36 protein-coding genes and 1 tRNA gene are annotated in these 42642 nt (G+C 66.3%); 17 read left to right on the top strand and 20 right to left on the bottom strand.

Features of this window, described 5'->3' with window-relative positions; all coding sequences use genetic code 11:
* Positions 1–98: 98 nt before the first annotated feature.
* From ABE434_RS18065 to ABE434_RS18050, 4 genes are all read right to left on the bottom strand, one after another.
* Positions 99–1697 carry a hypothetical protein gene (locus tag ABE434_RS18065; RefSeq protein WP_346479784.1) on the bottom strand — a complete coding sequence of 533 codons (1599 nt, stop codon included), beginning with the start codon at positions 1695–1697 and terminating at the stop codon, positions 99–101.
* Positions 1698–1900: 203 nt separating this feature from the next.
* On the bottom strand, positions 1901–3622 hold the full coding sequence (locus tag ABE434_RS18060) for a thiamine pyrophosphate-dependent enzyme (protein ID WP_346479783.1): 1722 nt from the start codon (positions 3620–3622) through the stop codon (positions 1901–1903).
* 72 nt (positions 3623–3694) lie between these two features.
* Positions 3695–4555, bottom strand: coding sequence for an SH3 domain-containing protein (locus ABE434_RS18055; protein ID WP_346479782.1), 861 nt, complete (start codon positions 4553–4555; stop codon positions 3695–3697).
* A 35-nt stretch (positions 4556–4590) separates the two neighbouring features.
* On the bottom strand, positions 4591–5103 hold the full coding sequence (locus tag ABE434_RS18050; RefSeq protein ID WP_346479781.1) for a DUF3574 domain-containing protein: 513 nt from the start codon (positions 5101–5103) through the stop codon (positions 4591–4593).
* 235 nt (positions 5104–5338) lie between these two features.
* Between ABE434_RS18050 and ABE434_RS18045 the strand changes: the two genes are divergently transcribed.
* From ABE434_RS18045 to otsA, 4 genes are all read left to right on the top strand, one after another.
* On the top strand, positions 5339–7789 hold the full coding sequence (locus ABE434_RS18045; protein WP_346479780.1) for a TonB-dependent receptor: 2451 nt from the start codon (positions 5339–5341) through the stop codon (positions 7787–7789).
* A gap of 88 nt (positions 7790–7877) precedes the next feature.
* On the top strand, positions 7878–8636 hold the full coding sequence (gene otsB / locus ABE434_RS18040; RefSeq protein WP_346479779.1) for a trehalose-phosphatase: 759 nt from the start codon (positions 7878–7880) through the stop codon (positions 8634–8636).
* 86 nt (positions 8637–8722) lie between these two features.
* The gene (locus ABE434_RS18035) at positions 8723–10504 is read left to right on the top strand and encodes a glycoside hydrolase family 15 protein (protein WP_346479778.1); all 1782 of its coding nucleotides are present in this window, start codon (positions 8723–8725) and stop codon (positions 10502–10504) included.
* Complete coding sequence (otsA, locus tag ABE434_RS18030) at positions 10501–11865, top strand: alpha,alpha-trehalose-phosphate synthase (UDP-forming) (RefSeq protein WP_176988389.1); 1365 nt, start codon at positions 10501–10503, stop codon at positions 11863–11865. The genes ABE434_RS18035 and otsA overlap by 4 nt, the downstream gene beginning before the upstream one ends.
* Before the next feature lie 81 nt (positions 11866–11946).
* On the opposite strand, the gene ABE434_RS18025 is transcribed toward otsA, so the two are convergent.
* From ABE434_RS18025 to rluD, 3 genes are read right to left on the bottom strand one after another with little or no spacing between them, the layout of a single operon-like run.
* A complete protein-coding gene (locus ABE434_RS18025) occupies positions 11947–12375 on the bottom strand; it encodes a thiol-disulfide oxidoreductase DCC family protein (RefSeq protein WP_346479785.1) in 429 nt (142 codons plus the stop codon).
* Positions 12372–13151, bottom strand: a complete 780-nt coding sequence (gene pgeF, locus ABE434_RS18020; RefSeq protein WP_346479777.1) for a peptidoglycan editing factor PgeF — start codon at positions 13149–13151, stop codon at positions 12372–12374. The genes ABE434_RS18025 and pgeF overlap by 4 nt, the downstream gene beginning before the upstream one ends.
* Positions 13151–14146: a 23S rRNA pseudouridine(1911/1915/1917) synthase RluD gene (gene rluD, locus ABE434_RS18015; RefSeq protein ID WP_019183947.1), complete on the bottom strand. Its 996-nt coding sequence runs from the start codon at positions 14144–14146 to the stop codon at positions 13151–13153. The genes pgeF and rluD overlap by 1 nt, the downstream gene beginning before the upstream one ends.
* A 116-nt stretch (positions 14147–14262) precedes the next feature.
* Here rluD and ABE434_RS18010 point away from each other — a divergent pair, with 116 nt between their 5' ends.
* Positions 14263–15147, top strand: a complete 885-nt coding sequence (locus tag ABE434_RS18010) for an outer membrane protein assembly factor BamD (RefSeq protein ID WP_346479776.1) — start codon at positions 14263–14265, stop codon at positions 15145–15147.
* Between the two features lie 116 nt (positions 15148–15263).
* Here ABE434_RS18010 and ABE434_RS18005 read toward each other — a convergent pair whose 3' ends face one another.
* The 3 genes from ABE434_RS18005 to sucC all read right to left on the bottom strand — a co-directional run bounded on the left by ABE434_RS18005 (position 15264) and on the right by sucC (position 19208).
* Complete coding sequence (locus ABE434_RS18005) at positions 15264–16898, bottom strand: NAD+ synthase (protein WP_346479775.1); 1635 nt, start codon at positions 16896–16898, stop codon at positions 15264–15266.
* A 243-nt stretch (positions 16899–17141) separates the two neighbouring features.
* Positions 17142–18017, bottom strand: coding sequence for a succinate--CoA ligase subunit alpha (sucD, locus tag ABE434_RS18000; RefSeq protein WP_176988385.1), 876 nt, complete (start codon positions 18015–18017; stop codon positions 17142–17144).
* 21 nt (positions 18018–18038) lie between these two features.
* Complete coding sequence (gene sucC / locus ABE434_RS17995; RefSeq protein ID WP_176988384.1) at positions 18039–19208, bottom strand: ADP-forming succinate--CoA ligase subunit beta; 1170 nt, start codon at positions 19206–19208, stop codon at positions 18039–18041.
* 333 nt (positions 19209–19541) lie between these two features.
* Between sucC and ABE434_RS17990 the strand changes: the two genes are divergently transcribed.
* Together ABE434_RS17990 and ABE434_RS17985 are read left to right on the top strand one after the other, a co-directional pair.
* Complete coding sequence (locus ABE434_RS17990) at positions 19542–21155, top strand: ATP-binding protein (protein WP_346479774.1); 1614 nt, start codon at positions 19542–19544, stop codon at positions 21153–21155.
* A gap of 70 nt (positions 21156–21225) precedes the next feature.
* Complete coding sequence (locus ABE434_RS17985) at positions 21226–22611, top strand: sigma-54 dependent transcriptional regulator (RefSeq protein WP_346479773.1); 1386 nt, start codon at positions 21226–21228, stop codon at positions 22609–22611.
* A gap of 68 nt (positions 22612–22679) precedes the next feature.
* Here ABE434_RS17985 and pilB read toward each other — a convergent pair whose 3' ends face one another.
* The 3 genes from pilB to ABE434_RS17970 all read right to left on the bottom strand — a co-directional run bounded on the left by pilB (position 22680) and on the right by ABE434_RS17970 (position 27220).
* Entirely contained in the window at positions 22680–24407 is a 1728-nt protein-coding gene (gene pilB, locus ABE434_RS17980) for a type IV-A pilus assembly ATPase PilB (RefSeq protein ID WP_346479772.1), read from the bottom strand.
* Between the two features lie 207 nt (positions 24408–24614).
* Positions 24615–26705 (bottom strand): sulfatase-like hydrolase/transferase, encoded by a 2091-nt coding sequence (locus ABE434_RS17975; protein WP_346479771.1) that lies wholly within the window; start codon positions 26703–26705, stop codon positions 24615–24617.
* 98 nt (positions 26706–26803) lie between these two features.
* Positions 26804–27220, bottom strand: a complete 417-nt coding sequence (locus ABE434_RS17970; protein WP_346479770.1) for a pilin — start codon at positions 27218–27220, stop codon at positions 26804–26806.
* Positions 27221–27580: 360 nt separating this feature from the next.
* Between ABE434_RS17970 and ABE434_RS17965 the strand changes: the two genes are divergently transcribed.
* The 3 genes from ABE434_RS17965 to coaE are packed head-to-tail and all read left to right on the top strand — an operon-like array spanning position 27581 to position 30333.
* Entirely contained in the window at positions 27581–28840 is a 1260-nt protein-coding gene (locus tag ABE434_RS17965) for a type II secretion system F family protein (protein WP_346479769.1), read from the top strand.
* A 7-nt stretch (positions 28841–28847) separates the two neighbouring features.
* On the top strand, positions 28848–29711 hold the full coding sequence (locus tag ABE434_RS17960; protein WP_176988378.1) for an A24 family peptidase: 864 nt from the start codon (positions 28848–28850) through the stop codon (positions 29709–29711).
* 10 nt (positions 29712–29721) lie between these two features.
* Entirely contained in the window at positions 29722–30333 is a 612-nt protein-coding gene (gene coaE / locus ABE434_RS17955; protein ID WP_346479768.1) for a dephospho-CoA kinase, read from the top strand.
* Positions 30334–30369: 36 nt separating this feature from the next.
* On the opposite strand, the gene ABE434_RS17950 is transcribed toward coaE, so the two are convergent.
* The 6 genes from ABE434_RS17950 to ABE434_RS17925 all read right to left on the bottom strand — a co-directional run bounded on the left by ABE434_RS17950 (position 30370) and on the right by ABE434_RS17925 (position 36504).
* Positions 30370–31734 (bottom strand): HAMP domain-containing sensor histidine kinase, encoded by a 1365-nt coding sequence (locus tag ABE434_RS17950; RefSeq protein ID WP_176988376.1) that lies wholly within the window; start codon positions 31732–31734, stop codon positions 30370–30372.
* The gene (locus ABE434_RS17945; RefSeq protein WP_019183933.1) at positions 31697–32374 is read right to left on the bottom strand and encodes a response regulator transcription factor; all 678 of its coding nucleotides are present in this window, start codon (positions 32372–32374) and stop codon (positions 31697–31699) included. The genes ABE434_RS17950 and ABE434_RS17945 overlap by 38 nt, the downstream gene beginning before the upstream one ends.
* A gap of 8 nt (positions 32375–32382) precedes the next feature.
* Positions 32383–32856: a hypothetical protein gene (locus tag ABE434_RS17940; protein ID WP_346479767.1), complete on the bottom strand. Its 474-nt coding sequence runs from the start codon at positions 32854–32856 to the stop codon at positions 32383–32385.
* Between the two features lie 227 nt (positions 32857–33083).
* On the bottom strand, positions 33084–33977 hold the full coding sequence (rimK, locus tag ABE434_RS17935; RefSeq protein WP_179460223.1) for a 30S ribosomal protein S6--L-glutamate ligase: 894 nt from the start codon (positions 33975–33977) through the stop codon (positions 33084–33086).
* Positions 33978–34476: 499 nt separating this feature from the next.
* Positions 34477–34550, bottom strand: a tRNA-Gly gene (locus ABE434_RS17930).
* A 124-nt stretch (positions 34551–34674) separates the two neighbouring features.
* Positions 34675–36504, bottom strand: a complete 1830-nt coding sequence (locus ABE434_RS17925; RefSeq protein WP_346479766.1) for an autotransporter domain-containing protein — start codon at positions 36502–36504, stop codon at positions 34675–34677.
* A 204-nt stretch (positions 36505–36708) separates the two neighbouring features.
* Between ABE434_RS17925 and thiS the strand changes: the two genes are divergently transcribed.
* The 4 genes from thiS to ABE434_RS17905 are packed head-to-tail and all read left to right on the top strand — an operon-like array spanning position 36709 to position 40348.
* Positions 36709–36909, top strand: coding sequence for a sulfur carrier protein ThiS (gene thiS, locus ABE434_RS17920; protein ID WP_176988371.1), 201 nt, complete (start codon positions 36709–36711; stop codon positions 36907–36909).
* A gap of 38 nt (positions 36910–36947) precedes the next feature.
* Complete coding sequence (locus ABE434_RS17915; protein WP_070471215.1) at positions 36948–37742, top strand: thiazole synthase; 795 nt, start codon at positions 36948–36950, stop codon at positions 37740–37742.
* Positions 37742–38476 (top strand): tRNA (guanosine(46)-N7)-methyltransferase TrmB, encoded by a 735-nt coding sequence (gene trmB, locus ABE434_RS17910; RefSeq protein WP_176988370.1) that lies wholly within the window; start codon positions 37742–37744, stop codon positions 38474–38476. Before ABE434_RS17915 ends, trmB begins: the two co-directional genes overlap by 1 nt.
* A gap of 24 nt (positions 38477–38500) precedes the next feature.
* Positions 38501–40348 carry an SLC13 family permease gene (locus ABE434_RS17905; RefSeq protein WP_121039313.1) on the top strand — a complete coding sequence of 616 codons (1848 nt, stop codon included), beginning with the start codon at positions 38501–38503 and terminating at the stop codon, positions 40346–40348.
* Positions 40349–40455: 107 nt separating this feature from the next.
* Here the strand turns inward: ABE434_RS17905 and ABE434_RS17900 are convergent, their stop codons facing one another.
* Positions 40456–40803: a Rieske (2Fe-2S) protein gene (locus ABE434_RS17900; RefSeq protein WP_346479765.1), complete on the bottom strand. Its 348-nt coding sequence runs from the start codon at positions 40801–40803 to the stop codon at positions 40456–40458.
* 179 nt (positions 40804–40982) lie between these two features.
* On the opposite strand from ABE434_RS17900, the gene ABE434_RS17895 reads away from it, so the two are divergent.
* From ABE434_RS17895 to mscL, 3 genes are all read left to right on the top strand, one after another.
* Complete coding sequence (locus ABE434_RS17895) at positions 40983–41258, top strand: hypothetical protein (RefSeq protein ID WP_176988368.1); 276 nt, start codon at positions 40983–40985, stop codon at positions 41256–41258.
* Positions 41259–41366: 108 nt separating this feature from the next.
* Positions 41367–42074: a fumarylacetoacetate hydrolase family protein gene (locus ABE434_RS17890; protein WP_346479764.1), complete on the top strand. Its 708-nt coding sequence runs from the start codon at positions 41367–41369 to the stop codon at positions 42072–42074.
* A gap of 57 nt (positions 42075–42131) precedes the next feature.
* A complete protein-coding gene (mscL, locus tag ABE434_RS17885; RefSeq protein WP_121039325.1) occupies positions 42132–42545 on the top strand; it encodes a large-conductance mechanosensitive channel protein MscL in 414 nt (137 codons plus the stop codon).
* Positions 42546–42642: the final 97 nt, after the last annotated feature.

Genomic DNA, 42642 nt, shown 5'->3' with positions numbered 1-42642 from the left:
GGTAGTGCCGGCCGCTGGCCGGCTCCGCAGTGGCTCCGCAGTAGAGCAGCCGGCCAGCGGCCGGCACTACACCCGTTCGACGTGCCACCGCCAGAGCGTTACGTGCGCTCAGCAGGCTGCTTCTGCAGCGACAACAGCGCCAGCAACCCCGCCAGCGCCACATACGCGCCCGCAAACTGCCAGCTGATGATCTTCGGCAGGCCTTCCAGCTGCCACGGCAGGTAAATCCCGCCGCGCGGGTCCACCGAATGGATCAGGCCGAACAGCGTCAGCGCGGCGGCCACCAGCAGGAACCCGGACGCGCGCAGCAGCTTCCCGTCGATCATCGCCACCACCGCCGCGATCCACAGCATCGAGGTGATGATGAAGCCATTGCCCAGGGTGAAGATCACCGCCAGCTCGGGCAGGCCGTGCCCGTCCAGCGTGGTGGTCAAGGCCACCAGCTGCTCCGGCGCGATCCAGCCCGGCGCCTTGATCGCCAGCAGGTAAGCGACCGAGGGCAGGAAGCCCAGCACCATCGCCCCGGCATGCTCGCGCGGCGTGGCCTGGAAGGCCTGGGTGGTGATGTCGATCGCCACGTACACGATGATCGGCGCCAGCACCGCCAGCGGCAGCCACTGCACCAGCCCGGAGATCACCCCCAGCATGCCGCCGATGCCGACGAACAGGCCGGTCAGCAGCGTGTAGCCGCTGCGCGCCCCCATATGCTTGTAGGCCGGCTGGCCGATGTACGGCGTGGTCTGCGCCACACCGCCGCAGAAGCCGGCCACCAGCGTGGCGATCGCTTCCACCAACAGGATGTCGCGGGTGCGGTAGTCGTCACCGGCAGCGCGTGCACTCTCGGAGACGTTGATGCCACCCACCACCATCAGCAGGCCGAACGGCAGCAGCAGCGGCAGGTAGGTGATCGCGGTCGGCAGGCCCTCGATGAAGCCCAGCGTCGGCCACGGCAGCACCACCTGCGGCGGCACCCACTCGGGCACCTTGAAGCCCGGTGCGCCCAGCCCGGCAAGCCCGAGGCCGTAGTACAGAATCGTGCCGAACACGAACGCGACCAGCACGCCGGGCGCACGGATCGGCAGCTTCCGCTTGGCGATCAGCACGTACAGCAGCAGGCCCAGCGTGACGAAGCCGACGATCGGCGAGCGCAGCGTTTCCAGCAACGGCAGGAACCCCATCAGCACGATCGCGATGCCGGCGATGGAGCCAAGCAGCGAGGCCCGCGGCAGCGCGCGGGTGACCGCTTCGCCGAAGAACGAGAGGATCACTTTGAGCACGCCCATGATCACCAGCGAGGCCATGCCCAGCTGCCAGGTCGCGATGGCGGCATCGTGCGGGGCCAGCCCCTGCCCCTTGAAGGCGAGGAAGGCCGGGCCGAGCACCAGCAGCGCCATGCCGATGCTGGTCGGGGCATCCAGGCCCAGCGGCATCGCGGTGACATCGTCGCGGCCGGTGCGGGCGGCCAAGCGTCGTGCCATCCAGGTGTAGAGCACGTTGCCGACCAGCACGCCGAAGGCGGTACCCGGGAACATCCGGCCGAACACCACATCCGCGGGGAACTGGAAAATGCCGACCAGTGCCATCGCGATGAAGCCGAGGATCGACAGATTGTCGACCACCAGGCCGAAGAAGCCGTTGAGATCGCCGGCAACGAACCAGCGGGGGCGTCCGGAGGGGACGGGGGCAGTGGCGGACATGCGGGAGACGGCCGTGGGGAGGGGGTAGCCGATGGTAGGGCCTCACCGCCGCCAGTAACAGGCGCATGAATGGAACGCCGGGAAACGTCCGCGGGTGGGACGCGTCACCGCGCGGTAGTGCCGGCCGCTGGCCGGCACCTTCAGGATGCTTCAGGCAATGGCGGGAGTCGGCCAGCGGCCGGCACTACCGGAACGCGTGCGCCTCAGGGCTTGTTGAGGAAGTTGTTGGCCAGCAGGTCCCGCACATCCCCGACCCGCCCGCTGAGCAGCGCCTTGGCCGCATACAGCGCGGTGCCGGCCACCTGCTTGGCCTCCACCTGCGGCGGCATCACCAGCTCGGTCGGGCTGGTGTGCACGTCCAGCAGCGCCGGGCCGGGATGGGCCAGGATGTCCTGCACGGCCTGCTCCAGGTCCTCCGAGCGGGTCACGGTGCGCCCGTAGAAACCGATCACTTCGGCCAGGCGGCCGAAATCGGGGTTCTGCAGGTCGGTGTAGTTGTCCAGCAGGCCTTCGACCTTCTGCTCCAGCTCGACGAAGTTCAGCGAGCTGTTGTTGTAGACGACCACCTTGATCGGCAGGTTCTCCTGCACCGCGGTGAGCAGATCGCCGAGCAGCATCGCCAGGCCACCATCGCCAGAGAGCGAAATCACCTGGCGGCCCGGGTAGGCCTTCTGCAGGCCCAGCGCCTGCGGCATCGCGTTGGCCATCGTCCCGTGCAGCAGGCTGGTCAGGGTGCGACGGCGCCCATTGACGCGGATATGGCGCAGGATCCACACCATCGGCGAGCCGCCGTCGGCGGTGAACAGCGCATCGTCGGCAGCGTGGCGGTCGATCAGCGCGGTCAGATGCTGGGGGTGGATCAGCTCACCCTCGCCCGGCTGCTCTTCCCTGGCCCGTGTGGCCAGCGCCTTTTCGCGATGCTCCATGCACTCGTCCAGGAAGCTGCGGTCCTCGCGCTCCGGCAGCAACGGCAGCAGCGCCTCCAGGGTCGGGCCGATGTCGCCCACCACGCCCAGGTTCACCGGATGGCGGCGGCCAAGATGGCTGCCATCGCGATCCACCTGGATCAGCGTGGCCTTGTCCGGGTAGTACTGGCCCCAGGCGAAGTCCGCGCCGAGCAGCAGCAGCGTGTCGCAGGCCATCAGCGTGTGGTAGCCGGACTCGATGCCGAAGATGCCGGTCATGCCCATGTTGTACGGGTTGTCGTACTCGACGAAATCCTTCGCGCGCGAGGTATGCGCGATCGGCGCCTTGAGCTTGGCACCCAGCGCGACCAGCGCGTCATGCGCATGCTCGCAGCCCGCGCCGGCGTAGATGCCGATGCGCTTGCCCTCGCCGATCAGCGCAGCGATGCGCTGCAGTTCATCGTCCGAAGGACGCAGCACCGGCTGGGTGTAGTGCACCGAGAACGGCACATCGTGTTTGACCTCGGCTTCGCTGATGTCGGCCGGCAGAATCACGACGGCCACACCACGGCGGCTGATCGCCGCCTGGCACGCCAGGGTCACCACGCGGCGCGCCTGCTCCGGGCTGTGCACCTGCTCGCAGAACACGCTGCAGCTGCCGTACACCGCCTTGAAATCGACTTCCTGCGGGAACTCCATCCCCAGCTCGGCGGTGACCACCTGGCTGGCGATCAATACCATCGGCGCGCGGTTGCGGTTGGTTTCGAACACGCCGTTGATGAAGTGCAGGCCACCCGGACCGCACGAACCGGCGCAGGCGGTGAGCTGCCCGCTGATCAGCGACTCGGCACCGGCGGCAAACGCGGCCACTTCCTCATGCCGCATGTGCACCCATTCGATATCGCTGCGATGGAGGGCATCGGTGACATGGTTGAGGGTGTCACCGACGATGCCGTAACAGTGACGGACACCGGCGGCCTGCAGGGTTTCAACCACGATCTCGGCAACGCGCTTGCTCATGACATGCTTCCACGACGAGGGGGAAGCGTCAGCCTAGTACCGGGCAAGTGACACTCATGTGGGTTCGCGCGTTCACGGCTGCGTGTTCACCCATCCCCTCACTGCACCGCGCGTGGGATTCTCATAGCGCACCTGCACCCAGCCGTCGCGCTCATCCAGCAGCTCCACACGGTCGTCCCGGACCAGATAGCGCTTGGTAGCGGCATCGCCCGGCTGGCTGTACAGGGGCAGCCGCGCCGCCATCACACGGCCGGAAACAGGGACCAGCGGCGCGCCGGCGGGGGGCGTCTCCAGGCCATCGCCGATGGCGGTCTCCAGCACCTTGCCGGCAGGATCGAAGGTGCTCCAGACCGCCAGCGGACCGCTGTTGGCGGTCTGCTTGACGAGCACGTAGGGCTCGAGGAGTTCGTCGAGCATCAGCAGGCGTTCGGCGCGGTACAGATACAGGCGCGTGCCGTCGTAACGGTACTGGTCCACGTACCACATCGGGCCACCGCGGCAGCTGCTGCCCAGGGTGCGGGTCGCTGCATCCACGGTCAGGCCCATCAGGCCACCGCATTGCGCACCGTCGGTCGAGACCGGTTCGAGCGCGACCAGCTGCTGCTGCGCCGGGTCGTAGCGATAGACCGCCACCGCCTCATTGACCATGCCCACCGAGGCGCGCGCGACCAGCTCCGGGCGGCCATCGAAGTCGACATCCTCGGCTGACAGGCGCGCAGTGCCGTCCGCATCGGCCGCACCCGGCAGCATCTGGCGCGTGCCGGAAGGCGTGAGCAGCACGGCGATGCTGCCGCCCTCCTGCACCTCGGCCTGCGCCTGCACGCCCGGCGCAACCTCCCATCGCAGCGGGGCCGGGTCGGCATCCTGCGCGTGCGCGCACGTCACCGCCAGGCCCATCACCACCGCGGCCAGCATCGCATCCCTGTGTTTCATCATCGCTCCATGAGGCGCCACCGCGGCGCCCGGGATCAGAACGATACTTCAACCGCCTGCTGCGCCCACAGCACCGACTGATGGCCGGTCGCCTGCTTCCATGCCAGGCGGATGGCTTCGATGTCGGCGCGGCGCTGCGGGGTGTTTTCGTGCAGGACCACCAGCACCTTGGTGCGCAGGCGGTTCGGTTCGGGGGCGCCGCGGAACAGCCACTGGCCGTAGGCATCGAACACGGTCAAGCCGTCCGGGAAGCGCGGCGTGACCTCCTTGTCGAGGAAGGCGCGCCACTGCGCGTCGCTGATGCCCTCGGTCTGCGGGCGGTCGGCCACGCCGGTTTCCTCGCCCACGCCGAAGTAGAGCTCGCTGCGGACCCAGCCGGCGGCCGCGTCCGGGCGCGCGGCATCGCCCTGCAGGGTGGCCGTGGCGGTGGTGGCCGTGGCGGTGGTGGCCGTGGCGGTGGTGGGCGGGGTCGGCTTGGCGGCCGGGGCGGCGGTGGCACAGCCGCTGGTGGCCAGGACCAGGGCAAACAGAATGGCGCGGAACGACATGGACAACTCTCCGGAAACACAGGGACAGGCAGGGGAAGGAGCGTGCCGGACATCCGGGTCCGGTGCAGATCGCCAACGGTTATCTGCTGATAACCACCCCGATGGGACTTGCGTCACACAGGGACATCACGCGAAGATAATATATCGCTTCATCCGGATGGATTGGTAGTGCTGGCCATGGGTCGGCAACACCCCCTCCCCCCTCCCTCCCCCTCGTCGTCCTGCTGGAGTCCGCATGTCCCGTCCGTCCGCGTCGCGCCTTGGCCTTGCCATCGCGCTCGTCCTCTCCTCCCCCCTGCTGGCCCAGGACGTACTTGCGCAGGACGCGCCGACCACCGCCAAAACGCTGGACACCGTGATCGTCACCGGCACCCGCGCCATCGACCGGACCGTGCTGGAATCCACCTCGCCGGTGGACGTGCTCACCGCGGAGGACATCCGCAAGGCCGGTGTGGTCAATGGTGAACTGGGCAGCGCGCTGCAGGCGCTGCTGCCCTCGTTCAACTTCCCGCGCCAGTCCAACTCCGGTGGCGCCGACCATATCCGTGCCGCCCAGCTGCGCGGGCTATCACCCGACCAGGTGCTCGTGCTGGTCAACGGCAAGCGCCGCCACAGCAGCGCGCTGGTGAACACCGACAGCAAGATCGGCAAGGGCACCACCCCGGTCGACTTCAACGCGATCCCGGTCAGCGCGATCAAGCGCATCGAGGTGCTGCGCGACGGCGCCGGCGCGCTGTACGGCTCCGATGCGGTCGCTGGCGTGATCAACGTGATCCTCGATGACGCCCCGGAAGGCGGCGCGTTCGAAGCCAGCTTCGGTGCCAACCACACCGACCTCAAGCCGATCGACCGCACGATCACCGATGGCCAGACCAGCTATGCCAGTGCCAAGGTCGGCACCGCGCTGGGCGACGAAGGCGGCTTCCTGCGCGTCGGCCTGGAGCTGAAGAACCACGAGGGCACCAACCGCGCCGGCTTCGACCAGATTCCGCCGTGGGACCAGAGCGATACCAACCTGGCCCTGCAGGGCAAGCGCAACTACGTGCTCGGCGACGGCAAGACCCGGGATCTCAACGCCTGGTACAACGCGCAGCTGCCATTCGGCGAGACCTCCACGTTCTACAGCTTCGCCACCTTCAACCAGCGCGACAGCGAAGGCGCGAACTACTTCCGCTACCCGGACAGCGACGCCAACTGGGCCCAGGTCTACCCGAATGGCTACCGCCCGATCTCCGAAGGCGAGAACCGCGACGTGCAGGCCGTGGCCGGCGCGAAGGGCCAGTGGGGCGAGTGGAACTACGACGCCAGCCTGGATTACGGCGTCAACACGTTCACCTACCGCCTGCGCAACTCGATCAATGCCTCGCTGGGCCCGACCAGCCCGACCCGCTTCAAGACCGGTGATTACCGCAACGAGCTGACGGTCGCCAATGTCGACCTCGGCCGCGTGTTCGCGCAGGGCGACAGCATCACCCACAGCCTGGGCCTGGGCCTGGAAGCGCGTCGCGACCATTACGAAACCCGGCCGGGTGACCCGAGCAGCTATGCCGCCGGCCCGTTCACGGACCGCCCGACCGGCTCGCAGGCCGGTGGCGGCCTGACCCCGCAGGATGCGACCTCGCTGTCGCGGGATGTCGCCAGCGCCTACGCCAGCCTGTCCAGCCAGTTCGGCGAGCATTTCTCCAGCGATCTGGCCGCGCGCTACGAGCACAGCGACGACTTCGGTGGCGAGCTCACCGGCAAGCTGGGCCTGCGCTACGAGTTCACCCCGGCGTTCGCGCTGCGTGGCGCGATCTCCAACAACTTCCGCGCGCCGTCGCTGGCGCAGATCGGCTACGAGTCCACCTCCACCGGTTACAACGCCGCTGGCCAGCTGGTCCAGGGCCGCGTGCTGTCGGTCAACAATCCCATCGCCCGCGGCCTCGGCGCCACCGACCTGAAGCCGGAGAAGTCGCTCAACACCAGCCTGGGCTTCACCAGCCGCATCGGCGACCACTTCGACGTCTCGCTGGACTTCTTCCAGATCGACATCGACGACCGCATCGCGCTGTCGGAAAGCATCACCGGCGATGCGCTGACCGATTACGTGCAGCAGCAGTTCGGCGTGGCCGGCCTGCAGAGCGCCAGTTTCTTCGTCAACGCCGCCGATACCCGCACCCGGGGCGCCGAACTGGTGAGCAACTGGCGGCAGTCGCTGGGCAATGGCGAGCTGGTGCTGACCGGCACCTACGCCTACACCAAGACCACCCTGAAGAACGTGCTCGCCACGCCGCCGGGTCTGCTGGCGCTGGATCCGGACTACGTGCTGTTCGGCGTGGAAGAGACCAATACCCTGACCGACGCGACTCCGCGCACCCGCGCTGCGCTGGCCGCGAGCTGGGCCAATGATCGCTGGTCGCTGAGCAGCCGTCTCAGTCGCTATGGCAGCGTGACCCGTGTGTTCAACTTCGGTGATGGCTACATCCCACGCCAGACCTACGGCGCGGAATGGCAGCTGGATGCCGAGGTCGAGTACAAGATCACGCCGCAGTGGAGCGTGGCACTGGGCGGACAGAACCTGACCGACAACTACTCGGATCTGTCCAACGATGACATCTACTACTTCGGCAACCTGCCGTACGACGTGCTGTCACCGATCGGCAGCAATGGTGCGTACTACTACGGCCGCGTCCGCTACACGTTCTGACCGATGGTGCCGGCCGCTGGCCGGCACCTCTGCGTGGATGTGGTTGCCATGACCTGGCAATCACATCCACGCTGGCATCTTGGTCACCATGGCCAACGACTTCCCCCAACGTCCGCCGCCGCCGCTGCTGGACGATGCCTGTGCGCTGTTCCTGGATGTGGATGGCACCCTTATCGAATTCGCGGACGACCCCGAGTCGGTCGCGCTGCTGCCCGATGTGCGTGAAGCGATCGGGCGCATCAGCGATCGGCTGGATGGCGCGGTCGCGCTGATCAGCGGGCGACCGCTCGCCCAGCTCGACACACTCTTCGCGCCCCTGAGCCTGCCCGCTGCCGGCCTGCATGGCCACGAGCTGCGCAACCACGAGCAGCGCGCGCAGAGCAGTGATCCCTCCGCCGATACCAGCGAGTGGCTGCATGCCCTGCACCAGCAGGCGATGCGGTTCGCGCATGGCTATCCCGGCGTGCTGGTGGAGGACAAGGGCCGCAGCCTGGCCCTGCATTGGCGCGGCGCCCCGCATGCCGCCAACGATGTGCGCGCGTTTGCCGAACGGCATATCCGCGGGCATGCCGGCTACAAGCTGCAGCCCGGCGACCATGTCATCGAATTCCTTCCCGAAGGCAGCGACAAAGGGCGCGCGATGCGGCAGCTGATGTTGCAGCCGCCGTTCCGCGATCGCATGCCGGTCTTCGTCGGCGATGACCTGACCGATGAATTCGGCTTTGGCGCGGCCAACGACCTGCATGGCTGGAGCGTGCTGGTCGGTGCGCGCGAGCCCAGCGATGCGGTGTTCGCGCTGCCGACGATACGCAGCGTGCACGCCTGGCTTCGCGAGAATGCCTACTGATGCCTTGATCCCAAGGCCCCCTGACGCCGCGCGCAGGTCTCCCCCACCGGTGTGCCGCCGCGGCATGACACGAGACTTCCTGCATCATGAGCGAACCCGATCTGAATCTGGGCGTGGTCGGCAATGGCAGCTTCGGCGCGCTGATCGACAAGCACGCGCGCGTCGTCTGGAGCTGCCTGCCGACCTTCGATGGCGACCCGACCTTCTGCGCCCTGCTCGGCCCCAACCAACAGGAAGGCGGTGACTTCGGCATCGAGCTGGAGGACATGGTCGACAGCGAGCAGAGCTACCTGACCAACACCGCCATCCTTCGCACCGTGCTGCGCGACAAGCATGGCGGCGCCCTGGAAATCATCGATTTCGCGCCGCGCTGGCGCCAGAACGACCGCTTCTACCGGCCGGTCAGCCTGATCCGCCAGGTGCGTCCGCTGTCCGGCAACCCGCGCATCATCGTACGCGCCCGCCCGCTGGCCGACTGGGGCGCCCGCGTACCCGAAGCCACCTGGGGCAGCAACCACATCCGCTGGGTACTGCCCGACCACGTGCTGCGCCTGACCACCGATGTGCCGCTGCGCTTCGTCCGCGACGGCCTGCCGTTCGTGCTCAACCATCCCGTGCACCTGGTGCTGGGCGTGGATGAATCGCTCAACCGCTCGCTCAGCGGCTACGTACAGGAATCCTTCCAGCGCACGCGCGACTACTGGCGCGAATGGGTGCGCTATCTGTCGATCCCGCTGGAATGGCAGGACGCGGTGATCCGCAGCGCGATCACGCTGAAGCTGTGCCAGTACGAGGACAGCGGCGCGATCATCGCCGCGATGACCACCTCGATCCCGGAAGCGCCCGGCAGCATCCGCAACTGGGATTACCGCTACTGCTGGCTGCGCGACGCCGCCTTCGTGGTGCGCACGCTCAACCGCCTCGGCGCGACCCGCACGATGGAGCAGTTCCTGGGCTACATCTTCAACCTGGCCACCGCCGATGGCAGCCTGCAGCCGCTTTACGGCATCAGCTTCGAAGCCAAGCTGGAAGAGAGCGAAGTGCCCTCGCTGTCAGGCTACCGCGGCATGGGCCCGGTGCGCCGCGGCAACCTGGCCTGGGTGCAGCGCCAGCACGATGTCTATGGCAGCGTGGTGCTTGCCTCCACCCAGCTGTTCTTCGACCGCCGCCTGCAGGACCCGGGTGATGCCCACACCTTCGCGCGGCTGGAACCGCTCGGCGAGCAGGCCTTCACCCTGCATGACGTGCCGGATGCCGGACTGTGGGAATTCCGTGGCCGCACCGAAGTCCACACCTACACCAGCGCGATGTGCTGGGCCGCCTGCGACCGCCTGTGCAAGATCGCCGTGCGGCTGAAGCTGGACGACCGCGCCACTTACTGGCGCGAGCGCGCCGACATCATCCATGCGCGCATCATGCGCGAGTCGTGGAGCGAAGAACTCGGCCACTTCACCGATACCTTCGGCGGCCATCGCCTGGATGCGTCTTTGCTGCTGCTCGCCGATATCGGCTTCATCGAGGCCACCGACGCACGTTTCGTGGCCACGGTCGAAGCGATCGGCCGCGATCTCAAACACGGCAACGCGCTGTACCGCTACGTGGCGCCGGATGACTTCGGCGAGCCGGAAACCAGCTTCACCATCTGCACCTTCTGGTACATCGATGCACTCGCCGCGATCGGCCGCCTGGACGAAGCGCGCGAGATGTTCGAGACGCTGCTGGAGCGCCGCAACCATCTGGGCCTGCTCTCCGAGGATCTCGCGTTCGACAACGGCGAGGCCTGGGGCAACTTCCCGCAGACCTATTCGCACGTGGGCCTGATCACCGCCGCGATGCGCCTGTCGCGCAGCTGGCAGGAGGCGTCATGAGCCGCCTGGTCGTCGTGTCCAACCGGGTCGCCGTTCCCGGTGAATCCCGCGCCGGCGGCCTTGCGGTCGGGCTGCTGGCCGCGCTCAAGGAGCGCGGTGGCCTGTGGTTCGGCTGGAGCGGCAAGTCAGTGCGCGACAACAGCGGCGCGCTGCACGAGCAGGTCGACGGGGACATCCGCTACGTCACCATGGACCTCAACAAGCGCGACGTCGATGGCTACTACAACGGCTTCGCCAACCGCACGTTGTGGCCGCTGCTGCACTTCCGGCTGGACCTGGTCGACTACGACCGCGCCACCCGCGAGACCTATCGCCGGGTCAACGCACTGTTCGCCGAGAAGCTCGCGCCGCTGCTCCGCGAGGACGACATCGTCTGGATCCATGATTACCACCTGATCCCGCTGGCCTCGCTGCTGCGCGAGCGTGGCATCGGCTGCCGGATCGGCTTTTTCCTGCACGTGCCGATGCCCTCGGCCGATCTGCTGCAGGCGATGCCGGACCATCTGCGGCTGTTCTCCAGCCTCTACGCCTACGATCTGGTCGGCTTCCAGACCCAGCGCGATGCGGACCGCTTCCAGTCCTATGTGCGCCTGTTCGGTGGCGGCCGTGTGCTGCCCGACGGCGAACTGGAAGCGCCCGGCGGTCGGCGTTTCCGCGCCGCCGCCTTCCCGATCGGCATCGATACCGAGTTCATCGCGCGCCAGGCCAAGGCCGGTGCGAACAAGCCCGCGGTCAAGGACCTGCGCGGCAGCCTGCGCAATCGCCAGCTGGCGATCGGCGTGGACCGGCTCGACTATTCCAAGGGACTGCCCGAACGCTTCCAGGGGTTCGAGCGCTATCTGGAACGCCATCCGGACCAGCACGGCTCACTGACCTACCTGCAGATCGCACCGGTCTCGCGCGGCGATGTCACCGAATACCGGCAGCTGCGCGGCCAGCTGGAGCAGATCGCCGGGCACATCAACGGCGGGCATGCCGCGCCGGACTGGACCCCGCTGCGTTACGTCAACCAGAACTTCACCCACGCCACCCTGACCGGCTTCTACCGGGCGGCGGCGGTCGGCCTGGTGACGCCGCTGCGCGATGGCATGAACCTCGTCGCCAAGGAATACGTCGCCTCGCAGGACCCGGAGAACCCCGGGGTGCTGGTGCTGTCCCTGCTGGCCGGTGCGGCCGATGAACTGAAGCAGGCGCTGCTGGTCAATCCGCATGACCTGGATGGTGTCGCGGATGCGATCGCCACTGCGGCGACGATGCCGTTGAAGAAGCGCGTGGAGCGCTGGCAGGCGATGATGGACCACCTGCGCACGTACGACATCAATCATTGGCGGCAGACGTATCTGCAGGCGCTGGAAGGGTGATGCCGGCCAGCGGCCGGCACTACGGGTGATGGCGCGGACGTCTAGGTAGTGCCGGCCGCTGGCCGGCAACGCGTCCACCCGTCAGTCCAGGAACCGCACCGCCTGCTCTGGTGTCGGCAGGAAACACGTGTCATGCCGACCGAACCACCGATACCGGTTGCGGGCCAGCGCCCGATACGCGGGGTCTCGCAACCTGCGGGGTAACCCGCGCAGCACGCCCAGCAGACGCCATGCGCCGCCCAGCCCCGTCAGCACGCGGATGATCGCATCGGTGCCCGTCCACGCACGCCCTGCGTCGAGCAGCAGGAACGACGTCGGGTCCTCCGGAGCCAGCCCGTGTGCCTGCAGCAGGGCCCGTCCCTGCGCGCCCTGCATCGCCGCGAAGCGGTAGCGGCCCCGCGTGTCGAAGCGCAGCAGGAACCGCACCCAGCGGCTGCACAGGGCGCACACGCCGTCGAAGACGATGACCGCTTCTGCCGACGGTCCAACCACCGGCTGTCCGGTAGTCAGGGCGCGATCCACGCCAGGGTCGCCATGCGCCCGGTGCGGCGGTCACGCCGATGCGAATAGAACCGCTGCGGGTCGGCCAGGGTGCAGTACTGACCGCCGCTGATGCAGGCCGGGTCCAGCCCGGCCGACTGCAGCCGCCGGCGGGCCAACGCATACAGATCGACCTTCCAGTGCCCCGGCCGGGTCGCCACGAAGGCCGTCGCGGCCCCCTCGTCGCGCTCGACGAAGGCCTCGAACACGTCCTCGCCGATCTCGTAGAGGGCCGGACCGGCCGCGGGCCCCAGCCAGGCCTGCAGTTGTGCGGCCGGGGTCTGCATGGCGGCCACGGTGGCCTCCAGCATGCCGTCGGCCAGCCCACGCCACCCGGCATGGGCGGCGCCGATCTCACCGCCATCGCGCGCGGCGAAGACCACCGGCAGGCAGTCGGCGGTGAGGATCGCCAGCACCACGCCCGGAACCGAGGTCACGGCGGCATCGGCGGTGGGCTCCGCCTCCACGCCGATGGCCGTCGGCGGGGCGGTGAAGCGACGCACGCCGGTGCCATGCACCTGGCGCAGCCAGTGCGGCGCCGAGGGCAGGCCCAGCCCGGGCACGAGCAGGTCGCGGTTGCGCTGCACCTGTGCCGGGTCGTCGCCGTCGGCGGCGTACCGGTTGCCCATGTTGAACTGGTCGAACGGCGCGACCGAACCACCTGCGCCGAAGCGCAGGGTGGTCAGCGCATGGACCCCGGTCGGGGCCTGCCAGTCGGCTGGCAGCACGGGCACGGGGGCATCCATCAGCGGCGGTTGCGTTCCTGCTCGGCGAAGCGCTTGCTGTCTTCGCGCAGGGCGTGCAGCAGGGCCTGCATGTCGGCCGGCGGCGGCGCACTGTTGGTGATCTTTTCCCCGGTGATCGGGTGCACGAACTCCAGCGTTTCAGCGTGCAGCGCCTGGCGCTTGAAGCCGCGCAGTTCGGCCACCAGCTCGTCGCTGGCACCCTTCGGCAGCTTCAGCGCGCCGCCATACAGCTGATCGCCGATGATCGGGTGGCGCAGGTGCGCCATGTGCACGCGGATCTGGTGGGTACGGCCGGTTTCCAGGCGGCACTCCAGCGCCGTGTGCGCACGGAAACGCTCGCGCAGGCGGTAATGGGTGATCGCTTCCTTGCCGTCTTCGCGCACGGCCATGCGGATGCGGTCGCGCGGGTGACGGTCGATGCCGGCGGTGGCGGTGCCGCCGGAGACCAGCGCGCCGACCACCACGGCCAGGTACTGGCGATGCACCTCACGCGCGGACAGCTGCTCGACCAGCGCGGTCTGCGCCTGGATGGTGCGGGCGATGACCATAACGCCGCTGGTGTCCTTGTCCAGGCGGTGCACGATGCCGGCGCGCGGCAGCACCGACAGCGAGGGGTCGCGGAACAGCAGCGCATTGACCAGCGTGCCGGTCGGGTTGCCCGCGCCAGGGTGGACCACCAGGCCGACCGGCTTGTTGATCACGAACACATGCTCGTCCTCGTACAGGACCTCCAGCGGGATGTCCTCCGGCTCGGCATGGGTCTGGGTGTCGAGCACGACATGCAGGCTGGCCACCTCGCCGCCGCGCACCGGGTCGCGGCCGCGCACGGTGTCGCCGTCCAGGAGGACGTCCCCGGACTTGATCCACTCGGTCAGCTTGGACCGGGAGAATTCGGGGAACAGCTCGGCCAGGACGGCGTCGAAACGCCGGCCGGCGGCGGTATCGGGCACGATGGCCTGGCGGGGGGAATCGGAATCAGCAGGGGTATCGGACATGGGGGCACACCGCAATAGGGACAATTTTGGGGTCCGGGCGACCAGTTTCAGTCGCGGGACAGGCCACTAGGCTATCATCGACCCTTCGTATTCCAGCCGCGTCCCGCCCTGACCCCATGATCCGACGCTCCGTTATGCTGTCCGCGCCCGTCCGCCTCGCCGCCCTGATGCTGGTGCTGCTCTTCGTCGCCACCGGCTGCCACCGCGGTACCAAGGGCAAGAATCCGGATGAAGGCCTGCCGGTTGAGCAGCTCTATGAAAAGAGCCACAAGCTCATGGAAGGGGGGAACTGGAGCGGTGCCGAAGCCAGCTTCCGCCGCCTGGTAGCCCAATACCCGTATGGCCCGTATACCGAACAGGCCATGATCGAAAGCGCCTACGCGCAGTACAAGGCCGGCAAGCACGATGACGCGGTGTCCAGCGTGGACCGCTTCATCCGTACCTACCCGACCCATCGCAACATCGCCTACATGTACTACCTGCGTGGCCTGGCCAATGGCAACCGCGACACGGTCTTCCTGCGCCGCGTCTGGTCGCTGGACCCGAGCCGCCGCGACCTGTCCAGCCCGCGCCAGGCCTATGCCGATTTCACCATCGTCACCGAGCGCTACCCGAACAGCCGCTACGCCGCCGACGCGCGCCAGCGGATGATCGCCCTGCGCGACGTGTTCGCCCAGTACGAGCTGGACAACGCCCTGTACTACCTGCGCCGCGAGGCCTACGTCTCGGCTGCCGGCCGCGCCAACTTCCTGCTGGACAACTACCCGCAGAGCGCGTTCCAGTACGACGCCGTGGCCGCCCTGGGCGAGGCCTATACCCACCTGGGCAACAAGACCCTCGCCGACGATGCCCGCCGCGTGCTCGAGCTGAACCAGCCCGACCATCCGTGGCTGCAGGGCAAGTGGCCGAAGTACCCGTGGATGGTCCGCAAGCTGAACCCGTTTGCCGGCGAGAAGTCCGCCAGTACCGGTGAACGCAACGCCACGATGAACCGCAAATAATGAAAAAGGCCCCGAAAGGGGCCTTTTTTATTACGGTAGCGCCCGACCGTTGGTCGGGCGAATGTCCTGGCGGAGGCACCGTGCCGACCAACGGTCGGCGCCTGCCGGGTGGCTTCTCAGCCCTTGTACCCATTGCTGATCGGGTACCGGCGCTCACGCCCGAACGCCCGGCGCGAGACCTTCGGCCCCGGGGCGGCCTGGTGGCGCTTCCACTCGCTGGTGCGCACCAGGCGCAGCACACGGTCCACCACCTCGGCGGCATACCCGGCGGCCACGATCTCCTCGCGCGACTGCTCCTGGTCCACGTAGCGGTACAGAATGCCGTCCAGCACGTCGTAGGCCGGCAGCGAGTCCTGGTCGGTCTGGTTGGCGCGCAGCTCGGCCGAGGGCGGGCGGGAAATCACCGCCGGCGGGATCACCGGGGCGCCGCCCACGGTATTGCGCCACTTGGAGAGCCCGAACACCTCCGTCTTGTACAGGTCCTTGAGCGGGGCATAGCCGCCGCACATGTCGCCGTAGATGGTCGCGTAGCCCACCGCGTACTCGCTTTTGTTGCCCGTGGTCAGCAGCAGCCCGCCGAACTTGTTGGACAGCGCCATCAGGATCACGCCGCGGCTGCGCGACTGCAGGTTCTCTTCGGTCACATCGGCCGCCTGCCCCTCGAACATCGGGCCGAGGGCGGCCATCAGGCCCTCGAACACCGGCTCGATCGAGACCGCTTCCAGTTTCACGCCCAGCGCGCGGCACTGCTCGGCGGCCAGGTCGTTGGACATGTCCGCCGTGTAGCGCGACGGCAGCCGCACCGCGGTGACGTTGGCCGCGCCCAGCGCATCCACCGCCATCGCCAGCACCAGGGCCGAATCGATGCCGCCGGACAGCCCCAGCCAGACCTTCTTGAAGCCGTTCTTGCGGCAGTAGTCCTGGATCCCGCGGGTCACCGCGCGCCAGGCCAGCGCGTCCATGCTCTCGTCGCCGTCGTCCATCCACTCGCGCGGCAGGAAGCGGCGCGCATCGGCGTCGTAATCCACGACCAGCCACTGGTCGGTGAAGGCCGCGGCCGCCGGATGCACCGTGCCATCGCCATCGGCCACGACCGAGGCGCCGTCGAACACGAGGGCGTCCTGGCCGCCCACCACGTTCAGATAGGCAATCGCCGCCCCGCTCTCGCGGGTGCGCTCGGCCAGCAGCGCATCACGCTGGGCGTGCTTGCCGCGCTCGTAGGGGGAGGCGTTGGGCACCACCACCAGCTGCGCACCGGCGCGCACGGTATCGGCCAGCGGTTCGGCGAACCAGAGGTCCTCGCAGACCAGCACGCCGACCGGCACGCCCTTCAGCTCGAACACGCAGCTGCCGCCGTCCGGGTCGACATCGAAGTATCGGCGCTCATCGAACACCGCGTAATTGGGCAGCTCGCGCTTGCGGTAGGTGTTTTCGACCTTGCCATCGCGCAGCACGCTGGCCGCGTTGTAGACCACCGCACCGGCGGCCTGTGGCCAGCCGACCACGGCCGCGATGCCGGTGGTGGCCGCCGCGATGCGCTCCAGCGCCTGCTGGCAGTCGTACAGGAAGCCCGGGCGCAGCAGCAGATCCTCCGGCGGGTAGCCGCTGATCGCCAGCTCCGGGAACACCACCAGCTCGGCCCCGTATTCGTCGCGCGCCTCGGCGATCATCGCGATGATGTTGTCGGTGTTCTGCGCCACTGCGCCAACCGGAAAATCGAACTGCGCCAGGGCAATGCGGAGCGACGTCATGGGGGTCCAGCCTGTGGTTGCAATACGCTCATTGTAGTGCCGCCCGCCACCCCCGCCTTCGGGGGCCCCACGCTGGGGCGCCGGCCTGCGCCCGCCACTACGTGCCGTGCGTACCGACCAAGGGTCGGTACCTACCGGTCCGGGTAGTGCCTGAAACGCAGAAAGGCCGCCCGGAGGCGGCCTTTCCAAGCCGACCAACGGTCGGCTTCTACAGACACGTCAGCCGCTGCGCGGCTGGCGGTCTTATTTCACCAGCTTGGCGATGGCAGCGCCCAGGTCGCCCGGCGAGCGGACGGTGACGACACCGGCAGCTTCCATGGCGGCGAACTTGCCTTCCGCGGTGCCCTTGCCGCCCGATGCGATCGCACCAGCGTGGCCCATGCGCTTGCCGGCCGGAGCCGAGGCGCCCGCGATGAAACCGACGACCGGCTTCTTCACGTGGTTCTTGATGTACTCGGCACCGGCTTCTTCAGCGTCGCCGCCGATTTCGCCGACCATGATGATGCCTTCGGTCTGCGGATCTTCGTTGAACAGCTTCAGGCAGTCGACGAAGTTCAGGCCGTTGATCGGGTCACCACCGATGCCGATGCAGGTGGACTGGCCCAGGCCGACTTCCGTGGTCTGCTTGACCGCTTCATAGGTCAGGGTGCCCGAACGCGACACGATGCCGATCTTGCCCGGCTTGTGGATGTGACCCGGCATGATGCCGATCTTGCACTCACCCGGGGTGATGACGCCCGGGCAGTTCGGCCCGATCAGCACGGTGTCCGGATGCGAGCGGGTCAGCACGTTCTTGACGCGCAGCATGTCCAGCACCGGAATGCCTTCGGTGATGCACACGATGACCTGGATGCCGGCAGCGGCCGCTTCCAGGATCGCGTCAGCCGCGTACGGCGGCGGCACGTAGATGACCGAGGCGTTGGCGCCGGTGCTCTGCACGGCGTCGGCAACGGTGTTGAAGACCGGCAGGTCGATGTGGGTGGTGCCGCCCTTGCCGGGGGTCACGCCGCCAACAACCTGGGTGCCGTACTCGATCATCTGAGTGGCGTGGAAGGTGCCCTGCTGGCCGGTGAAGCCCTGCACGATCACCTTGGTGTTCTTGTTAATCAAAACGGACATTGGATTTCCTTCGGTGTCGGATCAGGCAGCGTTCTTGACAGCTTCGACGACCTTCTTGGCACCGTCGTTGATGTTGTCGGCCGGGATGATGGCCATGCCGCTGTCACGCAGCAGCTGCTTGCCTTCTTCCACGTTGGTGCCTTCCAGGCGCACCACGACCGGAACCTTGACGCCCACTTCCTTGACCGCGGCGATGATGCCTTCGGCAATCATGTCGCAGCGGACGATGCCGCCGAAGATGTTGACGAAGATGCCTTCGACCTTGTCCGAGGACAGGATCAGCTTGAAGGCTTCGATGACGCGCTGCTTGTTCGCACCGCCGCCCACGTCCAGGAAGTTCGCCGGCTCGCCGCCGTTGAGCTTGATGACGTCCATGGTGGCCATGGCCAGGCCGGCGCCGTTGACCATGCAGCCGATGTTGCCGTCCATGGTGACGTAGTTGATGTCCAGCTCCGAAGCGGTCACTTCGGTTTCGTCTTCCTGGGTCTTGTCGCGCATGGCGACCAGAGCCTTCTGACGGAACGCGGCGTTGTCGTCGCTGTCGAACTTGCCGTCCAGCGCGTACAGGTTGCCGTCGTCCAGGATGGCCAGCGGGTTGATTTCAACCAGGGCCAGGTCCTTTTCGTTGAACAGGCGGTACAGGTTCACCATGATGTTGGCGAACTGGCCGGCCTGCTTGGCGGTCAGGCCCAGCTTGAAGCCGAAATCACGACCGTGGTAACCCTGCACGCCTTCAACGAAATCGACGTTGAGCGAGTGGATCAGCTCGGGGGTTTCCGCGGCGACCTGCTCGATCTCCACGCCGCCTTCCGAAGAGGCGATGTAGGTGATGGTCTTGGTGCCACGGTCGACCAGCACCGACAGGTACAGTTCCTTGACGATCTCGCCGGCGGTGGTCACCAGCACCAGGTTGACCGGGAGTTCGACGCCGGCGGTCTGGTAGGTGGCCATCTTGGTGCCGAGCATCTTGGCCGCAGCGGCCTTCACGTCGTCGGTGGTCTTGCAGAACTTGACGCCGCCAGCCTTGCCGCGGCCGCCAGCGTGGATCTGCGCCTTGACCATCCAGGGGCCCTGGCCCAGGGCGTTGGCAGCTTCAACCGCTTCGTCCGGGGTAGCCGCGACCTTGCCGGCCGGAACGGGAATGCCGTACTCGGCAAGCAGCTGTTTTGACTGGTATTCGTGGAAATTCATGCGTCACCGTGGGAATAGGAACGACCGCACGCATCTCCAAGGCTCCCTCACGGGGGCGCCGGTAAGGACCGCGGCGGGCCCACTATTGTGGACGACCCGGCGCGCGCGCGCAAAGAAGTCCGTCCGGAGACAGCCACGCCAGGGGGTTTCCGGCGCAATTTCAGACAGTTGCGGCGGGGGCCGGAAACCGGCTTGCGGGCGCCTCGCCGCACGGCCGCGCAGCCGGCCGGCGCCCGCCCACCGTCCCGCCTTCACACGCCCGGCCCCGGCCGCCCGCCCCCAAACCCGGCCGGACCCCCTACACTGCCCCCGTGCCAGAAGGGGAGTTCCGGCGTGTCACCCAGTGCTTCATTGATCGACCGCATCGAATCGATACCGCGGCGCGAGCTGTATTTCTTCGCGCTGTACCGCCTGCTGATGGCCACCGTCATCGGCGCGCTGCTGTTCAGCCCGTTGACCAGCCTGGTCGGCGCCGCCGACCACCCGAAACTGGCGACGATCGTGGCCAGCGGCTACCTGCTGGTGGCCGTGCTGGTGCTGCTGTTCGGCCGCAACGAGCGCTGGCTGCGCACCATCGTGGTGTGGAGCGTGGCCGCCGACATCATCGCCGCCACCCTGCTCGCCCATGCCCTGCCCGGGGCCAGCGCGGGTATCTCGATGTCGCTGCTGTTCAACATCGCCGCGGCCGCCACCCTGCTGCCCTTGAGCATGGGGCTGGGCCTGGCCGCTGCCGCCAGCGCCGCCACCGCCGGCGAGTACATCTGGAAACAACTCGAAGGCGGCGACCCGACCCGCACCCTGGCCGAGCTCGCGATGTTCGTCACCAGCTACCTGGCCATCGCCTTCATCAGTTACCAGGTCGGCAACCGTGCCCGCATGAACCAGCAGCTGGCCAACCAGCGCGGCGATGAAGTGGCCAACCTGTTCCAGATCAACGAGCTGATCATCCGCCGCATGCGCACCGGCGTGATCGTGGTCGATGGTGCCAACCGCATCACCCTGGCCAACGAGGCCGCCTCCACCCTGCTCGGCGATGCCGACGGCAACAGTGGCAGCGGCCGGCTGGAACTGGGCAGCGCCGCGCCCGAGCTGAGCCGCCGGCTGCTGCGCTGGCGCAACGGCTGGACCAACGAGGAAATGCCGCTGCAGCTCTCGCCGGACCAGCCCGAAGTGCAGCCGCGTTTTGCCCGCCTGCTCGCCGGCAGCGACCTCACCCTGGTGTTCCTGGACGACTCCACCGTGGTCTCGCGGCGTGCCGAGTCCTTGACGCTCTCGGCGATGGGCCGCTTCTCGGCCAGCCTTGCCCATGAGATCCGCAACCCGCTGGCGGCGATCAACTACGCCGCCCAGCTGCTGGAAGAATCCACCGACATCGGCGACACCGACCGCCGCCTGCTGCAGATCATCAACCAGCAGTGCCAGCGCACCAACGGCATCGTCGAGAGCGTGCTCGGGCTGGCCCGGCGCGAGCGCGCCAACCCGGAGAACGTGGACCTGGCCGCGTTCGTGCGCCGCTTCGTGCTCGAATACAAACAGGTCCTCTCGCTGGAGACCGACAGCGTGGAACCGATCATCAGCGAGACCTCGGTGCACGCCCTGGTGGACCCGCGCCACCTGCACCAGATCCTGACCGTGCTGGTCCACAACGCGCTCAAGTACGGCCGCGTGGCGGAAGAGCCTGCGCGCGTGCGGCTGCGCGTAGCGCGCCAGGACCGCACCGCCATCATCGATGTGATGGACCGCGGCCCCGGCATTCCCGAGACCGTCGCCAGCCAGCTGTTCCGGCCGTTCTTCACCACCTCCGAGCATGGCACCGGTCTGGGCCTGTACATCGCCCGCGAACTCTGCCGGGCCAACCAAGCACGGCTGGAGTACGTCTCGGTGCCCGCCGGCGGTGCCTGCTTCCGGCTGGTGCTGGCCGGCCCGCACACGATGATGGCCGGATGAGCCGCGCACACCTGCACACCCCCGTCAAACATTTGTCGCCAACGACCGCCCTCGGCTATCTTCCTTCCTTATGAATGACACCCGCAGCGCCCTCGTCGTCGATGACGAGCGTGACATCCGCGAACTGCTCGTACTGACCCTGGGCCGCATGGGCCTGCGCATCAGCACCGCGGCCAACCTCGCCGAAGCCCGCGAGCTGCTGGCCAGCAACCCGTACGACCTGTGCATCACCGACATGCGGCTGCCCGATGGCAACGGCATCGAGCTGGTCACCGAAATCGCGCAGCACTACCCGCGCACGCCGGTGGCGATGATCACCGCGTTCGGCAGCATGGACCTGGCGGTGGAAGCACTGAAGGCCGGCGCGTTCGATTTCGTCAGCAAGCCGGTGGATATTTCGGTGCTGCGCGGCCTGGTCAAGCACGCACTGGAACTCAACAACACCGAGCGTGCCGCGCCCGCACCACTGGCCCCGGAACAGGCCGCACGCCTGCTCGGCGATTCGCCGTCGATGGATGTGCTGCGCGCCACCATCGCCAAGGTCGCGCGCAGCCAGGCGCCGGTCTACATCCTCGGCGAATCCGGCGTCGGCAAGGAGCTGGTCGCCCGCACCATCCACGCGCAGAGCGCGCGTGCGCCGGGCGCCTTCGTGCCGGTCAACTGCGGCGCGATTCCCTCGGAGCTGATGGAGAGCGAGTTCTTCGGGCACAAGAAGGGCAGTTTCACCGGTGCGCATGCCGACAAACCCGGGCTGTTCCAGGCCGCGCATGGTGGCACCCTGTTCCTGGATGAAGTGGCCGAGCTGCCGCTGCAGATGCAGGTCAAGCTGCTGCGCGCGATCCAGGAGAAATCGATCCGCCCGGTCGGCGCCGCCACCGAGGTGCCGGTCGACGTGCGCATCCTCTCGGCCACGCACAAGGACCTGGGCGAGCTGGTCGAGGACGGCCGCTTCCGCCACGACTTGTATTACCGCATCAACGTGATCGAACTGCGTGTACCGCCGCTGCGCGAACGCCGCAGCGACCTGCCCGCGCTGGCCGCCTCGATCCTGGCCCGACTCGCCCGCACCCACGGCCGCCCGACCCCGCTGCTGGCGCCCTCGGCGCTGGAAGCCCTGGCCCAGTACCACTTCCCCGGCAACGTGCGCGAACTGGAGAACATCCTCGAGCGCGCCCTGGCCTTGGCCGAGGAAGACCGGATCGGCGCCAGCGACCTGCGCCTGCCGCAGCACGCGCCGCGTTTCGGTGCCGGCAATGCGGCCGCCACCCAGGAAGAAGCGGTGGTTGATCTGCCGGCCGGCAACGGCGCCCTGCCCTCCTACATCGAGCAGATGGAGCGCACCGCGATCCAGAAGGCGCTGGAGGAGAACCGCTGGAACAAGACGCGTACCGCCGCACAGCTGGGCATTACCTTCCGCGCGTTGCGGTACAAGCTGAAGAAGCTGGGGATGGACTGAAATCCGCCGTCGCCCGCAGAAAAAAGGCCCGCTTGCGCGGGCCTTTCCGTATCAGCCCACCGCGCTGATCAATCCTTGGTGACCCGGTTGATCTCCGCCAGACCGGTCACACCGGCCGCGGCCTTGATCAACGCCGACTGGCGCAGATCATTGACCCCGGCCAGCTGCGCAGCGTCGGCAATCTGCAGCGCATTGCCACCGGCCAGCACGATCGTGGAGATCTCATCGGTCATCGGCATGACCTGGTACAGACCGGTACGGCCCTTGTAGCCCTCGGTGCACTCATCGCAGCCAACCGGCTCGAACAGCTTGATGCCCGCGTCCAGCTGGGCCTGGGTGAAGCCTTCGGCCAGCAGCGCGTTGGCCGGCAGCTCCACCGGGCGCTTGCAGTTGTTGCACAGCCGGCGGGCCAGGCGCTGGGCGATCACCAACGTCACCGAGCTGGTGATGTTGTACGGGGCGATGCCCATGTTCATCAGGCGCGCGATGGTCTGCGGCGCATCGTTGGTATGCAGCGTGGAGAGCACCATGTGGCCCGTCTGCGCAGCCTTGATCGCGATCTCGGCCGTTTCCAGGTCACGGATTTCGCCGACCATGATGATGTCCGGATCCTGGCGCAGGAACGAGCGCAGCGCCGCGGCGAAGGTCATGCCGCGCTTGACGTTCTGCTGCACCTGGTTGACGCCGGGCAGGCGGATTTCGACCGGATCTTCCGCGGTGGAGATGTTGCGCGTTTCATCGTTGAGGATGCCCAGCGCGGTATACAGCGACACCGTCTTGCCCGAGCCGGTCGGGCCGGTGACCAGCACCATGCCATACGGCTTGTGGATGGCATCCAGGAACAGTTTCTGCTGGGCCGGCTCATAGCCGAGCTTGTCGATGCCCAGCTTGGCCGCGCTGCCATCGAGGATACGCAGCACCACCTTCTCGCCGAACAGGGTCGGCAGCGTGCTGACGCGGAAGTCGATCTGGCGGGTCTTGGACAGGTTGAGCTTGATGCGCCCATCCTGCGGCACGCGCTTCTCGGCAATATCCAGCTGCGCCATCACCTTCAGGCGCGCGGCGATGCGCTGGTTGAGCTTGACCGGGGCCTTGGCCACGTTCTTGAGCAGGCCATCGATGCGCAGGCGCACGCGATAGTCGTCTTCGTAGGGTTCGAAATGGATGTCCGAGGCGCCTTTGCGAATGGCGTCGACGAGGACTTTGTTGACGAACTTTACAACGGGGGTGTCGTCTCCTTTGGCGTCGACGCCGGAGTCCGAGGTCCCTCCCTCCTCGTCACCCATGGCGACATCCAGGTCGCCCATGCCTTCATCATCCCCCCCAAGCGCCGAGCCCAGCGTGTCCTGCTTGGACTGCCACTGCTCCAGCGTACGGCGGATCTGGTCTTCATCGACGAGGATCGGCTCCACCACCAGGTTGGTGTGAAACTTGATCTCATCCAGTGAATGAGTCGGATTGCTGGTGCCAACGAACAATCTGCCGCCACGTTTGAACAGTGGGAGTACGTGGTGCTTGCGCAGCAGCTCCTCACTCACCAGCCCCATGGCGTTCAGGTTGTTGTCAAAAACCGATACATCGAGCAGCGGCATACCGAACTCGAGCGAATTGGCAGCGGCAAGTTGGGCGCTCGTAACCAGCCTTTTCTCGGCGAACCACTGCGGCAGGGGCTGCTTTGCGGCAGCGGCCTTTGACATGGCATCCCGGGCTGCGGATTCATCCAATGCGCCGTCCTGCACTAGGCGGCGGGCGATTCCGGTGATCCCGACAAGATTGGCTGTGGTAACGGCGTTCATCTAAACCTCTTCTTCAGTTGTTCGGCTTCGCAGCGCACACGCATCGAATGAGCCAACAGGCCACGGCTGGGGCAGATCATCGCCCTTCACCGCGCTTCCAATCCCGGAAGTCACAACTGATCCATCATTTCGATCGCGCCGGAATCCCCGTCCCGGCGCTCTCCACAACCACCTGCAGGCATCATAACCGGCAGACATCATTCCACCCTAGCGGGTCCTGTAGGCCGTCAAGGGCTGGGCAGGTGCAGGATGGTTGGTACACCACTCAGCCTCCACGCCCGCGTCTCTACTGTAATAGCTGCACACGGCCCTTTGCAGCTCTGCCGCAACAGGGTCAGGGGCCGGGAAGCCCACACAGCTGATGGTGCCGCGCGCGTGATCAACCATCCTCCAGCAGCCCGACGCGCCCAGTGCGTTGTTCGAAACCGGATCCGTCATGACCCCGATGCTCCCGAGCATCGCTCCCCGCTGTTTCTCGCGCAGCTTCTGGGGAAGAAGCTCTGGTCGGATTTCGAAACGCCCATCGGTCGTGACCCGATATAGATAGGACATTTCGTCCGCCACAGCACGCTCATCGATATGGGCACGCTCTACACCTGCAGAGCGCAAGCCATTTTCAAAGTAACGGATTCGCTGGGAAGGAAGATCGCCGGTTTCGTTGATCGCACTCACCCAGGAGATGCCCTCGTATTGCCCACCATTCATTTCAATGAGATCAGCAACGGTGGGGGCAACATCGATTACCGAGCCTGCGCCTTTGACCCTGCGATGGGACCATTGCGGTCTGCCAGCCCTGTAGCGCTGGATACCCATGACCACATGATTCTGAACATCTGACAGTGCAAAGCTGCCATGGCCGTATGAGCCAGCCATCTGCCCTGTCTCCGCCACCTCCAATTGATCGCGCTCCAAGGCGAAATCCTCGCCGTGATCCGACATCACGATCAGGATGGCGTTATCCAGCCGATTGAGGCGTTTAAGTTCTTCGATGACGGTAGCGAATTGAGCATCTGCCTCGGCAACAGCCCGCAGATACTGCATCGGCGAATCCGCATAACCTGGAACTTTGTTGACCCAAGCCAGTGAGCTGTCTTTCTTCAGGCCGCCTGGCAGGTAGGGCCAGTGTGGCAGGCAAAGATGGCTGACAAGAAATAGCGGGGCTGAGCCTGGCGTCTGTCTCAGCCCTGCAATCATCCGCTCAGGGTGGTCATCCGTCCGATAGCTTCGATAAGCCGCACGATTGCCTTGGATTGTACTCAGGGCATCGGTAGGCGGAATCGCTGCCAAGACCAAATTCGTAGCAAACAGGTCAAAGCTGCCGCCCACTACGAAGTCGATGGCACCCACCTTCGGGACGATCGTCTTATCAAATCCAAAGCTGCCGTCAAAGTTGGCAAAGCGCGACTCATCCATCGCAAGCATGGTCGTATAGCCATGCTTCTTGAGCTGCCAGGCGAGATTATCGTCTCGCTTGAACTCGCTCCGGGGGTACAGATTGAATCGCGCCCCATGGCTGATTGGGTTCTGCCCAGTCAGCAGACTACTGTAGGAAACGAAGGTACGCGCCAAGGGCGTGCGGACGTCTTCCATCACGAGTGCCTCGCTCAACACTTGGTCAATTTTCGGTGCAATTCCCGCCGGTACTTGACCATAGGCAGCAATGTAATCAGGGCGCAGCGAATCCACGCCCAGCACGATGACATCCGGCAGCCCATTCTGCGGGTCTTCGCGAATACCATCCCCGCGACTCCATGCGGTCAATGCCAAAGCGCCGGTCGCGACTATGGCGACGAAAGCAATTCTCCTGCGGCGACGGAAAATCGAATAGATCGACACCACGAACGCGCCGCCAACAAGGAGACTGACGCCCCATATCAACAGGGGCGACAACGGTTGAATCATCAACAATTCAACATCGATGAAGGATGCGGAAAGGGGGTATAGCCAGCGGTTGGCAAACATGGCCAACAGCACTACCGCAGTCAGGAACACCATGCAATATGCAAATGAGTCACGCCTGAGGGGAAGTACCTGCGCACATGCCCTCCGGTAAATCCAAACTGCCATCGTCGTGAGGGCAAGGTGACTGGCAAGCGCAAACATTGCGAACAGAAGGATGGCGACCAGAAAGCCCGGCTTGTCCATGAGCTCCATTGCCATCTGATGCTGCATCAGATCGGCGCGGGGGTTTGCACCTTCGGTTCCAAAGCGCAATACCAACTGATGAACCTGCACGGCAACCAGCGCCAGCCCGACCAGGCTTGCCGCCAAGTACTGACGAAAAGCAACATTCTTCATTCCCTGTCCTCAGCAAAAAAAGGGGCCCTGCAGTGCAGGACCCCCTTCTACCGTTGGCCTGGACAATCCATGCCCAGCCCCTCGTGCACCAACCGTAATTACGGGGTGGAGGCAGTACGGCATTCAGCCGGCAGGTACTTGGCCGGGCTGGTGGAGCCACAGGCCCAGTTGATTCCCGCACTGACGATGGTCGGGGTGTAAGTGAGAACAACACCAGCCGCCTTGTCCGTCCCCGTCACGGTGACGACACCCTCGCTGCACGCCAGCGACTCGGTGTTGTTGGTCGCAGTGCTGAACTCGGCAACACCGCGGCAAGCATTTGCATTGATGTCATTTTCATTGGCGATATTTTCGCCAATGGTGGCCTTCGCACCGGAAGCCAGCACAGCCATTTCCGAAACGCGCGAACGGATGGTGTAGTCCTGGTAAGCCGGCAGCGCGATGGCAGCCAGGATGGCGATGATCGCCACAACGATCATCAGTTCGATCAGGGTAAAGCCCTGCTGCTTCTTCATGAGTACATCCCCTAGAGGTAGAAATATCGATAGGGCACTGGGCCGTTGCCTGACCGGCGAACCGGGTGAGCGAGGCGGGCGCCCGTGCGGGTGGATCGAAGCAGGTTGCGTGCCAACAGTGCCAGCAATGCTCCCCAGCATTCCCCGGCGCAATGATGGCACCAATCTTCAGGATTGGAACCCCCCTCACAACAATTTGCGACGCATCCTGCAATGTGACCAGTTGCGTCACCTTTTGACACGCCCGGTCCGGCTTCGTTGTCCAAGGCCGACGCCGGGCAGGACTGCCAACGCCTCCCGGAACCGGCTACCATGCGGCGAGATAGCCCGCCTGGGGATGGTGTGGCTGGGGAGCCCTGTATGTCTGTCAGCCGTAGCGCAATCAAGAAAGAACCCGTGGCGCGTAGCACCATGGAGTTGCAGCCGTTTGTCTGGGAGGGGACCGACAAACGCGGCATCAAGATGAGGGGCGAACAGCCCGCCAAGAACGCCAACCTGCTTCGCGCGGAACTGCGCCGGCAGGGGATCATGCCCAGTGTGGTCAAGCCCAAGCCCAAGCCACTCTTCGGGTCGGCAGGCTCTCCCGTCGGTGCCAAGGACATCGCCTTCTTCAGCCGCCAGATGGCGATCATGATGAAGTCAGGTGTGCCGATTGTCAGCTCGCTGGAAATCATCGGCAGCGGCCATAAGAACCCGCGAATGCGCAAGCTGGTCGACTCCGTTCGCACGGACATCGAAGGCGGGTCTTCGCTTTACGAGGCGATCAGCCGTCATCCCGTCCAGTTCGACGAGCTCTATCGCAACCTGGTTCGTGCAGGTGAAGGCGCAGGTGTGCTTGAAACCGTACTGGATACGATTGCCACCTATAAAGAGAACATCGAAGGTCTGAAGGGCAAAATCAAGAAGGCCTTGTTCTACCCCGCCATGATCGTGGCTGTGGCGATCATCGTCAGCGCCATCCTGCTGCTTTTCGTCGTGCCGCAGTTCGAAGAGGTTTTCAAGGGCTTCGGCGCTGAGCTGCCTGCATTTACCCAGATGATCGTCGCAGCGTCCCGCTTCATGGTGTCGTACTGGTGGGCGATGCTAGGCATAACTCTCGGGTCGATTTTCGGCTTCATCTTTGCCTACAAGCGCTCTCCCAAGATGCAGCACACGATGGATCGCTGGATTCTGAAAGTGCCCGTCATCGGCCAGATCATGCACAACAGCTCCATCGCCCGCTTCGCCCGCACCACTGCCGTGACCTTCAAGGCCGGCGTGCCGCTGGTCGAGGCGCTGGGCATCGTCGCCGGCGCTACCGGCAACAAGGTCTACGAGGAAGGCGTGCTGCGCATGCGCGATGACGTGTCGGTCGGCTACCCGGTCAACATGGCGATGAAGCAGATCAACCTGTTTCCGCACATGGTGGTGCAGATGACCGCCATCGGCGAGGAGGCCGGCGCGCTGGACACCATGCTGTTCAAGGTGGCCGAGTATTATGAGCAGGAGGTCAACAATGCCGTGGACGCCCTGAGCAGCCTGCTGGAACCGATGATCATGGTGTTCATTGGTACCATCGTGGGCGGCATGGTGATCGGCATGTACCTGCCCATCTTCAAACTCGGCGCGGTAGTTGGATAACTAATCAATGGCATTTCTCGACCAGCATCCCGGTCTCGGCTACCCCGCCGCGGTCGGACTGGGACTGCTGATCGGCAGTTTCCTCAACGTGGTGATCCTGCGCCTGCCCAAGCGGCTGGAGTGGGAGTGGAAGCGCGATGCGCGCGAGGTCCTGGAAGAACCGGACATCTACGAGCCGCCACCGCCCGGGATCGTGGTGGAGCCCTCGCACTGCCCGCACTGCAAGCACAAGCTGTCCTGGTACGAGAACATCCCGCTGTTCAGCTGGCTGGCCCTGCGCGGCAAGTGCCGCCACTGCCATGCGCCGATCTCGATCCAGTACCCGCTGGTGGAGTTGCTGACTGCCGTGCTGGTGGCTGCCAGCGTCTGGCAGTTCGGCTTTGGCTGGCAGGGCTTCGGTGCGATCGTGCTGAGCTGCTTCCTGGTGGCCTTGTCCGGGATCGATCTGCGTACCCAGCTGCTGCCCGACCAGTTGACCCTGCCACTGATGTGGCTCGGCCTGATCGCGGCCAGCGACAACCTCTACATGCCGGCCAAACCGGCCCTGCTCGGCGCGCTGGCCGGCTATCTGTCGCTGTGGTCGGTGTGGTGGCTGTTCAAGCAGCTGACCGGCAAGGAAGGCATGGGCCACGGCGATTTCAAGCTGCTGGCGGCCCTGGGCGCCTGGTGCGGACTCAAGGGCATCCTGCCGATCATCCTGCTCTCGTCCATCGTGGGCGCCATCATCGGCTCGATCTGGCTGTACTCGCGCGGCCGCGACCGGGCCACGCCGATCCCGTTCGGGCCGTACCTGGCCATCGCCGGCTGGATCGTGTTCATGTGGGGCGAGCCGTTGATCAACGGCTACCTGAGCTACGCCGGCCTGCGTTGAGGGCCGCGCGATGAGCCGCTTCGTGATCGGGCTGACCGGCGGCATTGCCGCCGGCAAGAGCGAGGTCAGCCGCCGCTTCGAGGCACTGGGCATCACCGTGGCCGATGCCGACCTGGCCGCACGCGCGGTGGTGGCCCCCGGCAGCGAAGGGCTCGCCCGGATTGCCGCTCACTTCGGCACCGACATCCTGCTGGCCGACGGCCAGCTGGACCGCGCGGCACTGCGCGCGCGCATCTTCGATTCGGCGCAGGACCGGCAGGCGCTGGAGGCGATCACCCATCCGGCGATCCGCCAGCAGCTGCGCCAGGCCTGCGAGCAGGCCGAGGGACCGTATGCGATCGCGGCGATTCCCCTGCTCACCGAGGCCGGCGGCCGCCAGCAGTATCCCTGGCTGGACCGGATCCTGGTGGTGGACGTGCCGGTGGCCGTGCAGCACGCGCGGCTGATGCAGCGCGATGGCATCGACGCCGCCTTGGCCGACCGCATGATCGCCGCGCAGGCCAGCCGCGAGGCGCGCCTGGCCCTGGCCGACGACGTGGTGGTCAATGACGGTCACCCGGACCAACTACAGGCGCATGTGGAGCGGCTGGATCGGGCCTATCGGGAGTTGGCGGCGCGGTAGATCTGGAGGAGCCGACCAACGGTCGGCTCTACCGTGTCAGGCGGGGGAGAACGTCAGCGTGGCGATCACGCCGCGCCCGGCACCCGGGCGGACGTTGACCTGCCAGCCATAAAGGTCACACAGACGGCTGACGATCGACAGGCCGATACCGCCGCCCTGCGAATGCCCCGCGTGCGTGCCGCGGTAGCCACGCTGGAACAGCTTGGCCGCATCTTCCTCGCTCAGCCCCGGGCCACTGTCGATCACCTCGACCGCGTTGGCACCGACGCGTACCCGCACCGCGCCTTCCTTGGAGTACTTCACGGCGTTGCCGATCAAGTTGCCGAGTGCGACCGACAGGGCCGACTCCGGCGCGTCGATCACCAGATCGTGGTTGCCTTCCAGGACCAGCTCCAGCGGCTTGCCACCCAGCTGGGCGCGATGCGAATCCAGCAGCTGCTCCGAGACCCGGGCGACATTGCTGCTGCCCTGTCCGCGCTCGTTGCGCGAGAGCAGCAGCAGCGCGCCGATGAGATCGGTGCATTGCTGTTCGGCGCGCTGGATGCGCTGCAGGCGCTGCAGCACCTTGGGATCGAGGTCCGGGCGGGTCAGCAGCAGCTCGGTGGCGCCGCGGATCACGGCCAGCGGCGTGCGCAGTTCGTGGCTGACGTCCGCGTTGAATTCACGGTCGCGCTGCACCACTTCGGTCAGCCGCGCGGAATAGTCATCCAGCGCCTGGGCCAGCTGGCCCACTTCATCGTCCGGGAAACGCGGTGCCAGGGGTTCGGGTTCGCTGGTGCCACCGCGATACGCGCGCAGGCGGGCGGCCAGATCGGACACCGGCTTCATCACCTTGGAGGCGGACCACCAGCCCAGGACCAGGGACAGCACACTGAACACCAGGACCGAGAAGAACAGCGCGCGGTTGAGCTGACTCTCGCCGCGGATGCTCTCCGTCATGTCATAGGCGAGGAAGAACCACACCTCTGGCGTTTTGCGTACCGCCAGCTTGTAGGAAAACGGCTTGCCGCCGTCATCCACGCCGCTGACACCGTGGATGCCATCGTTGAACTCATACCAGTCCGGCTGCTCCAGGCGCAGCGCCTCGAACTTGTCCGGGCGGACCAGTCGGGCGTACATCTGCTGCACCGGAAGGTCGGGGCTGCGCGAGGGGTCTGCCGCGAAACGCTTGGCGTACTCGTTGATGTTGCGGTTCATGACATCTTCGACCAGCTGGTTCTCCACGCGGGCGCGGGTCCAGTTGGTGGCGAACGCAAACAGCGTGGTCAGGCAGAAGCCCAACAGCACGAACGAGACGATGATGCGGCTGCGCAGCCGGCGCCGGTATGGCGCGCGGCGACGCCCCCCCCTGCCCGTCACCGGATCAGGCTTCCGGCGCGGCGATGCGGTATCCGATGCCATGACGGGTCTGGATCATCGGAACCTCGAAGGGCTTGTCGACCACGGCGCGCAGGCCGTGGATATGCACGCGCAGGGAATCCGAATCCGGCAGCTCTTCGCCCCACACGCGGGTTTCCAGCTCCTGGCGGGTGACGACGGCCGGCGAGGCCTCCATGAGCGCCTGCAGGATCTTCAGCGCGGTCGGGTTGAGTTGGAGCAGCTTGCCCTGGCGACGCACTTCCAGCGTATCCAGGTTGTACTCCAGGTCACCGGTTTCCAGCACGCGGGTCTGCACGCCCTTGCCGCGACGCGACAGGGCGTTCAGACGCACCTCGACTTCCTGCAGCGCGAACGGCTTGATCAGGTAGTCATCGGCACCGGAATCGAAGCCGGCCAGTTTGTTGTCCAGGGAATCGCGGGCAGTCAGCATCAGCACCGGGGTCTGCTTGCGCGCCTCGTTGCGGAGCTTGCGACAGACCTCGATCCCATCCATGCCGGGCAGGTTGAGGTCCAGCACGATCGCGTCGAACTCATGGACGACGGCCAGGTGCAGGCCGGTGACGCCATCGGCAGCGAAGTCCACGGTGTGGCCGCGGTCTTCGAGGTAATCGCCCAGGTTGGCGGCAATGTCGCTGTTGTCTTCGATTACAAGGATTCGCACTGTGACCTCTAGTTGGAAAAACGACCGACGCGCTGTGCGCGGTCCATGCTGCTCTGGGACGTATTCTTGACCCGTTCCCGCTGGGCAACCGTCATGCACTGCGTCTGCGGCATGTTGGAGCCCACCACGCGCTCACGCCTGCATATTAGACGGCTATCTTCGCGCGCCTGTGTCAAAACGGTGTGCACCACCTGCTGGTCGTTGAACAGTTCGCTGCGGTTGGCCGCCGACAGAGAGGCCTCGCTGCCGTTGCGCTCGACAATGCCACGCATGCGCCCCAAGGCTTCACGGACGCGGCTGCGCTGATCCAGGGTGATTTCCGAGTAAGTCTCGCCGTCGCTGAGGTCCGCTTCGATCTTGGTGATCTGTTCAGCCAGGGGCTTGCCGGGTTCAAAGATTTCCTTGTTCTTCGGCGCCGCTGCGGCGCTTCCCATTGCCAGTGCCAGTGCCGCGGCCGCCATGGCCATCGTCAAACGCTTCATGTCGAGCTGATCCGTGCTGTGAAGTGAACGCCGAATGTATGCCGGGCCTGCCAGTGGCAGCAAGTGCTGGAGGTCAGGGAGAAAAAGGCCCAGGCGTTTCCGCCTGGGCCTGAAGGTGTTTCCCGATTACCGATCCTGCTGAGGAGGGCAGAGCTGCGGTTCGACAGAGCCTACGCCGGGGCCGATTAAACCGATGTTAAGACCCTTCCCGACCTTGAAAGCACGCATCAACTCTTTGTATTTGCAGGCTTTTTCAACGAAGCAACGTGGTCGATGATGCGTCCGGCGAGGTCGGCCTGGCAGATCGCCTCGATCCCCTCCAGCCCGGGGGTGGAGTTGACCTCCAGCACCAGCGGGCCGCGGCTGGAGCGGATCAGGTCCACCCCCGCTACCCCCAGCCCCAGGGCTTTGGCCGAGCGCACGGCCACCAGCTGTTCGGCCCGGCTGGCTTTGGCGGCGCGGGCGCTGCCGCCGGCATGCAGGTTGGAACGGAAGTCGCCCTCCGGGGCCTGCCGCTGCATCGCCCCGACCACCTGGTCGCCGACGACCAGGCAGCGCAGGTCGGCGCCCTGGGCCTCGCCGATGAACTCCTGCATCAGGAAGTTGGCATACAGCCCCCGCAGCGCCTCCACGATGCCGCGCGAGGCGCTGGCCTTCTCGGTCAGGATCACGCCACGGCCCTGGGTGCCCTCGTTGAGCTTCACCACGTGCGGCGGCGGGCCGAGCATCGAAAGCAGATCGACGGTGTCGTCCGGGTTGTCGCCGAACACCGTGACCGGCATGTCGATGCCCTTGGAGGCCAGGATCTGATGCGCCCGCAGCTTGTCGCGGGCACGCAGGATCGCATCGGAGGGATTCGGGGTGCGCGCGCCCATCATCTCGAACTGGCGCAGCACCGCCGTGCCATAGCGGGTCACCGAGGCACCGATGCGCGGGATCACCGCGTCCACTCCGGTGATCGGCCGCCCCTTGTAATGCATGGTGAAGCCGTCCGCCGCGATCCGCATGTAACAGCGCAGCGGATCGAGGATGCGCACGGTATGGCCACGCGCACGCGCGGCCTCCACCAGGCGGCGCGTGGAGTACAGCTTGCTGTTGCGGGACAGGATGGCGAGTTTCATCGCGGCGCAGGGGGCGGGAAAGCGCGAAGCATAGCGTGTGGCGCGTGTGGCCGAGGTGTCGATTTCCGCTGCCCGACAGGCTCGAGCGAGATGATTGCGCTTGCGGCATTGCAAGATTGAAAGCGCGCCACAGTGTCTGTAGCGTCAGTTGCGCCCATGGAGGGCAATCAACGGAGACATGGCATGAAGATTGGACTCAGGCTGTCTGTTGCTATTGCGGCTGTCGCGCTCACGCTGGGCATTGGCTCTGCCACTGCTCAATCGACGCCGTGTGATGCTTGTTACATCGCTTATCAAGCGTGCATGGCCAAACCAACGGGCCAAGTCCTGTGCTACGGCGCACTCTCACGGTGTTTGAAAAACTCCACCGGATGCAATCCACCCAACTGACCGCACCTGTTGCCGGCGCTCGATGTCGGTCGCTTGCGGAGTTGGGGGTTAAATACCGTTCCGTCCTGACGTAACGGAACGCCGGTCTCCACGAAAACCCAGTGGATTGTGGAGCGGGTGAAGGGAATCGAACCCTCGTCAGTAGCTTGGGAAGCTACAGCTCTACCATTGAGCTACACCCGCAAGGCGCGGCGTAAGTCTATTCGGGCGGGGCCCTCAAACGCAACGGGCGGCACTGGGCCGCCCGTTGTTTCACGCTTTCAGCATGCGTGCGCGGCGCCCGCGGACGGGCGCTGCGCACGTTGGATCAGAAGCTGCCGCCGAAGCTGGCGAACAGCGACACGTCACGGGCGCGCTTCTGCATCGAGGTGGTGCTCATGCCGATGTTGCTGCTCAGGCCCCACAGGTTCAGGCGCGCACCGAGCACGGCGGTGGCGTAATCCTTGTCGAACTCGAGGCCCGGCACCTTGTACATGCCCACGTCCGGCATGGACTGCAGCCAAGCGCTGGCCTGCTTGCCGTCTTCGAACTCGTGGTCATAGGTCACCTGGACGTACGGCTTGACGTTGCCGCCGTCGAAGCGGGCCTGCCAGCCGACGCGGCCGACGGTCGAGTCCGTGTCCTGGTCGGCATAGCCCAGCGCCGAGGCGCTCGGGTTGGACTCGGTGTAGCCGTCCAGCTTCACCTTCTGCCAGATCACGGCGGCGACCGGACCGTGGCGGAAGCCGCCCTCGGTGCCGAACTCATACCCGGCGTTCAACGCGGCGGTCAGGTTGCTGCCTTCCGGCGAGCCCTTGTGGATGCGCGTGGCCGGGCCGAGCTGCAGCTTGCGGGTCACGTCGTAGTCCAGCCAGCTGTAGCTGAGCTGGCCATTGACCCAGGCGCGGTCGCCATACCAGCCGGCGAACAGGCCCAGCGTGGTGTCGGACTGGGTGAAGTCGCCCTTGTTGTGGCCGAAATCGGCATCCATGCGGCCGTAGCCGGCGAAGCCGCCGACCACCATGCCGTCACGCGCCCAATCCACACCGAACAGGCCGGCCGGGGCCATGCCGTCGTACAGATCGGCGTGGGCATAACGCTGCATGTCGCCGCGCAGGTTGCCCCACCAGCTCAGGCCATCGGCCGGACGGCCGTCGACGTGCCAGCTCACCTGGTCGGCGCGCGAGCGGCCGATGGTCTGCGCGGAGTGGGTCAGGATCTGCTGGTTGCGCGGGGCTTCCAGGATCGACAGCGTGTACTCGCCCAGCATCTCGTGGGTGGCGGTGGTCGGGTGCACGCCATCGGCGAAGACGTAGCTGTTGGCGGCGTTCGGGGTGGCGTAGCTGGTCGGGTTGCAGGTCAGCGACGAGGCCGTGGTGCAGGCCGGGCTGGTGACGTTGACGAAACCGTACTCGCCCGGGTTGGCGACGATTTCCTGCAGGATGTGGAAGGTGTCGACCGGGATCACCTGCAGGCCGGCGGCCTTCAGGCCACCGAACAGGGCGTCGTTGTAGGCCTTGGCCAGCGCGGTACCGGCGGCCATGCCGGCCGGGCCACCGGCGCGGGCGCCCGGGGTCAGGCCGACGTCCGGAATGGTCGGTACGACGATGTACTCGGCGCCGGCCGCCTTCAGGGTGCCGACGATGCCAACCTGGTCGCGGACCGCGTTGGTCAGGGTCGCGACCAGCGGTGCGCCGGCCTGGATGGCGAACAGGTCATTGGCACCGCCCCACACGGAGTACAGGGCGTTCGGGTCGGCCTTGCCGCCGTTGGCTGCCAGGTACTGCGCGGTCTGCGTCTTGAGCGAGTACACCGGCACTGCCGGCGCGCCCGGGGCGAGGATCTGGCTGGTGTCCACGCCGACACGGGCGCCGCCGATGGCGTAGTTGTCACCGTTCTGGCCGTTGCCGTGAGCAGCACCGTTGGTGCCGTAGTAATGCGCCACGTGCTCGGCCCAGACCCAGCCCGGGTTGGTGGTGAACTGGCCGGTCACCGGCTGTACCGAGGCCGGCAGCAGCGGACGGAAGTAGCCCGCATCGGACAGGCTGTCGCCGATGAAGACGGTCTTGGTGTACGGCGACTGCGCCATGGCCGGCATCGCCGCCAGGGCGATGGCCACGGCCATGAGGGAGCGGATCGGGCGTTTGCTGAGCAACATGAAAACTCCTTGAAGGTGGGGAAGACGGCGGACGTACGCCGGCGCACGGTGCATGGTTCCACTGCACCCCGCCGGCATCACGCTGCGCTGCGGCATGAACGCCCCAGCCCCGCCGCCCGGCCATCGTTGGCCTGGCGCTCGCGGCACCTCTGCCGCGGGGCGCACAGGGTACGCACTGTGGTGTGATTGGGGGACAATACCGTCATGAACATCCAGCTCAACGGCGAGAACCGCCAGCTTCCGCACACCGCCACCGTCCATGACCTGCTGCACAGCGAGCAATTGCTCGAGCGCCGGGTGGCGGTCGAGGTCAACGGCGAGATCGTCACCCGCAGCCAGCACGCCAGCCACGGCCTGCGCGAAGGCGACGTGGTCGAGATCGTGCATGCACTGGGCGGTGGTTGAGGCAGCATCGTGACGCGTGATAGGCGATAATTCGGGCCATGAATGCACCTGCCCCCACTGATTCGCTGGTGATCGCCGGCAAGACCTATGCTTCCCGCCTGCTCACCGGCACCGGCAAGTTCAAGGATCTGGAAGAAACCCGCCTGGCCACCGAGGCCGCTGGCGCCCGGATCGTCACCGTGGCGATCCGCCGCACGAACATCGGGCAGAACCCGGGCGAGCCGAACCTGCTCGACGTGCTGCCGCCGGACCGTTACACCATCCTGCCCAACACCGCCGGCTGCTACACCGCCGAGGACGCCGTGCGCACCTGCCGGCTGGCCCGCGAGCTGCTGGACGGCCACAACCTGACCAAGCTCGAAGTGCTCGGCGATCAGAAGAGCCTGTATCCGGACGTGGTGCAGACCCTCAAGGCGGCCGAGCAGCTGGTCAAGGACGGCTTCGAGGTAATGGTCTATACCTCCGATGATCCGATCCTGGCCAAGCGCCTGGAAGAGATCGGCTGCGCCGCGGTGATGCCGCTGGCTGCGCCGATCGGCTCGGGCCTGGGCATCCAGAACAAGTACAACCTGCTGCAGATCATCGAAGACGCCAAGGTGCCGATCATCGTCGATGCCGGCGTGGGCACCGCCTCCGATGCGGCGATCGCGATGGAGCTGGGCTGCGATGGCGTGCTGATGAACACCGCCATCGCCGGTGCGCGCAACCCCGTGTTGATGGCCAGCGCGATGCGCAAGGCCGTGGAAGCGGGTCGCGAAGCCTTCCTGGCCGGGCGCATTCCACGCAAGCGCTACGCCAGTGCCTCCTCGCCGATCGACGGGTTGATCGGCTGATGACCAATCCTTTCGACAGCGCCGGTGCCAAGGCACCGCCCAAGCCCTTCACCATCACCGAAGGCCGCCGCGAGGTCCGCAGTTTCGTGCTGCGCCAGGGCCGCTTCACCCCGGCCCAGCAGCGTGCGTTCGATGACCGCTGGCCGCGCTTCGGGCTGGACTTCACCGGTGAGCCGCGCGATCTCGATGCCACCTTCGGGCGCGATGCGCACAAGGTGCTGGAAATCGGCTTCGGCAACGGTGCGGCGCTGCGCTTCGCCGCGCAGCAGGATCCCAGCCGCGATTACATCGGCCTGGAAGTGCACGCGCCCGGCGTGGGCCGCCTCCTCAACGCCCTGGCCGACGACGACGCCGACCACGTGCGCCTGTACCACCACGATGCCGTGGAGGTGCTGGAGAAGGAAATCGCCGATGGTGCGCTGGATGAAGTGCGCATCTATTTCCCAGACCCGTGGCACAAGAAACGCCATAACAAGCGTCGCCTGATCCAGCCCGGCTTTGCCGCGCTGCTGGTGCGCAAGCTGCGCGTGGGTGGCCGCCTGCACTGCGCCACGGATTGGGAAGACTATGCCGAGCAGATGTGGGAGGTGCTCGACGCCACTGCCGGGCTGACCAACCGCGCCGGTCCGCGCGGCCAGGTCGAGCGTCCGGAATGGCGCCCGCAGACCCATTTCGAAACCCGTGGCCAGAAACTCGGCCATGGCGTGTGGGACCTGTTGTACGACCGCACCTGATCCCTCAAGGAACCGCGCCACCCCATGGATACCGCGCTGACGCTGACTACCGACATGAAGCTCGTCCTCGGGCTGGTCGGCTTCACGATGGCGATGTTCCTGTTCGAGCGCATCCGCGCCGACGTGGTGGCGCTGGTGGTGCTGGTGGTGCTCGGTGTCACCGGGCTGATCGCGCCGGAGGAGATCTTCGGCGGCTTCTCCGGTAACGCGGTGATGAGCATCATCGCCACCACCATCCTCGGCGCGGGCCTGGACCGCACCGGGGCACTGAACCGGTTGGCGGCATGGCTGCTGCGGCGCGGGCACGGCGTGGAAACGCGCCTGCTGATGATGACCACCGCGATCGCCGGGTTGAACTCCTCGTTCATGCAGAATCCCTCGGTGATGGCGCTGTACCTGCCGGTCGCTTCGCGCCTGGCTGCGCGCACGGGGCTGACCCTGCAGCGCCTGCTGCTGCCGATCGCCGCGGCGATCGTGATGGGCGGCGCGCTGACCATGGTCGGCAACTCGCCGCTGATCCTGCTCAACGATCTGCTGGCCTCGGCCAACAACAACCTGCCCTCCGGCCTGGCCACCATCGAACCGCTGCGCATGTTCGCGCCGCTGCCGATCGGCGTGGCCCTGCTGATCGCCTCGCTGCTGTATTTCCGCTACTTCGGCGACCGCAAGCTGGTGGAGGAAGAGACGCTGGCCAATGACGGCGTCACCCCGTCACGTACCGAAAGTTACTTCGCCAAGACCTACGGCATCGAAGGCGATGTGTTCGAGCTGGTGGTCACCGCCGAAAGCCCGCTGGTCGGCATGACCCTGGGCGAGGCCGAGAACGTGCATGACGCGCCGCTGCTGCTGGCGCTCAAGACCGGCAACGACACCCGCCTGGCCCCGCCGGCCGAGATGCGGATCTGGGTCGGCAGCGTGCTCGGCGTGATGGGCGCGCGCCAGCAGGTCAGCGATTTCGCGCAGAACCAGTTCCTGCGGATGTCCTCGCGCCTGAAGCACCTGGGCGATCTGTTCAACCCGAGCCGCGCCGGTATTTCCGAAGCGGTGGTGCCGCCGACCTCCGACGTGATCGGCAAGAGCGCCTCGGACCTGCGCCTGCGCAAGCAGCGCGGCATCAGCCTGCTGGCGATCAACCGCGACAAGCAGGTGATCCGCGAAGACGTGCGCAACGTAGCGCTGCGCGCGGGCGACATGCTGGTCTTCCACAGCATCTGGACCGACCTGGCGCAGGCGGCCAAGAGCCGCGACTTCGTGGTGGTCACCGATTACCCGAAGGGTGAGCAGCGGCCGCACAAGTTCAAGATCGCGATGAGCATCTTCGCCATCACCATCCTGATCGCGCTGACCTCCAAGCTGCCGGTGGCGCTGACCCTGATGACCGGCGTGGCCGGCATGCTGCTGACCGGCGTGCTGCGCATGGACGAGGCCTACGCCTCGATCAACTGGAAAACCGTGTTCATGATGGCCGGGCTGATTCCGCTCGGCTGGGCGATGGACAGCAGTGGCGCGGCGGCGTGGATCGCCGGCCATACCATCGACCGCCTGCCGACCGGCATCCCGGTGTGGGTGCTGGAGATCGCGCTGGCCTTGCTGACCACGATGTTCTCGCTGGTGATCAGCCATGTGGGCGCGACGATCGTGATGGTGCCGATCGCGGTGAACCTGGCGCTGGCCGCCGGTGGCAGTCCCACCGCGTTCGCGCTGATCGTCGCGTTGTCGGCATCCAACAACCTGATGACCGCCTCGAACCCGGTGATTTCGATGATCACCGGCCCGGCCAACTACACCCCGCGCGAGCTGTGGCGCGTCGGCGCCCCGCTGTCGTTGATCTATACGGCGGTGGTGGTGCTGATGATCAACCTCATGTTCTAGGGTGTGCCGGCCAGCGGCCGGCACTACCGGTCGGGTGCGACCGACACCGGGGGCGTAGCGACCAACGGTCGCTACCTACCCGTGGGTTGGCGACCCGCCGTTCGTTGTCACCCCAGCCAGACCTGGCCGTCGCGCACCTGCACGGGGACCGTGCGCAGGCGATCGCCGCGGCACGGGCCGGCCACGCAGTCGCCGGTGTCCAGCGAGAACGAGGCGCCATGCGCCGCGCAGACCAGGTGCCCTTCCCTGCTTTTCAGGAACTGCCCCGGCGCCCAGTCCAACCGACGGCCCGCGTGCGGGCAGATGTTCAGCCACGCGCGCACCTGGTCACCCTCGCGGTACAGCACCACCGATTCGCTGTCGCCGTCGATACGCACATCGGTTTCGGCAAATCCCCCGTCCGCCAAGGCGTCCAGGGCGATGAGGGCGGTGGTGGTGGTCTCGGGAACGGACATGGCATCCAGGTAACGGGCAGTGGAGGCACAGTGTCTCACGCACTCATGTCACTGGCTCCCGGATGAATACAAGTCATTGATTTGCAATGAACGCGCGGTACGTTTAACGACTTTTTCACTCAATGACAAAAGCCAGCACGGATACTCATCCACTGCTGACCTCAGCCAAAAAGAGTGCCATGTACAGCCGCTTCTTCCAGTTCAACCAATTCCGCACCCTGTTCGCGCCGCGCAAGCCGCGCCATCCGCTGGTGCGCGTCGCGGTCGGTCTGTTGGGCCTGGCGATCCTGGCCGCGCTGGTGTTCGTCGGTGTGTTCGTGGGCGCGGCGATGATCATCGCCGGCCTGGCATGGAAGCTGCTCGCCCAGCGCAAGAGTGCGCGCACCGCTCCGTCGCAGGTCGTGGACGGTGAATACCGCGTGGTCCGCAAGCAGGCCTTGCCGATGTCGCGTTGATCGACGCGCTTCCCTCCTGATGACGGCCGCGCCCTGCGCGGCCGTTTCTGTTTGTGGGACCGGAAAAACGCTCTAGACTGCGGCGAAACCTCTCCACAGGACGCACGCATGACCGATGTAATCCCCCCGCCCGAGCAGCCCCGCATTCCGGTCGCCGGTGGCGGTACGTTTCCGGTGCGTCGCATCTACTGTGTCGGCCGCAACTTCGCCGATCACGCGCGCGAAATGGGTGCAGCGGTGCCGTCTGCCGATGATCGCGGCCGCCCGATGTTCTTCAGCAAGCCGGCCGATGCGATCGTGGTCGGCCATGACGATGTGATCCCCTACCCGCTCGCCACCCAGGACCTGCACCACGAGGTGGAGCTGGTGGTGGCGATCGGCAAGGACGCGCCCGCCGGCGAACTGCCGGTCGACCAGGCCGAGGCGCTGGTGTTCGGTTATGGCGTCGGCCTGGACCTGACCCGCCGCGACCTGCAGGCGCAGGCCAAAGCCAAGGGCCATCCGTGGGATCCGGCCAAGGGCTTCGATCAGTCCGCCCCGGTCAGCGAGCTGGTGCCGGCCGGCGAAGTCGGTGATCTGGCCGCGCTGAACCTGTCGCTGGAGATCAATGGCGAAGTGCGCCAACAGTCGCTGCTGGACCAGATGATCTGGAACGTGCCGGAGATCCTGCACGAGCTGTCCAAGCTGTGGGCGCTGCGCGCGGGCGATCTGGTGTTCATGGGCACGCCGTCTGGCGTGGCCGCGTTGAAGCCGGGCGACCGTTTCAGCGCGCGCTTGGAAAACGTGGCCGAGCGCCACGGCGTCATCGCCGGATGACAATGGCTGCGTTACGCTGCGGCGTCATTTGATTCCCCACTACGACAGGAGAGCCCGATGGGTGTACTGACTGAGTTCAAAGAATTCGCCATGCGTGGCAACGTCATCGACCTGGCGGTCGGTGTGGTCATCGGTGCGGCGTTCGGCAAGATCGTCACCGCGCTGGTGGACAAGATCATCATGCCGCCGCTGGGCTGGATGATCGGCCGCGTGGACTTCTCCGAGCTGGCCTGGACCCTGGCCCCGGCCCGGATCGCCGCAGATGGCAAGGAGATTCCGGCGGTGGTGATCGGCTACGGCGACTTCCTCAACACCGTGGTGCAGTTCGTGATCGTGGCCTTCGCGATCTTCATGGTCGTGAAGTTCATCAACCGCCTGGCCCGCAAGAAGCAGGCCGAGCCGGCCGCCCCGGCGGCGCCGAGCGAAGAAGTGCTGCTGCTGCGCGAAATCCGCGACAACCTGAAGCACTGAGGCAGCAACACCGGTGGTGCCGGCCGCTGGCCGGCAGCACGGAAACGGTAGTGCCGGCCGCTGGCCGGCTCCACGGATATCCTGCATCGCGCAGAGC

It is taken from the genome of Stenotrophomonas sp. TWI1183, assembly GCF_039673115.1.
Taxonomy (GTDB): domain Bacteria; phylum Pseudomonadota; class Gammaproteobacteria; order Xanthomonadales; family Xanthomonadaceae; genus Stenotrophomonas; species Stenotrophomonas maltophilia_AA.
The sequence above is the reverse complement of the archived record's forward strand: the minus strand, read 5'-3'. Positions and strand labels throughout refer to the sequence as shown.

Bases quoted from the DNA above. Each gene is read 5' to 3' on its own strand.
- ABE434_RS17890 (WP_346479764.1), top strand. From the start codon at position 41,367: ATGACCGATGTAATCCCCCCGCCCGAGCAGCCCCGCATTCCGGTCGCC.
- ABE434_RS17915 (WP_070471215.1), top strand. From the start codon at position 36,948: ATGAATGCACCTGCCCCCACTGATTCGCTGGTGATCGCCGGCAAGACC.
- ABE434_RS17970 (WP_346479770.1), bottom strand. From the start codon at position 27,220: ATGAAGAAGCAGCAGGGCTTTACCCTGATCGAACTGATGATCGTTGTG.
- pilB (WP_346479772.1), bottom strand. From the start codon at position 24,407: ATGAACGCCGTTACCACAGCCAATCTTGTCGGGATCACCGGAATCGCC.
- ABE434_RS18005 (WP_346479775.1), bottom strand. From the start codon at position 16,898: ATGACGTCGCTCCGCATTGCCCTGGCGCAGTTCGATTTTCCGGTTGGC.
- ABE434_RS18055 (WP_346479782.1), bottom strand. From the start codon at position 4,555: ATGAAACACAGGGATGCGATGCTGGCCGCGGTGGTGATGGGCCTGGCG.
- trmB (WP_176988370.1), top strand. From the start codon at position 37,742: ATGACCAATCCTTTCGACAGCGCCGGTGCCAAGGCACCGCCCAAGCCC.
- otsA (WP_176988389.1), top strand. From the start codon at position 10,501: ATGAGCCGCCTGGTCGTCGTGTCCAACCGGGTCGCCGTTCCCGGTGAA.
- pgeF (WP_346479777.1), bottom strand. From the start codon at position 13,151: ATGGATGCCCCCGTGCCCGTGCTGCCAGCCGACTGGCAGGCCCCGACC.
- sucC (WP_176988384.1), bottom strand. From the start codon at position 19,208: ATGAATTTCCACGAATACCAGTCAAAACAGCTGCTTGCCGAGTACGGC.
- ABE434_RS17965 (WP_346479769.1), top strand. From the start codon at position 27,581: ATGTCTGTCAGCCGTAGCGCAATCAAGAAAGAACCCGTGGCGCGTAGC.
- sucD (WP_176988385.1), bottom strand. From the start codon at position 18,017: ATGTCCGTTTTGATTAACAAGAACACCAAGGTGATCGTGCAGGGCTTC.
- thiS (WP_176988371.1), top strand. From the start codon at position 36,709: ATGAACATCCAGCTCAACGGCGAGAACCGCCAGCTTCCGCACACCGCC.
- ABE434_RS18035 (WP_346479778.1), top strand. From the start codon at position 8,723: ATGAGCGAACCCGATCTGAATCTGGGCGTGGTCGGCAATGGCAGCTTC.
- rluD (WP_019183947.1), bottom strand. From the start codon at position 14,146: ATGTCCGATACCCCTGCTGATTCCGATTCCCCCCGCCAGGCCATCGTG.
- ABE434_RS17905 (WP_121039313.1), top strand. From the start codon at position 38,501: ATGGATACCGCGCTGACGCTGACTACCGACATGAAGCTCGTCCTCGGG.
- ABE434_RS17895 (WP_176988368.1), top strand. From the start codon at position 40,983: ATGTACAGCCGCTTCTTCCAGTTCAACCAATTCCGCACCCTGTTCGCG.
- ABE434_RS17985 (WP_346479773.1), top strand. From the start codon at position 21,226: ATGAATGACACCCGCAGCGCCCTCGTCGTCGATGACGAGCGTGACATC.
- rimK (WP_179460223.1), bottom strand. From the start codon at position 33,977: ATGAAACTCGCCATCCTGTCCCGCAACAGCAAGCTGTACTCCACGCGC.
- ABE434_RS18045 (WP_346479780.1), top strand. From the start codon at position 5,339: ATGTCCCGTCCGTCCGCGTCGCGCCTTGGCCTTGCCATCGCGCTCGTC.
- ABE434_RS17925 (WP_346479766.1), bottom strand. From the start codon at position 36,504: ATGTTGCTCAGCAAACGCCCGATCCGCTCCCTCATGGCCGTGGCCATC.
- ABE434_RS17950 (WP_176988376.1), bottom strand. From the start codon at position 31,734: ATGGCATCGGATACCGCATCGCCGCGCCGGAAGCCTGATCCGGTGACG.
- ABE434_RS17940 (WP_346479767.1), bottom strand. From the start codon at position 32,856: ATGAAGCGTTTGACGATGGCCATGGCGGCCGCGGCACTGGCACTGGCA.
- ABE434_RS17975 (WP_346479771.1), bottom strand. From the start codon at position 26,705: ATGAAGAATGTTGCTTTTCGTCAGTACTTGGCGGCAAGCCTGGTCGGG.
- ABE434_RS18065 (WP_346479784.1), bottom strand. From the start codon at position 1,697: ATGTCCGCCACTGCCCCCGTCCCCTCCGGACGCCCCCGCTGGTTCGTT.
- ABE434_RS17960 (WP_176988378.1), top strand. From the start codon at position 28,848: ATGGCATTTCTCGACCAGCATCCCGGTCTCGGCTACCCCGCCGCGGTC.
- ABE434_RS17900 (WP_346479765.1), bottom strand. From the start codon at position 40,803: ATGTCCGTTCCCGAGACCACCACCACCGCCCTCATCGCCCTGGACGCC.
- ABE434_RS18010 (WP_346479776.1), top strand. From the start codon at position 14,263: ATGATCCGACGCTCCGTTATGCTGTCCGCGCCCGTCCGCCTCGCCGCC.
- ABE434_RS18060 (WP_346479783.1), bottom strand. From the start codon at position 3,622: ATGAGCAAGCGCGTTGCCGAGATCGTGGTTGAAACCCTGCAGGCCGCC.
- mscL (WP_121039325.1), top strand. From the start codon at position 42,132: ATGGGTGTACTGACTGAGTTCAAAGAATTCGCCATGCGTGGCAACGTC.
- ABE434_RS18050 (WP_346479781.1), bottom strand. From the start codon at position 5,103: ATGTCGTTCCGCGCCATTCTGTTTGCCCTGGTCCTGGCCACCAGCGGC.
- coaE (WP_346479768.1), top strand. From the start codon at position 29,722: ATGAGCCGCTTCGTGATCGGGCTGACCGGCGGCATTGCCGCCGGCAAG.
- otsB (WP_346479779.1), top strand. From the start codon at position 7,878: ATGGCCAACGACTTCCCCCAACGTCCGCCGCCGCCGCTGCTGGACGAT.